Origin of the sequence: Mesorhizobium sp. 1M-11 (assembly GCF_001303895.1) — a bacterium.
Taxonomy (GTDB): Bacteria; Pseudomonadota; Alphaproteobacteria; order Rhizobiales; family Rhizobiaceae; genus Mesorhizobium.
Genome location: NZ_LJSD01000034.1, coordinates 1 through 57671, shown reverse-complemented (window position 1 = coordinate 57671; position 57671 = coordinate 1). Strand labels below are relative to the sequence as shown.

Annotated in this window: 48 protein-coding genes, 1 tRNA gene and 2 pseudogenes (1 of these 51 running past the window's edge); 21 read left to right on the top strand and 30 right to left on the bottom strand. The window is 61.6% G+C overall.

Annotated features, from left to right (window positions below; translation table 11 throughout):
- Positions 1 to 42 carry the 5' portion of a DUF4180 domain-containing protein gene (locus tag AO692_RS14700; protein WP_054310799.1) on the bottom strand. 336 nt of this gene lie to the left of the window's left edge, so only the first 42 of its 378 coding nucleotides appear in the window; the start codon lies at positions 40 to 42; its stop codon lies beyond the left edge, outside the window.
- 65 nt (positions 43 to 107) lie between these two features.
- Entirely contained in the window at positions 108 to 1109 is a 1002-nt protein-coding gene (locus AO692_RS14695; RefSeq protein WP_054310798.1) for a KpsF/GutQ family sugar-phosphate isomerase, read from the bottom strand.
- 237 nt (positions 1110 to 1346) lie between these two features.
- Between AO692_RS14695 and AO692_RS14690 the strand changes: the two genes are divergently transcribed.
- The gene (locus AO692_RS14690; RefSeq protein ID WP_244483366.1) at positions 1347 to 3137 is read left to right on the top strand and encodes an outer membrane beta-barrel protein; all 1791 of its coding nucleotides are present in this window, start codon (positions 1347 to 1349) and stop codon (positions 3135 to 3137) included.
- A 94-nt stretch (positions 3138 to 3231) separates the two neighbouring features.
- Here AO692_RS14690 and galU read toward each other — a convergent pair whose 3' ends face one another.
- A complete protein-coding gene (gene galU / locus AO692_RS14685; RefSeq protein ID WP_054310796.1) occupies positions 3232 to 4137 on the bottom strand; it encodes a UTP--glucose-1-phosphate uridylyltransferase GalU in 906 nt (301 codons plus the stop codon).
- Positions 4138 to 4510: 373 nt separating this feature from the next.
- Here galU and AO692_RS14680 point away from each other — a divergent pair, with 373 nt between their 5' ends.
- Together AO692_RS14680 and AO692_RS14675 are read left to right on the top strand one after the other, a co-directional pair.
- On the top strand, positions 4511 to 5662 hold the full coding sequence (locus tag AO692_RS14680) for a lytic murein transglycosylase (RefSeq protein ID WP_200911737.1): 1152 nt from the start codon (positions 4511 to 4513) through the stop codon (positions 5660 to 5662).
- Between the two features lie 66 nt (positions 5663 to 5728).
- Positions 5729 to 6946 carry a DUF459 domain-containing protein gene (locus AO692_RS14675; protein WP_054310794.1) on the top strand — a complete coding sequence of 406 codons (1218 nt, stop codon included), beginning with the start codon at positions 5729 to 5731 and terminating at the stop codon, positions 6944 to 6946.
- Between the two features lie 58 nt (positions 6947 to 7004).
- Here AO692_RS14675 and AO692_RS14670 read toward each other — a convergent pair whose 3' ends face one another.
- Positions 7005 to 8459 (bottom strand): glutamate synthase subunit beta, encoded by a 1455-nt coding sequence (locus AO692_RS14670; protein WP_054310793.1) that lies wholly within the window; start codon positions 8457 to 8459, stop codon positions 7005 to 7007.
- A gap of 141 nt (positions 8460 to 8600) precedes the next feature.
- Entirely contained in the window at positions 8601 to 13355 is a 4755-nt protein-coding gene (gene gltB, locus AO692_RS14665) for a glutamate synthase large subunit (RefSeq protein ID WP_054310792.1), read from the bottom strand.
- A 462-nt stretch (positions 13356 to 13817) separates the two neighbouring features.
- Between gltB and AO692_RS14660 the strand changes: the two genes are divergently transcribed.
- The 4 genes from AO692_RS14660 (at position 13818) to AO692_RS14645 (ending at position 17811) form a co-directional block, all read left to right on the top strand.
- Complete coding sequence (locus tag AO692_RS14660) at positions 13818 to 14870, top strand: low specificity L-threonine aldolase (protein ID WP_054310831.1); 1053 nt, start codon at positions 13818 to 13820, stop codon at positions 14868 to 14870.
- Positions 14871 to 14891: 21 nt separating this feature from the next.
- Positions 14892 to 15674, top strand: coding sequence for a PhzF family phenazine biosynthesis protein (locus AO692_RS14655; protein ID WP_162839666.1), 783 nt, complete (start codon positions 14892 to 14894; stop codon positions 15672 to 15674).
- A gap of 65 nt (positions 15675 to 15739) precedes the next feature.
- Positions 15740 to 16375, top strand: a complete 636-nt coding sequence (locus AO692_RS14650; RefSeq protein ID WP_054310791.1) for a LysE family translocator — start codon at positions 15740 to 15742, stop codon at positions 16373 to 16375.
- Positions 16376 to 16605: 230 nt separating this feature from the next.
- On the top strand, positions 16606 to 17811 hold the full coding sequence (locus tag AO692_RS14645) for an MFS transporter (protein WP_054310790.1): 1206 nt from the start codon (positions 16606 to 16608) through the stop codon (positions 17809 to 17811).
- Positions 17812 to 17898: 87 nt separating this feature from the next.
- Here AO692_RS14645 and AO692_RS14640 read toward each other — a convergent pair whose 3' ends face one another.
- Complete coding sequence (locus AO692_RS14640) at positions 17899 to 18366, bottom strand: Hsp20 family protein (RefSeq protein ID WP_054310789.1); 468 nt, start codon at positions 18364 to 18366, stop codon at positions 17899 to 17901.
- Between the two features lie 452 nt (positions 18367 to 18818).
- On the opposite strand from AO692_RS14640, the gene AO692_RS14635 reads away from it, so the two are divergent.
- Entirely contained in the window at positions 18819 to 19787 is a 969-nt protein-coding gene (locus tag AO692_RS14635; protein WP_054310788.1) for an alpha/beta hydrolase, read from the top strand.
- Here the strand turns inward: AO692_RS14635 and hisN are convergent.
- A complete protein-coding gene (gene hisN, locus AO692_RS14630) occupies positions 19784 to 20536 on the bottom strand; it encodes a histidinol-phosphatase (protein ID WP_200911739.1) in 753 nt (250 codons plus the stop codon). The genes AO692_RS14635 and hisN overlap by 4 nt on opposite strands.
- 362 nt (positions 20537 to 20898) lie before the next feature.
- A complete protein-coding gene (locus AO692_RS14625; protein WP_054310786.1) occupies positions 20899 to 21792 on the bottom strand; it encodes an N-formylglutamate amidohydrolase in 894 nt (297 codons plus the stop codon).
- A gap of 314 nt (positions 21793 to 22106) precedes the next feature.
- On the opposite strand from AO692_RS14625, the gene AO692_RS14620 reads away from it, so the two are divergent.
- Both AO692_RS14620 and AO692_RS14615 read left to right on the top strand, forming a co-directional pair.
- Positions 22107 to 22469 (top strand): response regulator, encoded by a 363-nt coding sequence (locus tag AO692_RS14620; protein ID WP_018429348.1) that lies wholly within the window; start codon positions 22107 to 22109, stop codon positions 22467 to 22469.
- A gap of 193 nt (positions 22470 to 22662) precedes the next feature.
- Positions 22663 to 22737: transfer RNA gene (locus AO692_RS14615), tRNA-Val, on the top strand.
- 1412 nt (positions 22738 to 24149) lie between these two features.
- On the opposite strand, the gene AO692_RS14600 is transcribed toward AO692_RS14615, so the two are convergent.
- The 14 genes and pseudogenes from AO692_RS14600 to AO692_RS14535 all read right to left on the bottom strand — a co-directional run bounded on the left by AO692_RS14600 (position 24150) and on the right by AO692_RS14535 (position 37486).
- On the bottom strand, positions 24150 to 24395 hold the full coding sequence (locus AO692_RS14600) for a DUF2274 domain-containing protein (RefSeq protein WP_054310783.1): 246 nt from the start codon (positions 24393 to 24395) through the stop codon (positions 24150 to 24152).
- 3 nt (positions 24396 to 24398) lie between these two features.
- Positions 24399 to 25622 carry a TrbI/VirB10 family protein gene (locus AO692_RS14595; RefSeq protein ID WP_054310782.1) on the bottom strand — a complete coding sequence of 408 codons (1224 nt, stop codon included), beginning with the start codon at positions 25620 to 25622 and terminating at the stop codon, positions 24399 to 24401.
- A 4-nt stretch (positions 25623 to 25626) separates the two neighbouring features.
- Positions 25627 to 26649: a P-type conjugative transfer protein TrbG gene (gene trbG, locus AO692_RS14590; RefSeq protein WP_054310781.1), complete on the bottom strand. Its 1023-nt coding sequence runs from the start codon at positions 26647 to 26649 to the stop codon at positions 25627 to 25629.
- Positions 26636 to 27370 (bottom strand): conjugal transfer protein TrbF, encoded by a 735-nt coding sequence (trbF, locus tag AO692_RS14585; RefSeq protein ID WP_054310780.1) that lies wholly within the window; start codon positions 27368 to 27370, stop codon positions 26636 to 26638. Before trbF ends, trbG begins: the two co-directional genes overlap by 14 nt.
- Positions 27371 to 28692: pseudogene (trbL, locus tag AO692_RS14580) on the bottom strand (P-type conjugative transfer protein TrbL).
- A 32-nt stretch (positions 28693 to 28724) separates the two neighbouring features.
- Positions 28725 to 29450: a P-type conjugative transfer protein TrbJ gene (gene trbJ / locus AO692_RS14575; RefSeq protein WP_054310779.1), complete on the bottom strand. Its 726-nt coding sequence runs from the start codon at positions 29448 to 29450 to the stop codon at positions 28725 to 28727.
- A 5-nt stretch (positions 29451 to 29455) separates the two neighbouring features.
- Complete coding sequence (trbE, locus tag AO692_RS14570) at positions 29456 to 31897, bottom strand: conjugal transfer protein TrbE (protein ID WP_054310778.1); 2442 nt, start codon at positions 31895 to 31897, stop codon at positions 29456 to 29458.
- Positions 31891 to 32163, bottom strand: coding sequence for a VirB3 family type IV secretion system protein (locus AO692_RS32285; RefSeq protein WP_082407383.1), 273 nt, complete (start codon positions 32161 to 32163; stop codon positions 31891 to 31893). The genes trbE and AO692_RS32285 overlap by 7 nt, the downstream gene beginning before the upstream one ends.
- Positions 32163 to 32471 (bottom strand): TrbC/VirB2 family protein, encoded by a 309-nt coding sequence (locus AO692_RS14560; protein WP_054310776.1) that lies wholly within the window; start codon positions 32469 to 32471, stop codon positions 32163 to 32165. The genes AO692_RS32285 and AO692_RS14560 overlap by 1 nt, the downstream gene beginning before the upstream one ends.
- A gap of 11 nt (positions 32472 to 32482) precedes the next feature.
- A complete protein-coding gene (gene trbB / locus AO692_RS14555; RefSeq protein ID WP_082407382.1) occupies positions 32483 to 33445 on the bottom strand; it encodes a P-type conjugative transfer ATPase TrbB in 963 nt (320 codons plus the stop codon).
- Positions 33442 to 33855 carry a hypothetical protein gene (locus AO692_RS14550; RefSeq protein ID WP_054310775.1) on the bottom strand — a complete coding sequence of 138 codons (414 nt, stop codon included), beginning with the start codon at positions 33853 to 33855 and terminating at the stop codon, positions 33442 to 33444. Before AO692_RS14550 ends, trbB begins: the two co-directional genes overlap by 4 nt.
- Before the next feature lie 104 nt (positions 33856 to 33959).
- Entirely contained in the window at positions 33960 to 35990 is a 2031-nt protein-coding gene (locus AO692_RS14545; protein WP_054310774.1) for a conjugal transfer protein TraG, read from the bottom strand.
- Positions 35991 to 36451: 461 nt separating this feature from the next.
- Positions 36452 to 36958, bottom strand: a complete 507-nt coding sequence (locus AO692_RS14540; protein WP_054310773.1) for an Hsp20/alpha crystallin family protein — start codon at positions 36956 to 36958, stop codon at positions 36452 to 36454.
- Between the two features lie 33 nt (positions 36959 to 36991).
- Positions 36992 to 37486 (bottom strand): Hsp20 family protein, encoded by a 495-nt coding sequence (locus AO692_RS14535; RefSeq protein WP_054310772.1) that lies wholly within the window; start codon positions 37484 to 37486, stop codon positions 36992 to 36994.
- A 215-nt stretch (positions 37487 to 37701) separates the two neighbouring features.
- Here AO692_RS14535 and AO692_RS14530 point away from each other — a divergent pair, with 215 nt between their 5' ends.
- Together AO692_RS14530 and AO692_RS14525 are read left to right on the top strand one after the other, a co-directional pair.
- A complete protein-coding gene (locus tag AO692_RS14530; RefSeq protein WP_054310771.1) occupies positions 37702 to 37917 on the top strand; it encodes a hypothetical protein in 216 nt (71 codons plus the stop codon).
- Between the two features lie 118 nt (positions 37918 to 38035).
- Positions 38036 to 38371, top strand: coding sequence for a DUF982 domain-containing protein (locus tag AO692_RS14525; RefSeq protein ID WP_244483365.1), 336 nt, complete (start codon positions 38036 to 38038; stop codon positions 38369 to 38371).
- Here the strand turns inward: AO692_RS14525 and AO692_RS14520 are convergent.
- Complete coding sequence (locus AO692_RS14520; protein ID WP_054310770.1) at positions 38355 to 38633, bottom strand: usg protein; 279 nt, start codon at positions 38631 to 38633, stop codon at positions 38355 to 38357. The two genes, AO692_RS14525 and AO692_RS14520, sit on opposite strands and share 17 nt — an antisense overlap.
- A 693-nt stretch (positions 38634 to 39326) precedes the next feature.
- Between AO692_RS14520 and groES the strand changes: the two genes are divergently transcribed.
- The 3 genes from groES to AO692_RS14500 all read left to right on the top strand — a co-directional run bounded on the left by groES (position 39327) and on the right by AO692_RS14500 (position 41607).
- Positions 39327 to 39641 (top strand): co-chaperone GroES, encoded by a 315-nt coding sequence (gene groES / locus AO692_RS14510; RefSeq protein WP_054310769.1) that lies wholly within the window; start codon positions 39327 to 39329, stop codon positions 39639 to 39641.
- 47 nt (positions 39642 to 39688) lie between these two features.
- The gene (gene groL / locus AO692_RS14505) at positions 39689 to 41317 is read left to right on the top strand and encodes a chaperonin GroEL (RefSeq protein WP_054310768.1); all 1629 of its coding nucleotides are present in this window, start codon (positions 39689 to 39691) and stop codon (positions 41315 to 41317) included.
- Positions 41318 to 41382: 65 nt separating this feature from the next.
- Positions 41383 to 41607, top strand: coding sequence for a hypothetical protein (locus AO692_RS14500; protein ID WP_054310828.1), 225 nt, complete (start codon positions 41383 to 41385; stop codon positions 41605 to 41607).
- Between the two features lie 208 nt (positions 41608 to 41815).
- Here the strand turns inward: AO692_RS14500 and AO692_RS14495 are convergent, their stop codons facing one another.
- The 3 genes from AO692_RS14495 to AO692_RS32790 all read right to left on the bottom strand — a co-directional run bounded on the left by AO692_RS14495 (position 41816) and on the right by AO692_RS32790 (position 47383).
- A complete protein-coding gene (locus tag AO692_RS14495) occupies positions 41816 to 42100 on the bottom strand; it encodes a DUF982 domain-containing protein (protein WP_054310827.1) in 285 nt (94 codons plus the stop codon).
- A gap of 21 nt (positions 42101 to 42121) precedes the next feature.
- Positions 42122 to 42427 carry a DUF982 domain-containing protein gene (locus tag AO692_RS14490; RefSeq protein ID WP_054310767.1) on the bottom strand — a complete coding sequence of 102 codons (306 nt, stop codon included), beginning with the start codon at positions 42425 to 42427 and terminating at the stop codon, positions 42122 to 42124.
- 510 nt (positions 42428 to 42937) lie between these two features.
- Complete coding sequence (locus AO692_RS32790; RefSeq protein ID WP_054310766.1) at positions 42938 to 47383, bottom strand: autotransporter outer membrane beta-barrel domain-containing protein; 4446 nt, start codon at positions 47381 to 47383, stop codon at positions 42938 to 42940.
- 407 nt (positions 47384 to 47790) lie between these two features.
- Between AO692_RS32790 and AO692_RS14480 the strand changes: the two genes are divergently transcribed.
- Positions 47791 to 48816 (top strand): helix-turn-helix domain-containing protein, encoded by a 1026-nt coding sequence (locus tag AO692_RS14480; protein ID WP_082407380.1) that lies wholly within the window; start codon positions 47791 to 47793, stop codon positions 48814 to 48816.
- A gap of 210 nt (positions 48817 to 49026) precedes the next feature.
- Here the strand turns inward: AO692_RS14480 and AO692_RS14475 are convergent, their stop codons facing one another.
- The 3 genes from AO692_RS14475 to AO692_RS32260 all read right to left on the bottom strand — a co-directional run bounded on the left by AO692_RS14475 (position 49027) and on the right by AO692_RS32260 (position 50867).
- Positions 49027 to 49572 carry a DUF1629 domain-containing protein gene (locus AO692_RS14475; protein ID WP_054310765.1) on the bottom strand — a complete coding sequence of 182 codons (546 nt, stop codon included), beginning with the start codon at positions 49570 to 49572 and terminating at the stop codon, positions 49027 to 49029.
- A gap of 16 nt (positions 49573 to 49588) precedes the next feature.
- A complete protein-coding gene (locus AO692_RS14470; protein WP_152979842.1) occupies positions 49589 to 50008 on the bottom strand; it encodes a hypothetical protein in 420 nt (139 codons plus the stop codon).
- A gap of 115 nt (positions 50009 to 50123) precedes the next feature.
- Positions 50124 to 50867: an MFS transporter gene (locus AO692_RS32260; protein WP_280138618.1), complete on the bottom strand. Its 744-nt coding sequence runs from the start codon at positions 50865 to 50867 to the stop codon at positions 50124 to 50126.
- A gap of 436 nt (positions 50868 to 51303) precedes the next feature.
- Between AO692_RS32260 and AO692_RS14460 the strand changes: the two genes are divergently transcribed.
- The 3 genes from AO692_RS14460 (at position 51304) to AO692_RS14450 (ending at position 54534) form a co-directional block, all read left to right on the top strand.
- On the top strand, positions 51304 to 52668 hold the full coding sequence (locus tag AO692_RS14460; protein ID WP_054310762.1) for a sulfatase-like hydrolase/transferase: 1365 nt from the start codon (positions 51304 to 51306) through the stop codon (positions 52666 to 52668).
- 311 nt (positions 52669 to 52979) lie between these two features.
- On the top strand, positions 52980 to 53297 hold the full coding sequence (locus AO692_RS32255; protein ID WP_082407378.1) for a helix-turn-helix transcriptional regulator: 318 nt from the start codon (positions 52980 to 52982) through the stop codon (positions 53295 to 53297).
- The gene (locus AO692_RS14450) at positions 53281 to 54534 is read left to right on the top strand and encodes a HipA domain-containing protein (RefSeq protein ID WP_054310760.1); all 1254 of its coding nucleotides are present in this window, start codon (positions 53281 to 53283) and stop codon (positions 54532 to 54534) included. Before AO692_RS32255 ends, AO692_RS14450 begins: the two co-directional genes overlap by 17 nt.
- A gap of 249 nt (positions 54535 to 54783) precedes the next feature.
- Here the strand turns inward: AO692_RS14450 and rpsU are convergent, their stop codons facing one another.
- Positions 54784 to 55041, bottom strand: coding sequence for a 30S ribosomal protein S21 (gene rpsU, locus AO692_RS14445; RefSeq protein ID WP_054310759.1), 258 nt, complete (start codon positions 55039 to 55041; stop codon positions 54784 to 54786).
- A gap of 378 nt (positions 55042 to 55419) precedes the next feature.
- Between rpsU and istA the strand changes: the two are divergent.
- Positions 55420 to 56986: pseudogene (gene istA / locus AO692_RS14435) on the top strand (IS21 family transposase).
- Positions 56919 to 57647, top strand: coding sequence for an IS21-like element helper ATPase IstB (gene istB, locus AO692_RS14430; RefSeq protein WP_054308547.1), 729 nt, complete (start codon positions 56919 to 56921; stop codon positions 57645 to 57647). Before istA ends, istB begins: the two are co-directional and overlap by 68 nt.
- Positions 57648 to 57671: the final 24 nt, after the last annotated feature.

Sequence of the window (57671 nt, the reverse complement as noted above, 5' to 3'; positions counted from 1 at the left end):
GCAAAGCACCCGCGTACCGCCGATCTCGATCAGTTCATCCATGACGTTGCTCCCGCTGAGGCGCGAAGCCGGCGTTCAATCGTGGATATCGGCTTCCTGGTATAGGATCAGGCAGCGCCGATGCGGAACAGGTCGTGGAAATGCACCAGGCCAACGGGCATTTCATTTTCCACCACCACCAAGGCGCCGATATTGTGCTTGTTGATCAGACCGACCGCCGCTCCCGCCATCAGGCTTGGTTCGATCGTCTTTGGCGAACGGGTCATCACATCATCAACAATGGTCTCGGCGAGATTGCGGTGCAGGTTGCGGCCGAGATCGCCATCCGTGATGATGCCGACAAGCTTGCCATCGCCATCCGTCACGCACACGCAGCCGACTTTCTTCTCCGCCAGCGTCCGCACCGCTTCCGGCATTTTGGTGCCGAGTGAAACGACAGGAATCTGGTCGCCGGTGCGCATGATCTCGGAGATCAACGTGAGATTCGCACCGAGTTGGCCGCCCGGATGGAAAGTGCGGAAGTGGTCCGGAGTGAACCCTCGCGCCTCCAGAAGCGCGATGGCCAATGCATCGCCTATCACCAGTTGCAGCAGCGTCGAAGTGGTGGGCGCCAACCCATGCGGGCAGGCTTCCGGGGTCTTCGGCAACGCCAGCACAACATCGGCCGCACGTCCCAGCGCCGATTTCTCACCGGATGTCAGTCCGATCAACGGGATCGAAAAGCGGCGCGAATAGCCAATAATGCTTTTCAGCTCGGCACTTTCGCCAGACCACGAAAGTGCGATGATCGCATCGTCGGGCGCGATCATGCCGAGGTCGCCGTGAGTGGCCTCGGCCGCATGCACGAAGAAAGCCGGTGTGCCGGTGGAAGCGAGCGTGGCGGCGATCTTGGAGCCGATATGGCCGCTCTTGCCGACACCCGTGACGATCACCCGGCCCCTGATGCGCGACAGGATATTGACGGCCTGCGCGAAGGGTTCGGCCAGGCCGTTCTCCAGCGCCGTACTGAGCGCGGCCAGTCCGGCCTGTTCGGTGGCCACCGTTCTGAGGGCCGAAGCGATGGCGGCCTGACGATCCGCCGGCTTCTTCTTCAAGCTTGCAGCATGCATGGACGAAGCGATTATCCTTTCCGCGTCCGTCTGTCCATTTCATTCGTTTGCCGGCCACAAGGCGCCCAAACCTAACACTCCATTAACCATCCCAATTTACGGTTCGGTAAGCATGGCGCCAGGGGTGTGCGCCACCAACATGTGGTAACGATGTCGCGGGCCCAGCCTTACAGAAGCAGCCTAGGAAGGACGGCCGCCGGCGCTTTGCTGCTGGCGGCGACGGCCCTGCCTTTGCTCATGACATCACCCACATCTGCTCAACAGCTCAATTTGCGCGGTCCGCTCAACGACCAGTTCCTCGCCCAGAACCAGCCTCGCGGGCTGCCACCGGCGGGCCGGTTCGGCACCAGCGGTCTGTCGCCGCTCAATCGCACACCGGGCGCCTTGCCTCCGCCGGAGGCCCCGGCAACAGGCATCCCGAACCCGGCATATCAGCCCGCCAGCCCCGGCGCGCTGCCGGACGATCCCAATGCACTGAACACCGCGCCGGCCGACGGCACCGGCCAGTTGGATGCCGCCGGCAATCCTGTTCAGCCTGGAACGGCTGGCACGAATGGGCTCGGTGCTGCACAGGCTGCGGATCCTTTCGCGAACCAGGCAGCCCCGGCAGCCCGCCGCCGGCCTGTTGCCGCCGGCACCAATCCCCCGGACGCCGCCGCGGCCGGACAACGCGGTCGCAACGATGCAACAGCCGCCCAGGACGGCGAGCCGGGTCGCGCAACGACACGGCGCAACGCAGCCCGCCGCCCCGGCACTCCTGCAGCGGCGGAAGCGGAACCGGAAGTCGACCGCAATATTCGCACCGGAACGATTGACGCTGCGGACCGTGCCCCGCTCGATCCCCGTGCCGACCGCACCGGAGCGATCGAAGGTGGTGTCGTGCGACGGGAGGATACGCCCTATGCGCCACTTGGCATCAAGCTCGGCAGTTTCACGCTAAGGCCGTCTCTGGAGCAGGGTGTGCTGGCGACTTCGAATGCCGACAACAGCGCCTTCGGTCGCTCGGCAACGATCTCGCAAAGCACCTTGCGTCTTAACGCGACATCCGACTGGGCTACCAATTCGGCGGTCATCGATGGCGACGTCAACTATCGCAAAACTCTTTCCGGCCAGGAGGTCAAGGAATGGCGCGGTCGCCTCGATGGCACGCTCAATGTCGATCTCGACCATGATTGGCGTGCCATCGCTACACTTGGCTTCGAAACGGCGCCGGAAGGCGCAACCTCGCCAGAGGGCGTACCGGGCGCAATCACGCAACCGCAGCGCAAGACCTTCGAGGGCAGCCTTGCGCTGCAGAAGGAGATCGGCAAGCTGCGCCTCGGCCTGACCGGCGCGGCTGAACGCAGCATCTTCGGCGACGCGACACTTGGCGACGGCACCATCCAGTCACAGGAAACCCGCAACTCGACACTCTACACCACCACCTTGCGCGGCGGTTACCAGATCTCGCCAGCGCTCACCCCGTTTGCAGAGGTCGAGATCGGCCGCCGAGCCTTCGATGAAACGGCAGACCTGAACGGCTACGAGCGCTCATCCAAGCGGCTCGGCATACGCGGGGGCGTGGAACTCGACATGGGTGAGAAGCTGAACGGCGAAATGTCCGTCGGTTGGCTGCGCCAAAGTTTCGACGATAGCCGCCTGCTTCCGGTTTCGGGCGCCACGGTGGCCGCAGACTTCCGCTGGTCGCCGGCGCGCGGCACCATCGTGGGCCTCAACGGCGAAACCATCCTGGAAGACACCACCACCCCCGGTCAGAGCGGCTCGGTGCTCTATACGTCGGGGTTGACCCTGGAGCGCCAGATGCGCGCCAATCTCACCGGCAATGCGGCTCTTGGCCTGTCCTACCGCGACTACAAGGGCACCGGCGATCACGACCTGATCTACAGCGCCCAGGTCGGCGCGACATGGTGGCTCAACCGCTATCTCGGCCTGACTTCCTATGTGCGTCACGAGCGGATGACCAGCAGCATCGAGAACCGCGACAGCAAGACCAACAGCGTCTATCTCGGCCTCACCGTCCAGCGATAAGACCAACCGGCCATTGGCCGCAACACCCTGCGTTGATCGCTCAAAATGCATTCGGCCGGGCAAAAACCCGGCCGACGCGTGCCATCGACAATTCTCAAACGGCTGACGTCTTGACGCCGGCGCGCTCGAACTCGTCCAGCAGTGTGCGGATGACGCCAGCCATGCTGCTGTCGGTGCCCTCGCGCCACAGCGCGAAGGCGACATTGGCCTCGACGAAACCTTCCGGCGAGCCGCAATCGAAGGTACGGCCACGATAGTGATAACCGAAAAACGATTGCTTGTTCATCAGCTTCAGCATGCCGTCGGTGAGTTGGATCTCGTTGCCGGCGCCGCGCTCCTGGCTTTCCAGGATCGCGAAGATCTCCGGCTGCAGGATATAGCGGCCGTTGATGTAGAAATTCGACGGCGCCGTGCCTTTTGCCGGCTTCTCCACCATCTCGGTGATACGGAAACCGGTATGAGTGTCCTCGCCACGGCCGACGATGCCGTATTTATGCGCCTCGGCCGGGTCGCATTCCTGCACGGCAATGATGTTGTTGCCGGTCTCTTCGTAGAGCTCGACCATGTCCTTCATGCAGCTCTTTTGCGACTGCATGATCATATCGGGAAGCAACAACGCAAAGGGTTCGTCGCCGACCAGTTCACGCGCGCACCAGACGGCATGACCAAGCCCCAGCGGCACCTGCTGGCGGGTAAACGAGGTCTGACCCGGTGCTGGCTGCAGGCGTTGCAAACGCTCCAGCACCTGATCCTTGCCGCGCTGGGCGAGCGTATCATAGAGCTCGAACTGCACGTCGAAATGGTCTTCGATGACCGCCTTGTTGCGACCGGTCACGAAAATGAAATGCTCGATGCCGGCTTCCCGTGCCTCGTCGACGACATATTGGATCACAGGCCTGTCGACGACGGTCAGCATTTCCTTCGGAATGGCCTTTGTGGCGGGAAGAAAGCGCGTGCCGAGACCGGCGACTGGAAAAACTGCCTTCCTGACTTTTCTCATCGATCCATCATCCGTTGCGGGAACAACCCTTTTGCCGGAACATTTTCACGCCGGAATTGAAGACTAGTGAACGGCCGGAGGCTTCCTGTCAAAATTTCTATCGGACGTGTTTTTTTGTAACCCGGCCGCTCTATGGTAAACCAAATCCTAACCGGGTTCGGTCATGAATGCTCTTCCTGCGATGAAAATGGAGGACATGATGCCCTTTCGCACCGCCGCTAGAGCGTTTCCGTTCTTCACGGAAACGCGGAAACGCGTTAGCTCTTTGTTTTTACGCAATTCCGCACGCAAAACCGCTGCGCACTTTTGCTGGAATTGCTCTAAGCGCCTTGCCAGTCTTGCCACGGCCACGGCGCTGTCGATTGCCCTGTTGATGCCAACTGCGCCTGCGCAAGCCGACGCCGGCTTCCGCAACTGGATTGCCTCGTTCCGCGCCACCGCCGTTCAGTCAGGCGTGTCCGGCGCCGTCTATGATGCCGCATTCCGCAACATCAAGGATCCCGATCTGGAAGTGCTTGAGAAGGCACGTTTCCAGCCTGAATTCACCGCACCGGCCTGGGATTATTTCGACAATCGCGTGCACGAGCAGTCGATCGCCAACGGTCAGGCGATGGCTCGCAAATGGAAGCCCTGGCTGGACAAGATCGAGGCCCGTTACGGCGTTGACCGGTATATCCTGCTCGCCATCTGGTCCATGGAATCCAACTATGGCGAGATGCTGAAACGCGACGATGTCATGCGCAACGTCATCCGTTCGCTGGCAACGCTTGGCTATGGCGACAAGAAGCGTTCCAAATTCGCCCGCACCCAGCTGATCGCAGCCCTCAAGATCCTGCAGACCGGTGACATCGACGAAAGCCATCTGCAAGGTTCGTGGGCTGGCGCCATGGGTCACACCCAGTTCATCCCCACCAGCTACCAGGCCTATGCGGTCGATTTCGACGGTAACGGTCGTCGCGACATCTGGAATTCTGTGCCCGATGCGCTGGCGACCGCGGCCAATCTCCTGAAGAGGAACGGTTGGCAGCCCGGCAAGACCTGGGGCTATGAGGTAGCCCTGCCCGACGGCAAGATGCCGGGCGGTTCGATGTCGCTTACCAAATGGCAGTCGCTTGGCGTTGCCCGTGCCAGCGGGAAGCCGTTCCGGAACGGTTCCGACAAGGCCACCTTGAAGCTGCCGGGCGGCCGCCAGGGTCCAGCCTTCTTGGTGACGCGTAACTTTTCGGTCATCAAGCGCTACAACAATGCCGACAAATACGCCTTCGCCGTCGGCCTGCTGGCCGACCAGATCGCTGGTTACGGCACGCTGGTGAACGACTGGAACCGGCCTTTCACCAAGCTCAGCTTTTCCGAAAAGCAGGAATTGCAGCAGCGACTGGCCGACCATGGCTATTACAGCGGCAATTTCGACGGCAAGATCGGCCAGGCTTCCAAGGATGCCATCATGGCCTATCAGGCCAAGGTCGGCTTGACCCCGGACGGCAATCCCAGCATGGAAGTGCTGAAGACGCTGCGGCGGCGCTAGCGTCCAGCGTATGAAGAAGGAGCGATCCGGCCGGTTCGGATCGCCCATAATGGAACGGAGAGCAGCTTGGCGGCGGCAACGCGCTTGATGGCAAGACTACGCCGGCTGCCGGTCCTCTTCGTCGCGGCCGCCGTCCTGATTGTCGGGACCGCCGCATCGTTCCATGCCCCGGCCTTCGCCCAGGAAGAGGAAGCGCGGCCCTGGTCGCTGCGGGATCTGTTCTTCCCACGCCGCAGCGAGCGGGTGGCACCGCCGCCGGATGCCCGGTTCCCGCCTCGTCCGAAAAAGAAGAAGGCTGTCGTGCGCAAGCCACCGGCGGCGCCGCAAGCGCCGGTGGTTGAGAAGGCCGCGGACGCCCGTACCATCCTTGTCATCGGCGACTTCATGGCGAGCGGCCTTGCCGAAGGGTTGAACGAGGTCTTTGCCGACAATCCCGCCATCCGTGTTGCCGACAAGGCCAGGGGCTCTTCCGGCTTCGTGCGCGACGATGTCTACGACTGGCCACAGGAGATCGCAGGCGTCCTGGCGGCTGAAAAGCCGGCCGCAGTCATAGTCATGATGGGTTCGAACGACCGCCAGCAGATGAAAGTGGGTGAAGAGCGCGAACAACCACGCACGGAAGTATGGACAAAGGCCTATGAGCTGCGCACCGAGGCGCTCGCGAAGGCCTTGGCGAGTTCAAAGATTCCCTATCTTTGGGTCGGCATGCCGGCCTTCAAGACGCAGAAGATGACCACCGACATGCTGGCCTTCAACGGCATCTATCGCGCCGCGGCCGAGACCTACAACGGCGAGTTCGTCGATATCTGGGACGGGTTCGTCGATGAGAACGGCGCCTTTGTCTCGACCGGTCCGGACGTCAATGGACAACCGGTGCGCCTGCGTGCCGACGATGGCATCAACCTGACCCGCGGCGGCAAGCGCAAGCTCGCATTCTATGCCGAAAAGCCGTTGATGAAGATGCTCGGCCTGTCGACACCGACGGCCCCCGCATCCCTGCCGGCCGGCCCAATGTCTTCAGGGCAACCGGCGACACCAGCCGCCCCGATGCCTGTCGATCGGACCGAACCGATCGCACTGGGCGATCCGGCGCTCGACGGGGGAACGGAATTGCTGGGCGCAACGCCGCCCGCAAAGCCCGCACTTGTGCTTCCGGGAGAAAAACTGGCCGTCCAGGGTATCGCGCCGGCCGCTTCGCCTGGCCGTGCGGACGACTTTGGCGGTTCGACGGCAAGCGTGCCGCCGCGAGAGACGACCAATGCGATCAAGCGAAATAGCGAATAGCGAATAGCGAATAGCGAATATAGATCGTGTCCCCACTCGCTATTCGCTACTCACTCGTTCATCGCGGCAACACGCTTGAGCCGGTCAGCGCCTCGTCGATGGCGCGCGCGGCCTGGCGGCCTTCGCGGATTGCCCACACCACCAGCGACTGGCCACGGCGGATATCGCCCGCGGCATAAAGCCGGTCGATATTGGTGCGGTAGTCGTGATCGTTGGCTGCGATATTCTTCGAACGGCGCACGTCGGTGATGATGTCGAGCTTGCCGTCCAGTTCAGCCGTCACACCGCCTTCGATCGGACCAGCGAAGCCGATGGCGATGAAGGCGAGATCGGCGCGAATGACGAATTCCGTACCAGGGATCGGCTTGCGCTTCTCGTCCACCTCGCAGCACTTGACGCCGGTGAGCTGACCTTCCTCACCGATGAATTCCAGCGTCGCGACCTGGAATTCGCGCTCGGCCCCCTCGGCCTGGCTCGAAGAGGTGCGCATCTTTGTCGCCCAATAAGGCCAGACCGAAAGCTTGTCTTCCTTCTCCGGCGGCTGCGGACGGATATCGAGCTGGGTGACGCGCACCGCACCTTGGCGGAAGGCCGTGCCGACACAGTCGGAAGCGGTATCGCCACCGCCCACGACCACGACATGCTGGCCGGATGCCACGATCGGCTGCGACGGCCAGGCGACCGACTGGATGTCCTCGCCGCCGACGCGCTTGTTCTGCTGGACGAGATAAGGCATCGCGTCGTGCACGCCTTCGAGATCATCGCCAGGAATGCCGGCGGGACGCGGCGTTTCCGAACCGCCGCAATAGAGCACGGCATCGTATTCGGCGAGCAGTTCCTCGACCTTCTTGTCGACGCCGACATTGACGCCGCAATGGAAAGTCACCCCCTCGCCCGCCATCTGTTCGACGCGGCGGTCGATGTAGTGCTTCTCCATCTTGAAGTCGGGGATGCCGAAACGCAGCAGGCCGCCGGGACGGCTCTCGCGCTCGAAGACATGCACGTCATGGCCGGCACGACCGAGCTGCTGTGCGGCCGCCATGCCGGTTGGACCGGATCCGATGATGGCAACCTTCTTGCCGGTCTTCTTCTCCGGCGGATAGGGGCGGACAAAGCCGGTCTCGTAGGCCTTGTCGGCCAGCGCCTGCTCCACCGTCTTGATGGCGACCGGAATGTCTTCCAGGTTCAGCGTACACGCCTCCTCGCAAGGCGCGGGGCAAATACGGCCAGTAAATTCCGGGAAGTTGTTGGTCGAATGCAGGTTGCGGATCGCCGCGTCCCAGTCGCCGTTGTAGACGAGGTCGTTCCAGTCCGGGATCTGGTTGTGGATCGGACAGCCGGTTGGGCCATGACAGAAGGGAATGCCGCAATCCATGCAGCGCGCGGCCTGTTTCTCGACCTCCGGCTGCGACATCGGCAGCGTGAACTCGCGGAAATGCCGGATACGGTCTGACGCCGGCTGGTACTTGTGTACCTGCCGGTCGATCTCGAGAAAACCTGTTACCTTGCCCATGTTCCAGTTCCTGTAGACCACGTGGCGGGGTTACCGCCGCACCCGTTATCCTCATCCGGTCGCGAGCGCAACCGCGGGATCGGGTCGTTGATTGGCTGTGTTGTGACGGGGCGCCGGGAAGCACTTGCCTCCCGGCTATGCCTATTCGGCCGCCACGCTCATGCGGGCGCGCTCCATCTCCTGCAGTGCGCGGCGATACTCGACCGGCATGACTTTCCGGAATTTCGGCCGGAAGTTCGCCCAATCGTCGAGGATCTCCTTGCCCCGTGTCGAACCGGTGAAGTGCACATGGTTCGAGATCAGCTGGTAGAGGCGTTCCTCGTCGTGGCTGGTCATGTCGCCGGATACATCGACACGTCCCTTGTGGTCGATGTCGCCACCATGATGGAGCAGCTTCTCCATCAGGTCGTCCTCTTCCGGGACCGGCTCGAGCTCGACCATGGCCATGTTGCAGCGGAGCGCGAAATCGCCCTCTTCGTCCAGCACATAGGCAACGCCACCAGACATGCCGGCCGCGAAGTTACGGCCCGTCTTTCCGATGACGACGACCACGCCGCCGGTCATGTATTCGCAGCCATGGTCGCCCACGCCCTCGACGACAGTCACGGCACCCGAGTTGCGCACCGCGAAACGCTCGCCGGCCACACCACGGAAATAGCATTCGCCCTCGATGGCGCCGTAGAGCACGGTGTTGCCGACGATGATCGAGTCCTCGGCGACGATCTTCGCATCATCCGGCGGACGGATGACGATGCGGCCGCCCGACAGGCCCTTGGCGACATAGTCGTTACCGGCGCCGATCAGTTCGAACGACACGCCACGCGCCAGGAAGGCGCCGAACGACTGGCCAGCGGTGCCGGTCAGCGTCACCTTGATGGTGTCCTCGCGCAAGCCCTTGTGCTTGAAGCGCTTGGCGACCTCGCCCGACAGCATTGCGCCCGCCGAGCGGTCGACATTGCGGATCGGCACGGCGATCTCGACCGGCTGCCGTGCTTCAAGGGCAGGCTTGGCCTGTTCGATCAACTGACGGTCCAGCACATCGTCGATCGGGTGCTTCTGGCGTTCGGTCCAATGCACGGCCTCGCGCGGCGCTTCGGGCTTGTGGAACATCTTCGAGAAATCCAGCCCGCGTGCCTTCCAGTGGTTGATGACCTCGCGCTTTTCCAGAAGATCGGTGTCGCCGATGATCTGGTCGAGATGGGTGTAACCCATTTCGGCCAGCAGCTCGCGCACCTCTTCCGCCACGTAGAAGAAGTAGTTGATGACGTGTTCGGGCGTTCCCTTGAAGCGCTTGCGCAGCACCGGATCCTGGGTGGCGACGCCAACCGGGCAGGTGTTGAGGTGGCACTTGCGCATCATGATGCAGCCGGCCGCGATCAGCGGCGCGGTCGAGAAGCCGAACTCGTCGGCGCCGAGCAGCGCGCCGACGATGACGTCGCGTCCGGTGCGCAGGCCACCGTCGACCTGCAGCGCCACTCTGGAGCGCAGGCCGTTCAGCACCAGCGTCTGATGCGTCTCGGCCAGCCCCATCTCCCATGGCGAGCCGGCATGCTTGAGCGAGGTCAGCGGCGAGGCGCCGGTACCGCCATCGTAGCCGGAAATGGTGATGTGGTCGGCACGCGCCTTGGCGACACCCGCTGCTACCGTTCCGACGCCGACTTCCGACACCAGCTTCACCGACACGTCAGCCGCCGGATTGACGTTCTTCAGATCGTAGATCAGCTGCGCCAGATCCTCGATCGAATAGATGTCATGATGCGGCGGCGGCGAGATCAAGCCGACGCCAGGTGTCGAATGGCGAACCTTGGCGATGGTCGCGTCGACCTTGTGGCCGGGCAGCTGGCCGCCCTCGCCGGGCTTGGCGCCCTGCGCCACCTTGATCTGCATCATGTCGGAATTGACGAGATATTCGGCGCTCACGCCGAAACGCCCCGACGCCACCTGCTTGATGGCCGAACGCTCGAGATTGCGGCCACCGCCAGGCAGCGGCAGATAGCGATCCGGCTCCTCTCCGCCCTCGCCGGTGTTCGACTTCCCGCCGATGGTGTTCATGGCGATCGCCAGCGTGGTGTGGGCTTCCCTGGAGATCGAGCCGAACGACATCGCGCCCGTCGAGAAACGCTTCACGATCTCGGCGGCCGGCATCACCTCTTCCAGTGCTACCTTCTTGCGCCCGGTCTCCTCCGCCCGCTTGATGCGGAACAGGCCGCGGATTTGTTGGGCGCGCGCCGTCTCGTTGTCGATCTGCTGCGAGAACTCCTTGAAGGTCGACCACGAACCCTTGCGCACGGCGTGCTGCAGCGTGGCGACCGCGTCCGGCGTCCACATATGGGCTTCGCCGCGCATGCGGTACATATATTCGCCGCCAACCTGCAGGCTGATGCGCAGCACCGGATCATCGCCGAAGGCATCGCCATGGCGGGCCACCGTCTCTTCCGAAACTTCGTCGAGGCCGACGCCTTCGATCAGCGTCGCTGTTCCGGTGAAGTACTTCTCGATGAAGTCGCTCTTGAGGCCGACCGCATCGAAGATCTGCGCACCGCAATAGGACTGGTAGGTCGAGATGCCCATCTTGGACATCACCTTGAGGATGCCCTTGCCGATCGACTTGATATAGCGCGAGACGACTTCCGAGGCGTCGACCTCTTCCGGCATCTCACCCTTCCTGTGCATGTCGAGCAGCGTATCGAAAGCGAGATACGGATTGATCGCTTCCGCGCCGTAACCGGCCAGACAGCAGAAATGATGCACTTCGCGCGGCTCGCCCGATTCCACGACCAGGCCGACCGAAGTACGCAAGCCCTTGCGGATCAGGTGATGGTGCACGGCAGCCGTCGCCAGAAGCGCCGGAATGGCGATGCGGTCCGGCCCGACCTGACGATCGGACAGGATGATGATGTTGTAGCCGCCGGCAACCGCTGCTTCGGCGCGATCGCACAGACGCTCGACCGCACCCGTCATGCCCGCTACCCCTTCGGTGACGGAATAGGTAATGTCGATGGTCTTGGTGTCGAAGCGATCCTCGGTGTGACCGATGGAGCGGATCTTCTCCAGATCGCCATTGGTGAGGATCGGCTGGCGCACTTCCAGCCGCTTCTTGCGGGAGGAACCGACCAGATCGAAAATGTTCGGCCGCGGTCCGATGAAGGACACCAGGCTCATCACCAGTTCCTCGCGGATCGGATCGATCGGCGGGTTGGTGACCTGGGCGAAGTTCTGCTTGAAATAGGTGTAGAGCAGCTTCGACTTGTCCGACATCGCGGAAATCGGCGTGTCGGTACCCATCGAGCCGACGGCTTCCTGGCCGGTGACGGCCATCGGCGCCATCAGAAGCTTCAGATCCTCCTGGCTGTAGCCGAAGGACTGCTGACGGTCGAGTAGGGTGACATCCTTGCGAAGCGCGCGCGGCTCCACCGGGTTCAGGTCCTCGAGCACCAGTTGGGTGCGCTTCAGCCAGTCCTTGTAGGGATGCTGCGCAGCGATCTCCTTCTTGATCTCCTCGTCCGAGATGATGCGGCCCTTGACCAGGTCGATGAGCAGCATCTTGCCCGGCTGCAGCCGCCACTTGCGCACGACATGCTTTTCGTCGACCGGCAGCACACCGGCCTCCGAGGCAAGAATGACGCGATCGTCATCGGTGACGATATAGCGTGCCGGCCTCAGGCCGTTGCGGTCCAGCGTCGCGCCGATCTGGCGCCCGTCGGTGAAGCAGACGGCTGCAGGGCCGTCCCACGGCTCCATCAGCGCTGCGTGGTATTCGTAGAACGCCTTGCGGTCGGCATCCATCGACTTGTTGCCGGCCCAGGCTTCCGGGATCAGCATCATCATCGAATGCGCCAGCGTATAGCCACCCTGGAACAGGAATTCGAGCGCATTGTCGAAGCAGGCCGTATCCGACTGCCCCTCATAGGAAATCGGCCACAGCTTGGAGATGTTGTTGCCGAAGAGCTCGGAATCGACCGAGGCCTGGCGTGCCGCCATCCAGTTGTTGTTGCCGCGTACGGTGTTGATTTCACCGTTGTGGGCGACCATGCGGTAAGGATGCGCCAGCTTCCACGACGGGAAAGTGTTGGTCGAAAAGCGCTGGTGGACCAGGATCAGCGCCGTCTCGAAGCGCGGGTCGGAAAGGTCCTTGTAATAGGCGCCGACCTGGTAGGCCAGAAACATGCCTTTATAGACGATGGTGCGTGCCGACAGCGACACGCAGTAGGAGCCGATGTCCTTGTTGTTGTGCTCGGCATAGATCCTGCCCGAGATCACCTTGCGCAGGAGATAGAGGCGCGCCTCGTATTCTTCGTCATTGTCGATGTCGGGCGTGCGGCCGATGAACACCTGGCGATGGAACGGCTCGGCCGCCGCGATGTCGGGCGCCTTGGACAAGGAGGAATTGTCAACCGGAACGTCGCGAAAACCGATGAGCGGAAGCCCCTCGGATTGCGCCGATTCGGCGATGATCGCGTCGACATGAGCGCGCAGTTCCGGATCCCGCGGCATGAACCAGTGCCCGACGCCATACTGGCCGGCCGGCGGCAGCTCGATGTCCTGCTTGGCCATTTCCTCGCGGAAGAAACGGTCGGGGATCTGCACCAGCACGCCGGCGCCATCGCCCATCAATGGGTCCGCGCCCACCGCGCCGCGGTGGGTTAGGTTTTCCAGCATGAACAGGCCGTCCTTGACGATCTGATGCGACTTCACGCCCTTCATCTGGGCGATGAAGCCGACGCCGCAAGCGTCATGTTCGTTGCGCGGGTCATACATGCCTTGGGCCGAAGGCGATCGGTCGAACAGTCCGGCGGTCGGAGCGGTGGTGGTTCGGAGAGCGGTTTTGACGGTGGCCGCTTTCGTCTGTGCAACCGAGGCAAAAACCGTCGTCACAGATGGCGTCACTTCCGTCATCGTCCTATCCTCTGTTCTGCGCCACTCGGACGCTTCTTCTCCATGGGAAGCTTGACACTTCCCTATTCACGTTTCTCGCACCTGTCGCGAAATCCTGGCGAACCATGCCGGGTATCATCCGGCCGAGGTTCGGCCTGTCATCGCACGCCACTCGTGGCGGCAGCCGGACAAGCGTCGATCATACGCCAATCCAGCCTGGTTGGTACCGATAAATAAGACAGCAATGCTGTCCTAAATTTCCTATGGCAGAAATCCAACCCTCACACAAGACCGATTCGGAAATTTCCCGACCGTTTGGCGAAAGAAAATTACCCAGTACCGATCGCTGTCGAAACTTTGTGGCCCAGTAGCATGGATGGCCTCTGGCTCCAAACATCAGGACAGTGCTGGACCTTGCGGACGGAGGCCGAATACGGTCTGGTTCGCGCCTTTCCCGAATTGCGAGAGATGGGCACCGAAAGCATGTTTTTTGCCTCCGACAACTGGGCCGGCGCCCATCCCAAGATTGCTGCCGCGCTCAATGCGCACAATGCCGGATTCGCCGCAGCCTATGGCGACAGCGATCTCGACAAGGCGGTCGCGCATCGTTTCAGCGAAATTTTCGAGCGCGAGGTCGCGATCTTCTTCGTGGCCACCGGCACCGCCGCCAACTCGCTTTCGCTCACCGCCTACAACAAACCCGGCGGCATCACCTTCTGCCATCGCGAATCGCACATCGTGGAGGACGAGTGCGGCGCACCCGAATATTTTACCGGCGGCTCACGGCTACGGCCCGTCGATGGTGCGCTTGGCCGCATCGATCCTGATGCGCTGGAGCAGGCGATCGAACGTTTTGCCGGAGAATTCGTCCATGGCGGCCGACCGATGGCAATCTCCATCACCCAGTCGACCGAAACAGGGACGGTCTACGGGCTGGACGACATCGGCGCCATTTCGAAAATTGCCAAGAAATACGGACTGCCGCTGCACATGGACGGCGCCCGATTCGCCAACGCGCTCGCGTCACTCGAGGCAACTCCCGCCGAAATGACTTGGAAGCGTGGCATCGACATCTTGTCCTTCGGCGGCACCAAGAACGGCTGCTGGTGCGCGGAAGCGATCGTGCTGTTCGATCTCGACCGCGCCAAGGAGCTTGCCTTCCTGCGCAAGCGCGCCGCACAGCTTTTTTCCAAGTCGCGCTTCATCGCCGCCCAGTTCGACGCCTATTTCAAGGATGGGCTGTGGATGGAGACTGCCCATCACGCCAACGCCATGGCCGCTCGACTGGCGGCGACGATCGAGGATGACGAAAGCTCCAAGCTGGCCTGGCTGCCGCAGGCAAACGAGGTCTTTGCCATACTCGACCGGAAGAAGGCCGAACGGCTGCTGGCTTCGGGAGCCGCCTTCTACGATTGGCATATGCCGCATGGCTTCGATGGCCATCTCGGCGAAAACGAAGGCCTCTACCGGTTCGTGACCAGCTTCGCCACCACCGAAAGGGATGTCGACGGCTTCGCCGCGCAGCTCCGGGCCTGACGCGTTATAAAAGTAAGTCCCATGGCGGTGATGTATCAGGTCGACGCTTTTTCGGACCGGATATTCGGTGGCAACCCTGCCGCCGTGCTCGTCCTCGACGACTGGCTGGCCGAAGAGGTCATGCAGTCGATCGCGGCCGAGAACAATCTGGCCGAAACCGCCTTTGCCCGACCGAACGGCAGAGGCTGGGACCTGCGCTGGTTCACGCCCGTCCATGAGGTCGACTTCTGTGGCCATGCCACTCTGGCGACAGCGCATGTGCTCGCAGCTCATCATGGTGTGGCTGGTGAAATAGCCTTTTCGACCCGTGTCGGCGAACTGCGCGTCGCCCGCGTCGACGGCGGCTATCGCATGGATCTGCCGGGCTTTCCGCCTGAGCCTCTGCCAGAGCTGCCGGCGTCGATCGCCTCGCTTTTCGCCGACGTCAACCACAACGCCTTCCGCAATTTCGAGAACGTCTTCGTTGAATTGCCGGATGAAGCGGCTGTCCGAGCCTTCGTGCCGGATCTGGTGAAAATCGCGACATTGAAGTCGCAGGGGCTGGTCATCACCGGCAAAAGCGACACCTACGACTTCGTTTCACGCTACTTCGCGCCCGGTGCCGGCATCCCGGAAGATCCGGTGACCGGCTCAATTCACGCGACACTCGTCCCCTATTGGGCCGATAAGCTCGGCAAGATCCACTTATCGGCGTTCCAGGCCTCGGTACGCGGTGGCTACCTGCTGTGTGAACTCTCCGGCGATCGCGTACTGATCTCCGGCAAGGCCGTGACTTTCATGAAGGCGGAAATCCATCTGCCATGATGTGCTCGGGCGATATTTTTGTGTAGAAACATCACCGCCAGCCGACGACGCCAGAGAAAAAGATCATGCCTTCCACCGAGCTCCTCATCGCCTTTTTCATCACGACTTCGGTTTTTGCCTACATCCCTGGCCCAGCCATGCTTTACGCAACGGCGCAGACCATCGCGCGCGGCCGCTGGTCGGGCTTCATGGCGGCAGTCGGCATCCATCTCGGTTGTACTGTGCATGTGATCGCCGCAGCCGCGGGGCTTTCGGTGCTCTTTCACGCGGTTCCTGTTCTTTATCTTGTCGTGAAGCTCGCCGGTGCCGCCTACCTGGTCTGGCTGGGTATCTCGATGTTTCGCGCCAAATCCGACGGCGGCGAAATCAACCCGCACGCCATCGGTGCGAAATCCGGCCGCCGCGCCTTCGTAGAGAGCATTACCGTCGAGGTGCTCAATCCGAAGACGGCGTTGTTCTTCCTGGCATTCCTGCCGCAGTTCATTGACGCCTCCGCTGCCCTCCCGGTCTGGGCGCAATTTCTCATTCTGGGTAGCCTCGCCAACTTGATCTTCTCCTCGGCAGATATCGTCTGCGTTCTCCTCGCGGGCGTTATCGTCACGCGCCTCAAGCGCTCAAGCGGCGCTCAGCGCCTGATGCGCCGCGCCGGTGGCGCGCTGTTGGTCGGGCTCGGCGCGCATCTGGCGCTGCAAAGGACTTGAGTCCCACTCCTGACTTCTCCCGGAGAAGGTAGGGCGCGCCCCTGGCTGGCGTCAGCGTCATCAAATTTCTGCATTCACACTCTTGACCTCAAGTTAACTTGAACTTGTAGGAACGGGTAAAGTCGGTCCGAGGGGTCGCTGCACTGGGGCTTTCCGGAGGCTTGCAACGAGGGTGGAACTGCGCTGCCAACGAGCACGGCCGGACCAGCCGACCTGAAGGAGACGATGGCATGACATGCGCGGAAACAACACTTCCCGCCACCACGGCGAAATCGGAAATTGGCCGCAAGGCGACCCTCCTGATGGTCGCGACCCTGACCATCATGGCCGGTACGACGATTTCGCCTTCGCTGCCAGCCATCGAAACAACCTTTGCCAATGTCGAGGGCGTCAAGCTGCTCAGCCGCATGGTGCTGACACTTCCTGCACTGTTCGTCGCTTTTTGTGCACCGCTGATCGGCGGCCTGGCAGACCGCTATGGGCGGCTACGCCTGCTGATCGGTTCGATCCTGCTCTACGGCTTCTCCGGCATCTCCGGACTGTTCGTTGAAAGCCTGCCGGCGCTGCTCGTCGGTCGCGCCGCACTCGGTATCGCCATCGGCGGTGTCATGACGCTGACGACAGCACTCGTCGGCGATTATTTCAGCGGCAGCGAGCGCGAACGCTATCTTGGACTGCAACAGGCCTTCACCGGCATCGGCGGCGTCGCTTTCGTTGCCGCCGGCGGTATTCTCGCCGACTATCACTGGCGCGCGCCCTTCGCGATCTATGCGGTGGCTTTGGCCATCATTCCCGCGGCCATCGCCTTTCTGACCGAGCCCGCGCGACCCGCGCCGAATGGCCAGGCGACAGTTTCCCTGTCCGAACACGCAGTTCGCTGGCTGCCGGTCGCCGCCCTCTGCACGCTCGCTTTTCTCGTCAATATGATCTTCTATTTCATCCCCTCACAGCTGCCATTCTACCTGCGCGCGGTCGGCATCGGCGCCGCCAGCAGCGCCGGTTTCGCACTCGGCCTGCACAATCTGGTCATGGCTGGCTCTGCCCTCGCCTATGGACGCCTGCGCGCCAGGCTTTCTGTTCCAGTGATCTTCGTCATCGGGCTTTGCCTGATGACGCTGGGTTTCGTGCTGGTCGCCTTCGCAACCACCATGCCGTCGGTGCTGTTCGCCATGGCGATTGCCGGTGCGGGTCTCGGCCTCACCATCCCCAATCTGATGTCGGGCATCATTGCGCTGGCCAGCCCCACCTCACGCGGGCGACTGGCCGGCATGGTGACGGCCTCCATGTTCATCGGCCACTTCACCTCGCCTTTCGCCAGCCAGCCCTTGATCGAGGCCATTGGCTACCAGGAAACCTATCTCGCCGCTGCCTTGGGGCTCGCAGCACTTGCCATCGTCTGTGCAGTCATCGCGCTCAACGGAAAGGTCAGAGCTTGAACCGCAAGCCGATCTACGACAACAAAAAAGCGGCGCCTGACGGCGCCGCTTTCGTCTCGGGAGGAGACTTCTGCCGAGCCCACCGCCTCAGTTGGCGGCCTTGGCCTCGATCTGCTTGGTCTTGGCCGGAGCGGCCGAGATCGCGATCTTACGGGGCTTCAGCTCTTCGGGAATGTTGCGCTTCAAATCGATGTGAAGCAGGCCGTTCTTGAGCGCGGCGCCGACGACCTCGACATGGTCGGCAAGCTGGAAGCGGCGCTCGAAAGCGCGGGCGGCGATGCCGCGATAAAGGACCTCGGAACCTTCGCCGTTGGTCTCGTCCTTGCGCTCACCCTTGATGGTCAGCACGTTACGATGAGCCTCGATCGAAATCTCGTCATCCGAGAAGCCGGCGACGGCCATGGAGATCCGATAGGAATCCTCGCCAGTCCGCTCGATGTTGTAGGGCGGATAGCTCTGGCCGCCTTCAGGCTGGCCCAGCGAATCCAGCATCGTGAACAGACGGTCGAAACCGACGGTCGAGCGATAAAGCGGGGAAAAATCGACATGACGCATGGTGTGTTCTCCTGTTGAGCAACATGGTTTGCGTAATGGCTCAGGCGAAACCCTTGAGGCGTTTCCAATGAACCAGCGGCCCCGACCTCGGCGGCCGCAGTAGACATCTGGGTGTCCTGGAAGGGCGTTTCAAGGCGTTCGACCAGAGTTCCTGGCGCCGCTTTTAGATGAACGGCAGATGAACCGACCCTTCTGCCGCCGTTCAGATCACGGGCGCTACTTTCGCTCCAACATCACGACCAGCGGCGAAAATTGACGCCGCGACGAGGCCGAGCCGGGTGCAACGTCCCTTCCTCCCGGATCGACAGGAGCCGGAAGCGCTGCGTCACGCGCTTCCGGCTTCCAGCGTCTCGATCGCTTCGCGCTTTCCGGATTGACTTTGCATTTTACCCAATTGCTTCTATCACCTGCAGGTTGGCCCGTCCGCGGGTGCGAACCACTCAAAGCGCCTGATGACGCATCCTTTCTATGAACTCGACGGCAATCCCGTCCCCGAAAACGCCGTCTCCGGCTTTCTCACCGCGCGTGACCACAAGCAGATCCGCTTCGCCAGATTTTCCGCTACCAGCAGGCCTCTGAAAGGCACGGTGGTGATCCTGCCCGGCCGCAACGAGTGCATCGAGAAATATTTCGAGACTATCCGCGATCTGGCTGGCCGCGGATTCGGCGTGGCCATGCTCGACTGGCGCGGCCAGGGCGCTTCCGACCGGCTGCTCAAGAACCCGCAGCGTGGCTATGTCAAAAGCTTCCAGGACTACGCGAGGGACCTCGAACAGTTGTTCACGGAAGTGGTCCTGCCTGATTGCCGTGGACCGTACTACATCCTCGCGCACTCCGCCGGCGCGCTGGTGGCGCTGCTGGCCAGCGCCAATATGGCCAACCGCGTGCAGCGCATGGTGCTGATCGCGCCCTTTCTCGATCTGCCCGATCAGCGTGTGTCGATGACGACGGTTCGCCGCCTCGGCAGCGTGTTGACCTATGCCGGCCTTGGCCGCCTCTATGCCGCCTGGGGACCGCGCAAGGCTCTGCCGACACCCTTCGAGCGTAATCTGCTGACGAGCGATCCCGAACGCTACCGCCGCAACACCGAGCTTTACCAGACCCATCCGCGACTGGCGCTGGGTGGTCCCACCGTGCGTTGGCTGCGTGCCGCTGCCATCGCGACGGAAACCGTGCGCAGCCCTGAATTCATGGCCGCGATGAAGATCCCAACGCTGATCATCGGCGCCGGCAACGATCGCGTTGTCTCGACCCGCGCGGTCGAGCATTTCGCCCGCCACATCCGGCTCGGCTCCTTCGTCATGATCGACGGGGCCAAACACGAGATCCTGCAGGAAAAGGACTATTACCGCGAGCAGTTGCTGGCGGCTTTCGATGCCTTCATCCCTGGCAGCGATGAAAAAGCGACAGCTGACGCTTAACCCCGCAACGCCTCCATGGCCGCTTCATGCAGTTCGGGCGTTGCCGCCGCCAGGACATCGCCGCCATTCTCAGCCGGACGCCCGTCGAATGTGGTGACGACACCGCCGGCCTTCTCGATGATCGGGATCAGCGCGACGATGTCGTAGGGCTTCAGGCCCGGATCGGCGACGATGTCGACCGTGCCAGCCGCCACCATCGCGAAAGCGTAACAGTCGGTGCCATAGCGCGACAGTTGCACCTTGGTCTCGAACAGATCGAAACGGTTGCGCGCATCCCCCTTGAACAACGCCGGCGTGGTGGTGAACAGCGTAGCGTCCTCCAGCTTCGTCGTCTTGCGCGCGGCTAGCTTGCGCGGACCGCCCGGCCCTTCATAGAAGGCGCCGTCGGCATTGGCATAGAACAGTTCGCCGGTGAATGGCTGCGACATCAGTCCGGCCACCGCATCGCCGTCGACCGTGAGCCCCACCAGCGTGCCCCAGACAGGGAGGCCGGAAATGAAGGCGCGTGTACCGTCGATAGGATCGATGACCCAGACATGCCGGCTGCCCAGGTTTTCACTGCCATGTTCTTCGCCCAGGATGCCATGGTCGGGGAACTCCGCGCCGATCAACGCACGGATCACCCGCTCGGCTTCGCGATCTGCTTCTGTGACCGGATCGAAGCCGCCTGACAGCTTGTTGGCCACGGCGCCCTGGCTGCGGAAGCGCGGCAACGTCTCGGCCGCGGCCGCGGCTGCGATCCGCCGCATGAAGTCGGGGGAAATGTTCAAGTGCTTCTCCTGGAAACTGCCGGCCAGACTGCATGCCGCCGCAGGTACTTAACAAAAGCGTTGCGGGAATGTCACGCGCGCTGCGTGGCAGGCCTTTCCTATTTCATTTTGAATTAATTATCAGGTTGACTTTTGTGCAACGCACAATAACCTCGAAGGTGGACAGGTTCTCCTGTCCATGCCCATCTTGGGCGTTTCCTCCCTAGACTTCGACCGCGTCGTGTCAACGATGCGGTCTTTTTTTACGACCGCCGTAGCGGTCGAGCGAGTAGCGAATAGAGAGTAGGGATTAGCGTTTCCAGCTCGGACTTCGGCTTCCTGCTATTCGCTACTCGCTGGATTCACTCCGCCGCTTCCGGCAGGTCGAGGAAGTGATGGTCCGGCATCGCCATCAGGTCCGCCGAGAAGCGCGCGAGATCCTCGGCCAGCGCATCGAACCCCACGGACTTCTGGAAGGTGCGCTCATTCATGTAGAGGCCGCGATTCACCTCGATCTGCAACGCGTGCAGGTTTCGCACCGGCCGGCCATAGTGCTCGGTGATGAATCCCCCGGCATAGGGTTTGTTGTAGGCGACCGAATAACCCATGCTGTTCAGGAGCGCGATCGCCTCCTGCGTCAACACCGCCGAAGCGGAGGTGCCGAAACGGTCACCGATGATGAAGTCCGGTCGCATGCCTTGGTCACTGGTGCGCACGCTGGCTGGCATCGAATGGCAATCGATCAGCACTGCATAGCCGAAACGCGCATGCGTGCTGGCGATCAATCGCTTCAACGTCTCGTGGTAGGGCTTGTAGACAGTCTCGATACGCTGGAAAGCTTCCGCGATTGGCAGCCGCGCGGCGTAGATGTCCAGTCCCTCGCCCACTAGCCGTGGTATAGTGCCGAGCCCGCCGGCCACGCGCGCCGAACGGATGTTGCAATAAGGCGGCACCGGCTCGATAAACATGCGCGGGTCGAGTTCCCACGGCTCCCGGTTCACATCGAGATAAGCGCGGGGGAAGTTGGCGGCCAGCATTGGCGCGCCGAGCATGATCGCCGAACCGAACAGCTCATCCACATAACAGTCTTCGGAGCGGCGGATGGTACTGCGGTCGAGCTTGGCCATCGCCAGGAACCGGTTGGGATAGTGGCGGCCGCTGTGCGGAGAATTGAAGACGAAGGGAACGCGCTGTTCTGCGCCCGAGCGGATTTCGAAGGGCGGGACGGCCGCAAAATCCTCAGCTGGCGACGTCAAATTTCAGGAACCCATCGGAATGCGTCTCTCATCGCTCCAACGTGCCACCGCGCTGGCCTCGTGTCCAGCGTTTCGGCGGCGTCCATCGACTTGACGCTGGAACGCCGCGCGTCCATTCGAACGCGCAAAGGGCGTTCCAACGCTTTTGAACCTGCGCATCGCGCTTTCAGGTAGAAAGCTTTCGATCTTCGCGCTGTGCGCAAGGGGACAGAAGCCCATCATTCACTTGATGTTTACCGTCACGATTCCATATACGTGATGGTTAACGGGATTGTTCCTCCACAATCTCGGGGGATGATTCGGACGGAACGAGAATGGCACGCATACTGCTGGCGGAAGACGACGACGATATGCGCCGGTTTCTGGTGAAGGCGCTTGAGCGTGCCGGCTACCAGGTCAGCGATTTCGACAATGGCGCCAGCGCCTACGAGCGGCTGCGCGAGGAACCGTTCTCGCTGCTTTTGACCGATATCGTCATGCCCGAGATGGACGGCATCGAACTCGCCCGCCGCGCCACCGAGATCGACCCGGATCTCAAGGTGATGTTCATCACCGGCTTCGCCGCCGTCGCGCTGAACCCCGATTCGAAGGCGCCGCGCGACGCCAAGGTGCTGTCGAAGCCTTTCCATCTGCGTGACCTCGTCAACGAGGTCGAGAAGATGCTGCACGCCGCGTAAGCGGCCGTCACACCACAACGCGAATCCAAATCGGCACAATCGCAAGCTGCGCACGCACGCGTGTGTCTGCGGTCGATTCACTCTCAACCCCGGTCGATCTTCACGCCATCGCGACATTTTGGATGTCGGCTTTCTTTCGGTGTTCTCGCTATTGACGCGCCGAAACAAAAGTGGTGTATGCGCGGCGTCGGATGGGCGTGTAGCTCAGCGGGAGAGCACTACGTTGACATCGTAGGGGTCACAGGTTCAATCCCTGTCACGCCCACCATCCAACCACTTGATAATGAAAAATCTTTCAGATTTGTCGGCAGGCGAATTTCGCCTGAGTGCAACGCAGGTGGCACGCAAATCTGATCAGATCTCGTTGAATCAGTGTCGCGATACCTGAAAGAAGGCCCCAGGGCCTCGAAATAGTCGTCGATGGCCCGGCTGCCACTCGCCATGTAGTCGGGGTCAAATCGAGCGTAGATCTCGGTGACGCCAGCCGCTTTGTGGCCCAAGATTCCCTGAACCTCCCATGCAGCTACACCACGTCGGCGAAGCTCCGCTGCCATGGTATGGCGCAGGCTGTAGGGGGTAATCTCCCTGGGCAAGCTCGCCTGTTTTACCATGGCAGCAAAGACTTTCTTGATGCTGGCGATCGGCTTTCCATGCCAATGAACGAAGCGTTCTACATCCCGTGCCTCCACATAAGGAAGCAGGGTGTCTGTGATCGGCACGACTGGACGCCTCTTCTTGGTCTGCTTTCGCCCCCGCGGATTGAGCTCGATACGTCGAATGTCCAAATCGACTTGGCTCGGAGATAGGTCGAGAACCGCATCGGGGCGGGCAAGTGTGTTGAGTGCGATCATGCAAAAGTTATGCAGATGCGGCCATTTCTTCGCTGCGGTCAGCAGTCGCCGCATTTCATCGATAGACAGGCGATAGCGTTCTGTCTGATCGCTGCGATCCGGCTCATCGATGATGAACGGCGCAGATTTGATTTCCTGCCGCTTCCACGCACGATTGACCGCAGCACGTCCAACCGAGAGCACTCGAGACACGTAAGCGTTCTTGTACCCACGGTCCTTCAGCCAGATGACAAACGCCTCCTGCCTCTCGATTGTTACTTCCCCAACGGCAGCCTCACCCCAAAAATCGTTCCAAAGAGCAAGTCCATGTTTCGCTTGATCATGACTAGCGATGCGGACCAGCCGCCCTTGGCTGTCAAGTTTGCAGACATGTCCATGCCAGTAACGCAGCAGCACCTCAGCAAGCGGAGTGTCAGCCGGCTCCTTATTCTGAACACGGGCATTTTTTGCTACAAATTCGGCTAAGAGGATCTGGGCTTCCCGAAAGTCCGCTGTGCCGAGAGAAAGGCGTCTGGTTTGGCGGGTGGTGGAGTCGAACCAGGTCGCGTACCACATTCGGGAACGCGGGCGTTGAGAGAGCCAATATCCGGCAATTTCGCCAATTCGCTTTCGCGTTTCGGACATGATTTGACCGTACTGCTTTCGATGTAGTCCAGTAGAATTTGTTCAGTGTATCGGTACCTACCGCCGACCTTCAAGTAACCGATGTCGCCGCGCTTTCGCATTCGTTGAAGCGTGTCGACCGACACACCTAGTGTTTTCGCGGCCTCTCTTTCCGACATGGGCGGCTGAAATCTTCCTATTGTCATGTTTGCTTCGTCGACTAGGGTCAGCCTTTGCTCTGATGATCAGTATTCGAAAGGCCTTCTCGTCTCGCCTTCGCAAAGGCCCGGTCGCTTTCGAGGAAGGCGTCAAGCATAAATGGAATGAGCTCTTCGACCGTTTCCGATTGGCCATAGATGCGTCGATAGATCGATGCATAGTCATTAAGCGTCCGATTCAATTTGGCACTGACGGTAATGGTGAGCTTCGCAGGCGCCCGGTCGGGGAGCTTTCTGAGTTTCAGGCTCGACATGATCTACTCCCCGCTCGCCGCGCGATAAGGCCGTAGCACCAGATCCTTATGCACGATGACGCGCAGCGGCCAGCCTGGGCGAACGGTGATCGTAGGCTGAATATCCAGGTTCTTCTCGGCGATACGCTGACCAGCCCGGCTGACGTTCTGCTGGGCGGATTCTCGGATTGCCTTCACCAGATCACTCTCGTTGTCGCCGACGCTGAGTTCGCTGCCGACACCCAGCAGCGTCGCCAACGCAACGCCCTTGATCAGTTGCCAGGTATGGAAGTCGACCTCGTCTTCGAGACCGGCATAACCGGCGGTATCCGTCGCCGGCAGATTGTCGATTTCGATCGATGAGCCGTCCGGCATCAAGATGCGCTGCCAGATCAGAAGCGCACGCTTTTGTCCGAAGGCGACGACGCTGTCATAGGTGCCGATCAATCGCGAACCTTGTGGAATGAGCAGGATGTTGCCAGTGACGGTGTCGTGCACGTTTTCGGTGACCTGCGCGACGACCAGCCCCGGCAAATCGGAGTTGATACCTGTGATCAGGCTTGCCGCAATCACGCCGCCGGCCATCACCTGGTAAGGCGAAGCCGGCGTCTGCAATGCGTGCGCATTGTAGATGCCGTCCTTGCTTTGCTCGCTGATAAAATCGAGCTTGCGCTGCTGATTGCTCTGATCACCTTCCGCCGGAGCTACAGAAGCGGACACGGCCGCTGCACCCGATGGCGGTAGCGGATTGGGGAGCTCCTGCACATCCTGGCCTCGATCCCTTGCCGCCTGGCTGAAACGGTTTTCGATCTGGAAGAACACTTTCGACTCTCGTGCCTCGATTGCTTGCTGAGCTTGACGCTGAGCCTCTTCGGAACCAGCGTTTCCTGGTGCAATGCCGAGCTGGCGGTGGTGCTCGAGGATCGGGCGGCCGAGATCACCGGGCAATGGCGGTCCAAGCACGGGGGCCTTCGGCTTGGTCCCGGTGTAGTCCTTGGGCAGAGCATCAAGCCCTTCGGGAGTTGGCTTGCGATCGGTGTTGTAGAGCTCTTCGGCCTGCTGCCTGAGGCGCAGTGCGGGCCCCCGCAGCGCGAACATGGTCACGCCGAAGATCGTGGCGGAACCAACGGCGGCAATCGCGACGATGATACCACGCCTGAACCGTACAGCCCGTCGCGGCGAACCTCGCAACTGCAACTGCTCGGGATCCAGTTTCGGTGGAGCTTCAGTACGGGAAGGATCAATCATGAACTCACCCTCCCCGGCTGGAACGCACAAAGAACGACGTGCGCCGAGGCTTGCCGTCGGTTCGGGTGATGCGGACCACTTCCTGCTTTTTGGTGCCAAGGCGCAGTTCAGCGGCGGCAAACAGGCGGTCGACGATGTAATAGTTGCCGCGAACGCGATAGTTGACGAGCTGGTTGCCGCCGTCCGGCCCGACGATGAAGAGCGGCGGTGCCTCGCCCTGATCGATGCGGCGCGGGAACTCGATGTAGACCTTGCTGCCGTCGTCGAAGGCGCGAGCCGGACGCCAGGGAGGCGTGTCGCCGGTGATCGCATAGCGGAAGCGAATGTTGTCCAGTGCGACATTCGATGCCACAGGCGAGGCCGCTTCGGCGCGAGCATTGCGCTGGCGCAGCGCCACGAGCTGGTCCTCGCTGTAGGTCCAGGAGATTGCCGCCATCGCGGTTTTCTCGGTACTCTGGAGTTGCAGGTGATATGTGCGGCGTTCCGTGGTGATCACCAGATTGGTAGTGAGACCGGCCGCGAAAGGTTTTACCAGCACATGGGTACGCTGGTTGTCTCCCGTGCCGCTGACGGTATCGCCAATCACCCATCGCACCGTGTCTCCGGCAGAAACAGCAGTCAGCTTTTCGCCCGGCTGCAGCGCGATATCGCTGACACGTTCAGGCGCGGCGTAGAGTTGATAGAGCGCACCTTCGGCATAGGGGTACACCTGGACCGCATTGATGTAGCCGTATCGCGTGGGCTGTTGCGTGGCCGCCTTGTTGGCATCGGCAACGCGTTCCTCAGGAGAGCGCTTTTCCGCGGCGACCTTGCCTGAGTCCGGCTGCAATTGACCGGGAAGCGGCAAAGGCTTCGGTACCTCGACGATCTTGACCGGCCTTTCCGGCGCCTTCTCGATCGCTGCTGGTTTGAAATCGGCAGCGTCGTAGGAAATTTGAGGCGGAGGTACCGGCTTGGAGGCACAGGCGCAAAGAGCCGATGCGGACAGCATCAGGGCGGCTGGGACCGATACGCTACTCGTTGTCATTGGCGGGCTCCTTGGGAGAAACGGATGTCGGCGCGGCGCTGTCGAGCTCGCGCGACCAGTCGATGGCGTTGATGAAGACCCCAAGCGGGTTCTTGCGCAGCTGATCGGTGTTCCGCGGCGGCCGGATCACGATGGCAAGAATCCCCGTCCAGCGCGTCGTGCTGGTGAGGCTGCCGCGCTCGAAGACCTGTTCCGTCCATTTGACCTGGAAGGAATTGTCGGAAGCCCGCACAACGCTTGTCACCTGCACGGAGACGCTGCGGGTCCCGATCTGCCCGAACGGATCGTTCGCCTTGGCGTATTCGTTCAGGAAGAGCGCGGCACGATCGGTGGCGAAGTCATACGCAGCCAGCCAATTTTGCCGAACCAGAACCGGATCGGTGGACACGGAGCGCACATTCTGGATGAAGCGGCCAAGATGCCAGGCGATCTGAGCATCGTCCGGGACATAGTCCTGGACGGCAGGGGCAACCGCACGGGCTTCCCCGAAGCGATTCACTTCGACGACATAAGGCACGACGCGGCTCTGCATCGACTGCCAGAGCAGCCCAATTGAGAGCGCGGAAGCCAAAGCCAGGCAGCCGATCGCCATCAGCCGCCAATTGCGCGCCTGCGCACGGGAGGACCCGATGCGCTCGTCCCAGAGTTGAGCAGCCTTTTGATACGGTGTTACCGGCTCCGGTGTCCTGCCATAGCGTTGAACGGGTCGCTTGAAGAGCATCTAGTCTTCCTTGTCGTTGAGAGATGGGTTGGCGCCGCCACCTCCCCTGTCGCCATCTCGGACGGCCTGGATGGCGGCATGGCGATGAGCACGGGCGGTCTGCTCCGAGCGCAGGCGTCTCGCCCACGCCGGGGTGGCATCGGGCGTGCCGGCATCCGGGCTTTCGGCCATCGAAACGGTTGGTTTGCCACCCGTCGCCGTCCAGGTGGCTTGCCGCCCGGCATCGAAACTGCGTCCGAAAGAGCCTGCGGCGGATCGCGCCACCTGCATCGCAGCACCTCCGGCGGCACCGCCCACGCCGTGCAGTCCTGCAGCCATGCCGGATAGGCCGCCTCCGGACGAGGTCGCCTGCCCGATCTGCCAGGCACTGGACGCAGCCGACCCCATGGTCGTGCCGGCACGGATTGCGGCGAGACCGCCACCGGTTGCGATGCGCGCACCGGCCATTGCAGCACCTCCGGCAACAAGTGAAGCACCCGCCGCCGCCACGCCGGTACCGAGGGCAGCACCAGCGCCGAGCTGAGGCGCACCTGAAACCAGACCAGAAGCAATGCCGGGCCCGAAGATGCCAAGGCCAAGCAACGCCAGCGCGCCAAGAACCTGGGACATGGCCGCGGCCAGGTCCGGCTCCTTACCTTGGAGCGCGGATGCAAACTCACCGAACAGCGTGGAGCCGATGCCGACAATGACGGCGAGTACCATCACCTTGATGCCGGAGGAGATCACATTGCCGAGCACGCGCTCGGCCAGGAATGCCGAACGACTCCAGAGGGCGAAAGGCACGAGGACAAAACCTGCAAGCGTGGTGAGCTTGAACTCCAGGATGGTGATGAAGAGCTGATGGACAGAATGAAGAAGGCGATGACGACCAGGAACCAGGCCACCAGCAGCACGAAGATGGTGAGCGCATTGCCGAAGATCTCGGGGAATCCGAGCAACTGGCTCGCCTGATCGAGCAGCGGCCAGGCGCCCTCGAAACCGGTCGCGGCAATGCGGCCGGGCCGCAGCAGACTGTCTGCGGACAGGTTGCCGGCGGACGCATGGATGCCAAGACCGGAGAAAGACCGATAGATAATATCGGCGAGACTTTTGAAATTGTTCAGGATGTAGGCAAAGACGCCGACATAGAGCACCTTGCGCACCAGCCGCCCGAGGACATTGGGCTCACCACCGAGCGCCCAAGCGAGGCCCGCGAATGTGATGTCGATCCCGATCAGGATGGTGGTGAGAAAGGCAACGTCGCCGGAAAGCAGACCGAACCCGCTGTCGATGTAGCGGATGAAGGTCTGCATGAAGCGATCGATGACGCCGAGATCATTCATGACGCCGCCTCGCTCGTTCTAGAACTCGCTGATCAGTTGCCGCGATAGGCCGTGCCGGTGCCCAGGAAACGCTTGGTCGTTTCGCGCGCCGCCTCCTCGGATTGCGCCTTGCGCGCGGCATCCTCTGCTTCTGCCCGAAACTGCGTCGCGAGCAGCGTCTGGATCTGCATCTGCTGCTTGGTGGAAAGCGCGATCAGTTGGTTGGTTGCCTGGCTTGCCTGCAAGGCACCCGCCGCGCCCTGGCTACGGGTGACAAGATCGGCAAGCAGGTCGCCGTCGCCGCGCACATTCGCGACGATCTGGGATTGCACATTCATGGTCTGGTGAAACGCCTGCATGGCGCTCTGCCATCGCTCGCGGGCAGCACCGGCGACATCGCTGACTTTGATCGAGGCGTCATAGCTCTCGGGATATTGGCTGCGCCATTGCCCTTGCAGCGTGTCGAGATCGAAGCTCAGGCCGCTCGCCTGCTCCATCAGCCCGTCGATGCGATGAAGAGCTCCGCTGAGCTCACTGACGGAAGAAAAGTCCAGCCGCTGAAGATTGCGCGCCATGTTCTGCAACATGGTCGCCTGGTTCTGCAGCGACTGGATCTGGTTGTTGATCTGCTCCAGAGAGCGCGCTGCCGTCAGCACGTTCTGCGCATAATTCGATGGATCGAATACGATCCGAGCGTGAGCCTGCCGGATGTAACCGACCATCGGCTGGCCAAACAGCGAAAAGGCAATCAGGCCGAATAGAAAACGGCGACGCATCATGGCGGTCACTCCTTGTGTGGTTGGGGAAATTGCCGAAGAAGTTCGCTGGCCCAGTCAAGGCCGCGCGCATTCAGGAAGTGGGGGGCAAAACCATCCGATCCGTGTTCGGACAGGACGGCCTCGATCAGGAGCTGGCTTGCCGGATCGGAAGCGCCGCATAGCGCCAGAGCAATCGGCCCGAGCCCAAGCTCGAACAGCCGGTTACCGCGGTGCGATTGCAGATAGTAGTGCCGTTTCGGCGTAGCACGGGCGACCAGTTCGATCTGCCGCTCGTTCAGCCCGAAGCGCTCATAGGCAGATCGTGCCTGCGGCTCCACGGCACGGTCATTGGGAAGGAAGATGCGCTGCGGGCAGCTCTCGATGATCGCCGGCGCTATGGTCGAGCCGGCGATGTCGGCAAGCGACTGCGTGGCGAAGATGACCGACACGTTCTTCTTGCGCAGGACCTTCAGCCATTCACGAATGCGGGCGGCAAAGATCGGATTGTCGAGATAGACCCAGGCTTCGTCGAGGATGAGCAGTGTCGGACGCCCATCGAACCGCCTCTCGAGGCGATGGAAGAGATAGGTGAGCACCGGCAGCACCGCACTTTGCCAATGCATCAGCTCTTCGGTCTCGAAGCACTGCACATCCGACAGCTCCAACCGATCCGCATCGGCATCGAGCAGCCGCCCGAGTGGCCCATCGAGCGTGTATGGCATAAGAGCAGATTTTAACGCATTGGACTGGAGCAGCACCGAGAAGCCGGTCAGCGTGCGTTCCTGCATGGGTGCGCTGGCAAGGCTGATCAATGCCGACCAGATCGCCTCCTTCACCTGAGGTGTGACGGCAACGTTTTCGTGCGCGATCAGGCCGGCGATCCAGTCAGCCGCCCAACCGCGCGTGGCATCTTCGTCGATACCGTGTAGGGGCTGGAAGGAAAGTGCTGCGTCTGCCCCAAGCGCGTGGTGTTCGCCACCCATGGCAAGCGTTGCCGCTCGCGCTGAATTGCCTTTGTCGAAGACGTAGACCTGCGCACCGGCGTAGCGGCGGAACTGCAGGGCAATCATCGCAAGCAGGACAGATTTGCCAGCACCAGTCGGGCCGACGATCAGCATGTGTCCGACATCGCCGATGTGTGTGGAGAGCCGGAATGGTGTCGATCCGCTGGTCTCGGCAATCAGAAGCGGGGGAGCCTCTCGTCCGGTCACCTTGGCGATGTGCTCATTTGTGGCTGGACCTGCCCAGACCGACGACAGCGGCATGAGATGGGCAAGGTTCAGCGTATGAACGAGCGGCTGGCGCACATTGGCATAGACATGACCCGGCAAGGAGCCGAGCCAGGCCTCGACCGCATTGACGCTTTCGCGGATCGTCGTGAAGCCGAGCCCATTGATGATGCGCTCGACTGTGCGCAGCTTCTCCGCAGCAGCTTGGTGATCCGTGTCGGACACCGTCACCGTGGTGGTCAGATAGCCAAAGCCGACGTGATCGCCACCGAGAGCCTGGAGCGCAGCATCCGCATCGAGCGCCTTGTTGTCGGCATCGCTGTCGACAAGCGGAACCGGCTCGTTGGTCACGACCTCGCGCAGGATGGCAGCGATCGATTTGCGCTTGGCAAACCATTGCCGGCGCAACCGCGTCAGCGTTTTCGTGGCCTGCGCCTTGTCGAGCGGAATGAACCGCGTCATCCAGCGGTATGCGAAACCCTGGTGGTTGAGCGCATCGAGGATCCCGGGCCGGGTCAGGTTCGGAAAGCCGAGCACCGTCAGCGTGCGCAGATGCTGTTCGCCCAGCATCGGCTCCAGTCCGCCGGTTAGCGGTGCATCGACCAGCAGGCCATCGAGATAGATCGGCACGTCCGGCACGGCGACCGCATGGCGGCGCGGCGAGATCGTTCCGTGCAGATAGGTCAAAGTCTCCTCATCATCGAGCGCGCGCACTTCGGGCATGAAGCTCGAAAGCAGATCGAGGACACGGTTCGTCTCGTCGCGGAATCGCTCAAGTTCCTGTCGCCAGTTCCGTTCGCCTTCCAAATGATGCGTCTCGACGAGAGCGCTTTCGGCCCTCGCCTGCCCGTCCGGTGGCGGCATGAACAACAAGGTCAGGCGACAACGGCTCTCGAAATGCGCGACCTTGCCTTCGAAGGCCGCACGCCGTTCCTGATCGACCAGCCAGGAGGCCGCGTCGGGGAAACGCGATGCAGGATATCCGAGCGCCTCAAAACGCTCGGCTTCAAAAAACATTGCCCAGCCGGAACCCAGTCGCTTGAGCGTATTGTTCGCGCGCGCGCAAATCCCGACGAGTTCGCCTTCGGTTGCGCTTTCGAGGTCCGGGCCCCGAAAAAACAAACTGCGCTGGAAGCTGCCGTCCTTGTTGAGCACGATGCCGGGGCCGACCAATGCGGCCCAAGGCAGATGGTCGGCAAGGCGGTCGGCTTTCCTGCGATATTCTGAAAGGCTCAGCATGACAGCCACCCCTTCTGACGAAGGTGACGGACAAGTACGTGGGCAAAATCCGGGTCGCGCCTTGCGGCAAAGACAGCCAGCGTGTGACCGGCGATCCAGAGCACCAGACCGGCAATCCATTGCTGCAGGCCGAGACCAATAGCGGCAGTCACAGTGCCATTGAGGATCGCTACGGCGCGCGGCGCTCCGCCCAACAGGATCGGATCGGTCAGGGCCCGATGAACGGGAACCTCGAAACCTTCGATATGCTGTCCGCCTGAGACCATCAGACCAGCGCTCCGCCGCCGAAGGAGAAGAACGAAAGGAAGAAGCTCGATGCCGCAAAGGCGATCGACAGGCCGAAGACGATCTGGATGAGCCGGCGGAACCCGCCTGCCGTATCGCCAAAAGCTAGCGCAAGGCCCGTGGTGATGATGATGATCACCGCGATGATCTTCGCCACCGGCCCTTGTACCGACTGCAGGATCTGCTGCAGCGGCTGCTCCCAAGGCATGCCGGAACCGGCAGCGTAGGCGGACTGCGTCAGCAGAAACGCGAGCGCGGTCGATGGGAGAAAGCCAAGCCTCTTGCGCATCAAAATTCCCTTCAAAACTGCTGGAGTTGCGGAAGCGTGAGCTGGGTGACGGCGTAGTCGCCGTTGCCGTCGAGACCGGAGACCTCGGCGATCACATCGATGCGGCGACTGGCGCCGCGGCCGGCGATGAAGACAATCAGGTCGATGGCATCGGCGATGAGACGGCGCGGAACCGTGATGACGGCTTCTTGGGCAAGCTGCTCGATGCGGTAGAGGGCCGAGCGCGCGGAGTTCGCGTGGACGGTGGCGATGCCACCTGGGTGGCCGGTGTTCCAGGCTTTCAGCATGTCGAGTGCCTCGGCACCTCGAACCTCACCGACAATGATGCGGTCGGGTCTCAGCCTCAGCGTCGAACGAACGAGATCGGCGAGCGTGACCGAACCCTTCCTCGTGCGCAAAGCCACGCAGTCCTTTGCGGCACATTGCAGCTCGCGCGTGTCCTCGATCAGGATCACCCGCTCATCGCACGACGCGACTTCTACAAGCAGAGCATTGGCAAGCGTTGTCTTGCCCGACGACGTGCCGCCGGCCACCAGGATGTTGCGGCGCTCGCGAACCGCCTTCTTCAGCGCATCCGCCTGGACCGGCAGCATGATCTTGTCAGCGACATAGTCGGTCAGCGAATAGAGCTTTGCCGCGGGCTTGCGGATGGCCAAACATGGCGCGGTGACAACCGGAGGCAGCAGTCCCTCGAAGCGTTCGCCCGAGGGCAACTCGGCACTGACGATCGGGTTGTCCTGGTGCGTCTCGGCCCGGATATGAGAGGCGACCAGGCGGATAATGCGCTCAGCTTCGGAAGGGTGCATACTGACGCCGGTCTCGATCCGCCCGTCGCCCAGCCTGTCGAGCCGTAGCGCTCCATCGGGATTGACCATCACCTCGATGACCGATGGATCGGCAAGGGCTTCAGTGATTGCCGGACCCATGGCGGTGCGTAGCATGGCGCGTCGACGAAGGTCGGCCTCGGGATTCATCCTTCGCCTCCCTCGCCGCGATCCTTGTCGAGCGAGCGTCTTCCGGAAGCGATCTGGCGGCCAACCTGTTCAGCGAACTTGTCGAAACGCTCCAGGGCAATTGCCTGCGTGGCCTTGTCGGGGACCGGCGTATGGGCATGGAGCGTGATGGAAAAGCGGATGAAGAGCGCAAGGCTTTCCAGGATGATCTCGACATCACGCCTGACATGCCCGAGATCGCGGGAAAGCCGATCGAGCCGGATGCCGTAACGCCGGTCGAGCTCATTCTCGCCGCGCTGCTCGACAAGGTTTTTGACCGCCTTTGCCAGGATCGCGGATTTGGTGGTGGAGGGATTGCGGCTGAGGTTTACCAGTTCCTCGCTTAGCTCGGCGTCGAGCGAGAACTGATGGCGAATGCGGCTCGGTTTCATGGCAGCTCGTTCCAAAAGCCGGCTGGTGCCGGCGGCAGGAACAAGCATCGGACAGAGGCCGAAAAATGCTTAGAGCCGTTATCTACGCCGAAATGCGCTTCGGCTCAGAAGCCCGGGATGACGTCCCTCTCATCCCCCTTGCCCTCATTGATGCCGTAAGCCCGCGAGACATTGGAAATCCGGTCCATCACGCGCTTTTCGGCTGCCGCCTCGCTGTCATCGTCGGCTGGCTTGAACAGATCGTCTTGCTCCGGTTCGTCAGCAACGACAGGACGCTCTTCCGGCAGGCCAGGATGGCGCTGCTGCTGAACGCCGCCTTCGTCGTCAATTGTCCCGCCGGCCACTCCGTTCTCACCCGCGAGACGGTGATCCACGCCGCATATCAGTCCCGTCCAGTCATCGGAGCGCGATGCAGGACGATCCACATAAGGCCCCTCGCCCAGCGAGGGCGCAGGCAGCACCTGCTCGACGAAATTCTGATCCTGGTAGTAGCGCAACTTCTTCGCGCGGATCGGCGGCAGACCCGAAACCAGCAGCAACTCATCAGTTGGCGGCAACTGCATGACCTCGCCCGGTGTCAGCAACGGTCGCGCAGTCTCCTGCCGGCTTACCATCACGTGCGACAGCCACGGCGCCAGCCGGTGGCCGGCATAGTTGCGCATGGATCTCAGTTCCGTTGCCGTGCCGAGAGCATCCGAGATGCGTTTGGCTGTGCGCTCATCGTTGGAGGAAAAGGCGATGCGCACATGACAGTTGTCGAGGATGGCGTTGTTCTCGCCATAAGCTTTGGAGATCTGGTTCAGGGACTGTGCGATCAGGTAAGCCCGGATGCCGTAGCCTGCCATGAAGGCCAGTGCCGTCTCGAAAAAGTCGAGGCGCCCAAGCGCCGGGAACTCATCCAGCATCATCAGCAGTTGATGCTTGCGGCTCTTCCCAGGATCGCCTTCCAGCCGCTCGGTAAGGCGCCTGCCGATCTGGTTGAGGACCAGCCGTACCAGCGGTTTGGTGCGCGAAATGTCCGACGGCGGCACGACCAGGTAAAGTGATACCGGTCGATGAGCATCCATGAGATCGGCGATGCGCCAATCGCAGGCTGACGTGGCTGCCGCTATGGTCGGATCGCGATAAATCCCCAGGAACGACATTGCGGTGGAGAGCACGCCCGAGCGCTCGTTCTCCGATTTGTTCAGCACTTCGCGTGCGGCCGAAGCCACCACGGGGTGCACCTGCGGGCGATCAGCCGTGCCGAGATGATTGGTGCTCATCATACGCTGCAGTGTCGCGGCAAACGATCGTTGCGGATCCGACAGGAAGGTCGCGACGCGGGCAAGCGTCTTGTCCTCCTCGGCGTAGAGCACATGCAGGATGGCGCCGACGAGGAGAGAGTGACTGGTCTTCTCCCAGTGATTGCGCCGCTCCAGCGCGCCTTCAGGGTCGACGAGGATATCGGCGATGTTCTGGACGTCGCGGACTTCATCAAGCCCCTTGCGAACCTCGAGCAACGGGTTGTAGCGCGCCGACCGTGGATCGGTCGGATTGAACAGCAGGCAGTGCGAGAACTTCGACCGCCACCCGGACGTCAGCTGCCAGTTCTCGCCCTTGATATCGTGGATGACGGTCGAGCCGGTCCAGGAAAGCAGGGTCGGGATGACCAGTCCGACGCCCTTGCCCGAGCGCGTGGGCGCAAAGGCCATGACGTGCTCTGGCCCGTCATGGCGGAGGTATCGCTCCTGCAGCTTGCCCAGAAACACGCCAGCGGGCCGGAATAGCCCTGCGTCCGCGATTTCCTGCGCCTTGGCCCATCGGGAAGAGCCATAAGTGGTGACCAATCCCCGCTGCCGCGCGCGCCATAGCGATCCGGCAATCGCAGCGGCACAGCCCAGGAAGCCGCTGAAGCCGGCAAGAGCGCCGGCCTTATCGAAGACCTCAGGCGCATAGGCTTCGAAATGGAACCACCATTCGAAGAGTTTCCATGGCTCGTAGAACGGCCATCCCACGACCAAGAACCAGGGTGGCCCAAGCTGCGGCTGGTAGTCCAGCATGTGAGCGCACCATTGCGTCGCAGCCCAGACGCCAAGGACAATGATCACCAACACGACGGCAATTTGGCCGAGAAGAAGCTTCGTGGGGGTCATGGATTTCTACTCCACCTAGAGCAGAACAGAATGGCGTTTCATGCGACAGCGTCGAAGATATCTCACGTAAGCGTTTGCGCTATTGGCTGCTTGCAGACCTCACACGAATGGCCTGTTTGGGGCCGTTTGCAGTCTGACCGCTTTTCGAGAGAAGGTGGAGCGAGCGGCCGTTCGATAGGGACCAACTTGCCTATGTCAATCAAGGCCACGTCGGTCGAAGGTTCACCGGTTATCTACTCTCGTCGACGACTTCAACAAAGAGAGCGCAACTCGCCTATTTTCGTGAGGCAGTCGAGCGCATTCATGGCTAGGTCGCCGCTTATTTCATTGCGCGGTGAATAAGCTTTCGAGTGAATTCCCGGTATGATGCAGTTATTCGTTGCACAGCAAGAACGGGCCTAAATGCAATCGATGCGGACAACATGGGAAGCGGTGCCAATCGCTTCCCATGTTGTAGAATATCAGCTTTTGATCTCGATACGTTTCGCCTGTGACTGCGCTTTCGCCGTCTTCGGCAAAGTCACGGACAGGACGCCGTTCTTGAAGCGGGCGTCGATCTTGTCTTCCTCGATCTCGTAGCCGAGGGGGATACGACGCTCGAAGCGGCCATAATAGCGCTCGGAGAACTGCCTGTCCTTGTCTTCGGACAAGGAGCGCTTCTCACCCCGCAGCATCAGCACGCCGTCATCGAGCAGAACCTCGATGTCCTTTTCCTCCAGGCCCGGCACCTCGGCCGTGACCTCGATTTCCTTCTCATTGTCGGAAATCTCGACACTCGGCCAGTTTCCGCCGAGGAAAGTCGATCTGCCGAAGGACGGCAGCTGTCCGTCGAAGTCGCGGAAAACGTCATCGAACAGCCGGTTCACTTCCCGGTGCAGAGATAGGAACGGATCGCGCTCGTCGCTGCGGAACAGGCTCGGGACTCGACTCTGCTCGCGTCCCCAGGGAATAAGATCGCGTACGCTCATCGTCATTCTCCTTTCGTCAATCTTGCCATCGCCTCAGGCGGCCTGCTTCTTGGCAGCCTGCTTGTCTGCGACCACGGCTGTCCTGGTCTCGATGCGGGATCCGGCCTGGCCGCTGCCGATCTCGATGCGGCGTGGCTTCATTTCCTCGGGAATCTCGCGTTGGAGATCGATCGTCAGCAAGCCGTTGACGAGACTGGCACCGGTCACCTTCACGTGGTCGGCAAGCTCGAAGCGACGCTCGAACGGGCGTCCGGCGATGCCACGATGCAGGTACTCGCCATTGTCTTCTCCAGTTCTCTCACCGGAGACCACAAGGATGTTACGCTCATGCACGACGCTCAGGTCTTCCTGACCAAAGCCCGCCACCGCCATGGTGATCCGATAGGCGTCCTCGCCCGACTTGGCGATGTCGTAAGGCGGCCAGTTATCGGCACCTGGCATACGGCTGGCATTCTCGAGCATGTCGAAAACGCGATCGAAGCCGATGCTCGACCGATAGAGCGGGGAAAAGTCGAAAGCAGTTCTCATAGCCATATCCTCCATTGCTGAGCAACATGGGTACGAGGAGCGCCAAGGATGCGGCGCTCCTTGACCGTTGCCGGCCCCTGAGGGCGCCGGCCAATTCGATCTGGGAATTCGCTTTCCGCACGTCAAGAGGTCCGTCGCCGGAACGTCCTTCTCCGATACGCATTGTCTTGCCGTCATCTGGGCAATCCGCCTTCAGGTTTGACAGGAGAGCGACCATGCCAATGACGCGAGAAGAGATCGTATCTGTCCTCGGGCAGGCGGACGAAACGCTTATCGCCGACATCCTGTCCACCGACGCTTCCTATGGGGAACTGCGGGAGGCCTGGGCCTGGCTCAACGGGGACGAAGCCCTGATGGGGGAAGGAAGGCCGCTGCCTGGAACGCGCGTTGCGGAACTGATCGAACTGCTGGACTCCGACCAGGAAGACTGAGCGCTCCGGTGCCGTCATGGAAGGTCTCGATCTTGATGTGCCGCGCGGAATCCCCATTTCCACGACGGATGCGCGTCGATGACGCCGTCCAATTGCTTGCTCGCAAAAGACGTCAAAAATGGAGGAAGTGATGAACGACGTTCGGTTCCCCGAACCTGTTACTCTCAAATTTCTCACCGCTTCGCGCAACGTCGCCAGCACTTTTGAGGCTCTGGAATGCCTGGATCAACAGTGGCCTCAATGGGCGCGCGGCCGCAGCTGGCGCGCGGCGGAACGCGCTTGTCGCGATGCGCTGGACGGCTGGCGCAGTGCCCGCGATGCGCACAAGGTGTTCCTCAAGGCCGCCAGGCGAGCCGGGTTGATCCCGTCGGCGACGCGTTCTTCCCGCAAGTCGCGCCTGGGACGGCAGATCAACAATCTAGGGACTGAGACCGTCTTCAGTGGATGGCGATGACGCCATTCACTGCGCGCCATTCCGAAGGGGTGATGAGGCGATGATGGGCCACGCGCACGGAGTGTAGCGCGCCTTCCAGTTCGCGGTCCCAATAACCGAGGAAGCCTTTCAGCTCCGGGAAGTCGGGCGCCAGATCGTACTGTTGCCAGATGAAGAGCTGCAGCAGGCTCGGATGATCCGGAAGATGGTAGTGGATTTCGGCCGTGGTCAGCCCATATCCCTGCATCTGCAGCCGGAATTCCCTACTGACCGCAGTGACCATATACGTCTCCTCTGCCTTGAACCTCATGCGTCACATGGTTGGGAATGGCGCGTGGATCGCCTGCCGAACGCGACACAGGCGCCAAATCGAGCCTACAAAGCGCATCCATGATCCGATCGAAGGAAACGGGCTGGTCGGCTCCCGGCGGCCGTCGCAGAGCCGGAACCGATTCCACGGCGCAGGCATCCGAGGCCCAGGACGACAGGATTGCGCGTTTTTCCTGCAGGTCGAGGGTCTCGTCCTTCAGGACATCGTCTGGGTGTCTGAAATGCCTTCCCGGCGACAACAGACGGTCAAGCGCGAGATCAGACGTTTCAGGAACAAGGGAAGGGATGATCGGCGAAAGCGTTTCCATCTCAGTCCTCCGTTTTCTGAAAGCTCCTTTGTGCATGCTGAGTTTCGCCGACTATTGCTCGGCGAGAGTTCGGATAATTTTGTTCGGGCAGTTGGAAAATTCAAGCAGGAATATACACGGCTAGATCCCGATTAGCCGTATGTTTTCATGGCGCTAGCAGTCTGTCGGTGCGAGTGCCAAATTTTTTTGCGTCCCCTCTTGAAACCGGAAAATTGCAAAACTAGCTCGATATGCGCACGCGATGCCTGAGAGGGGTCGCTGGCGCCCCGCACCGGCCCGATATTGCCGGTCCGGTGTGGAGGAACCTCAACAATCTGTTTGTCCTGAAGGAGAACGATATGACGTTCCGTCCATTGCATGACCGTGTCCTGGTCCGCCGCGTTGAAGCCGAAGAGAAGACGGCTGGCGGCATTATCATTCCCGATACCGCAAAGGAAAAGCCACAGGAGGGCGAAGTCGTCGCCGTGGGCTCCGGCGCGCGTGACGAAAACGGGAAGCTTGTGGAACTCGACCTCAAGGTCGGCGACCGCATCCTGTTCGGCAAATGGTCCGGCACGGAAATCAAGCTCAACGGCGAAGATCTGCTGATCATGAAGGAAAGCGACGTGATGGGCGTGATCGAAACATCCGCGACGCTGAAGAAAGCGGCATGAGCACGGGCCACCGTTCCAAGAAAACTGCCTATTGAAGGAGTGATCCCATGGCTGCCAAGGAAGTCAAATTCAATTCCGACGCGCGCGAACGCATGCTGCGCGGTGTCGATATCCTCGCCAATGCCGTCAAGGTGACCCTCGGTCCGAAAGGCCGTAACGTCGTCATCGACAAGTCGTTCGGTGCTCCGCGCATCACCAAGGACGGCGTCACCGTCGCCAAGGAAATCGAGCTCGAGGACAAGTTCGAGAACATGGGCGCACAGATGGTGCGCGAAGTCGCCTCGAAAACCAACGACCTTGCCGGCGACGGCACGACCACCGCTACAGTGCTGGCTCAGGCCATCGTCCGAGAAGGTGCCAAGGCCGTCGCTTCGGGCATGAATCCGATGGACTTGAAGCGCGGTATCGACAAGGCCGTGGAAGCCGTCGTGTCAGAGCTCAGGGCCAATGCCCGCAAGATCACCAGGAATGACGAGATTGCCCAGGTCGGCACCATCTCGGCCAATGGCGATGCCGAGATTGGCCGCTTCCTGGCCGAAGCGATGCAGAAGGTGGGCAATGAAGGCGTCATCACAGTCGAGGAGGCCAAGACCGCCGAGACCGAGCTGGAAGTGGTCGAAGGCATGCAGTTCGACCGCGGCTATCTGAGCCCCTACTTCGTCACCAATCAGGACAAGATGCGGGTCGAGCTGGAAGAGCCCTATGTACTCATCCATGAGAAAAAGCTCGGTAATCTCCAGGCCATGCTCCCGGTGCTCGAGGCGGTCGTCCAGTCCGGCAAGCCGCTGCTTATCATCGCTGAGGACGTGGAGGGCGAGGCTCTGGCCACGCTGGTCGTCAACAAGCTGCGGGGCGGCCTGAAGGTCGCTGCTGTCAAGGCACCAGGCTTCGGCGATCGCCGCAAGGCCATGCTGGAGGACATCGCCATTCTCACCGGCGGCACGGCGATCAGCGAGGATCTCGGCATCAAGCTCGAAAACGTCACCCTGCAGATGCTGGGCCGCGCCAAGAAGGTGGTGATCGAGAAGGAGAACACGACCATCGTCGACGGCACTGGCAGGAAGGAGGAGATCAAGGCCCGTGTGGCCCAGATCAAGGCCCAGATCGAAGAGACTACCTCCGACTACGACCGCGAGAAGTTGCAGGAGCGGCTCGCCAAGCTGGCCGGCGGCGTCGCAGTGATCCGTGTCGGCGGAGCAACCGAGGTCGAGGTGAAGGAGAAGAAGGACCGTGTCGACGACGCCCTGCACGCAACCCGTGCGGCCGTGGAGGAAGGCATCCTGCCCGGCGGCGGCGTGGCGCTGCTGAGAGCCGTCAAGACGCTCGACACAGTGGCGGCCGACAATGCAGATCAGAAATACGGCGTCGATATCGTCCGTCGCGCCATCGAAGCGCCGGCTCGCCAAATTGCCGAGAACGCCGGCGCGGAAGGTTCGATCATTGTCGGCAAGCTGCGTGAGAAGGCCGACTTCGCCTACGGCTGGAATGCCCAGACAGGCGAATATGGCGATCTCTACAAGCAGGGCGTGATCGACCCGGCCAAGGTGGTGCGTACCGCGCTGCAGGATGCGGCTTCGGTCGCCGGCCTGCTGGTGACCACCGAGGCGATGGTGGCCGAAAAGCCGAAGAAGGAAGCCGCGCCTGCAATACCTGCCGGCGCCGGCATGGACTTCTAGCGCATGGAAAAATGACCCGCTTCCGCCAGCGGGAGCGGGTTTTCGGGGATAGCCTGGAGATTACCGTGAACAAGATAACTGACAGCGGACCCGTTCCGCCGCCGACACACGCGGCGAACGAGTTCCTTGCCTATGAAACGGAATGCCGCGGCGTCTTGAAGCCGCTGCTGACCGACTTGCTGGACATGGCCGAGTCCGCCGGCTGGAATCGGCGTACCGCTGCCTCGACGCTGATGTTCCTTGCCGCGCAGCATGTGTCGGCGGCTTCGAAAGCATCTGCGGCCGGGTAACTGATTGCTCCGAATTCGAGCCTCGTCTCCCTTTGGCGTGCCAATCGGAGCGAGATGCCGCGCGCCTCTCAGTGGAAGCCATGAAGCTGACAGCGAGAATGGTCAGCTTCGTGGCGCCCGCGTGCAGCCGGCGCATGATGGCCTGGATGCTCCCCTATAAATCAAGGGCGGCGTCCTGATGGCCGCCGCCCTTGGATCGTCCTGCGGATCAGACGCGCAACCATTGTCCGGAATTTACCGTCGACGGCATTGTTTCTTCTTCGACCAGGATGTCCTTCTTCCTGGCGAACTGAACCAAGATCCCACGCGCAGTCTCTGCGTCGATCTCGCCGGTCAGTGCCGCTTTACAAGCGCGGATCGCCGCCCTTTGCTCCGGGCTATTGCCACACCAGTCCATGACGAACTGGTAGGCGTCCACGACGGAGTTCAGTTGGCGCGGAAAGCCAAGCCCGACCCACACGCGTACAGGCTTTTCGAAGGGTTGAGAAAGCATCATATCCTCCCCTTCTCTCAATCAGGCGGCCACACCGCCAGTCTCGCCGGCTTTCGCCCAGGTCATCCGGAGCATCGCCGTGGAGATATTCTGAAGGCTCTTCGCCGAGCGGGCGAAGCCGGCAAACGCGACCTGCGCTTTCTTCATCGGTACTTGACCGTCGAATGCTTGACGGCGTGCTTGCACCGCCGTCTCATCCATCGCGCGATGGCGGTGCCCAGGCCATTTGTCGCGAAAGTGGCAGGCATCCTCCAGACAGGAGATGTCCGGGGTGAGACCTTCCGCGGTTGTGACAAATACAAGGTTCTCGAATGTTCTCTCGCTCATTGAAACCTCCAATGGTTGAACGATTTCAGCTCGTTGAGAAATGGTCGCCCCTGAGATCGGCAACGACCTGAGAAAAATATGTGAAGCTCGATTTTCGGCGTCAAGACGGGTCGCGGCAAAATTGGCGCGCGAGCCGTAATCCTACGACCAGCATGTCTATCGTGGGTCCATCAAGCAACCTTTAAGTGGCACCTGCTTTCGGAAACGCCCCCGGTCAGTTTCATGCAGACCGACATTCGCCTTGGCCCGGCAATTCTTCGTGGTGAAGCTTTGGGCCGAACGGGACCGGGGCGCAGTCACGGCCGCCATTGAGCAATACTACAATCGGCTTGACTTCACCGCAGGAGAGATGGCGGTTTTGGGCTGGTGATGGAGGTCGACCGGATAACCGCAATGCAGGCGCAAAGCTGGGGTCGGCATGACAGCTTGAGCCGCCGCAGCTCGACCCGAAATCACAGGCTGTTTGGTCGCTCCCTCGCGAGCCTTAGAAACGCAGGTCGAAATCCGCCCTCACCCCGTGCTCATGCGATCCGGCGCCCAGCTGGCCCTGATAGGACAACCCGAGGGACGCCGAGCGCGCGATTGCAAAGTCGAACCCGGCCTCGAGCACAGCCGCATTTCTAGCGATCGGCGCCCCGGTGATCGCGAAAACGCTGGAGCCGACGAAGGCCTGGCGGACCGCCGGCGCGATGTCGCCGGAACCATGCCTCCAGCCGACCATTGCGCGTGCCGTCGCAGCGGTTGAGCCGAGATCAAAAGCCATCGACGTACGCACGCCCAGGGTTGTGAACGCGACATCGTTCGAGGCTCTATACACGCCGAGTGCTGCAGCGCCTCCTTGCTCAGCCCCCCCTCGGTACGCACGTTGACGTAGGCCAGATTGGCAAACGGTTCGAAAGCAGCGCGACCGACCTGGAGACTGTAGGCCAGTTCGCCGAAAAGCTGCGTGGTTCCTGCCCTTTGGCTGCCACTCACGCCGTCGATGAAGCCGGGGAACTCCACCTGGCGGCGGCTGTCGATCTCGCTCCACGTATAGGCCAGGCTGGATCGAAGAGCGAGCGCGTCCCATTGTCCCCCTCCATAGATGCCGAAGTGGTAATTGTCGCTGGCTGCAGACGACTTGCGATCCTCGACCTTGAAGGAAGAATGGCTGTAGCCCGCCAGGATGCCCAGACGCCAGGCGTCGGCGGCAAGACCGTCGACGCCTGTGACGAAGCCCCCCGTCGAACGGTCAAGACCAGCCGCATTACCGTCACCGTCCGCGCTGCCCCACGATCCGAACGCTGATCCCCACACCCCATTCAGCTCGGATGCCACAGGTTGCTGCGCTGCTGCGTCTACCGAAGGCAATTGCCCCGCGCCGGCTGTTTCGAAGGCAGCACGGAGGCGGTCGTTTACAGCATCGCGTATAAAATGACTGTCCTCAACCAAGCCCGATATCGCCGAGGCATTCACCTCGCCGGAAAGACTGTCGAAGGCCAGCCGCGCCTCGTCGGCCGTAAGCGGAAGCAGCCGGTTATAGAGCGCAAGCGACTGGCCGTCCTGCCGGAGCGTATCGAGCGCCGCCGCGGTCTGCCCGCGATTGAAGGTGTCGGCAACTTTCGCGAAGACAGGTCCCTGGGGTTTCGCGCCCTTGACGGCGATTTTCAGGTCGACCGCGTTCGCACCATGGACCAGCGTCGCATCCAGGAACGCCGAACGCGACAACACCGCCGGGTCGAAACTGCCTGCAACGCCGCCATCCGCCATCAGGATCATGTAGCTGCGACCGTCTTGATAGCTGGTCGCTGCATCCAATGCGACCACCGCAACTTTCGCGCCGCCAAGTGTGGCCTTGCCCTTGGTCGCAATCCGATCGCTCGTGCCGTTGCCGGCTATCTCGACCTCGTAGGTGGAGCCTGCCGCGAAAGTGACATCGCCGGCCACGCTGAGCGTCCCGATGGAATTGCCCGGAGCGATCGTGCTGCCCTGCCCGGCACTCAGCCTACCCATGGTTCCCTTGCCTTGCAGCCGGGCGCCGGCCATCACATCGATCGAACCTCCGAGTGAACCGTCCACTGACAGGATTCCCTTGGCGACGACGGTCGAACCCTCAAAACCTGAGCTATCGCCGGTAAGGCTCAGCGCACCGGAGCCAGATTTGGTAAATTTGCCATCGCCGGCAATCGTTCCCGCATAGCGCGCGTCCGCCTGCTCGTCGAAGATGACGCTGGCGCTGGAGCCTATTGCGATGTTGCCCCCGAAGCGGTTTGCCGCCGTCGTCAGGCGTCCGGACTCTATCGTCCAATCGAGTGCGGACGCGCCCGTAAGCGTCAGCGCACCCGCGCCGCGTTTGACCATCAAGCCTCGAGTGCCGTCGAGAGAACCGATGTCGCCGGCGAAGGTCCCGTCTATGGCCTGGTCGAAGACCACCGACGCGGCGTTGCCGACATGCCCGGAAATGGACGAGGCATCACCGACGAGGGATCCTGCCTCGACGATCGTGTTGCCGTAGGCGTTGCCGCCGTTCATGAGTTTCAGCGTGCCGAAGCCGGCCTTGATCAGGTCGCCACCGCCCAAGACCTGCCCCGACAAGCCAAGGGCGGTGTTTGCAGCCACGTCGAAGCGGCCGCTCGCAGCGAGCGTCACGGCGCGCCCGGTGTCGAAACTGCGGGTCGTGTTCAATGTACCGCCGGAGAAAGCCAGCCCTCCTGACAGATCCCCCAGATTGGTGTCCGCCGAAACTGTCAGCGTGCCCGCGTCGATGTCTGTGCCGCCGCGATAGCTGTTCGTGCCGGTCAGCACCAGCGTGCCCGCGCCCAGCTGCCTGAGCTTCCCGCTGCCGGAGATGATGCCGCCCATGGCCAGCGTGCCGGAGCGATAGAAGGTGAGTGCACCATGATTGACGATGTCTCCGGCGATCGACCCCTCGTTGCCGCCCTCGCCGATCTGCAGGATGCCGGCGGCAATCGTCGTGCCACCGCTATAAGTGTTGTTGCCCGCCACGACCAACGTGCCATCGCCCATCTTGGTCAGCGATTTCCCATCCCAGCCCGTTGCAGGGTTGGCGATCTGGTCTGTGAGATCGGCGCCGATGGTGAAGCTGTTCGTCGCCTCGGTCAGCGTAAAAGTGCCGTGAGCCAAGTTGTTGTTGGCCGTCCAGCTTAGGTCATAGCTCGCCAGATATTGTTTTCCGTCGGCCGATTTTCTTGTATTTACAGCGAGATAGTCGACGACACCGCTGTAACCACCGACGCTGATCGTGGCAAAATCGCCTTGGATGACCGACGTACTGTCGATCAGCACCTGGTTCACACGGCTCTGATCGGAGATACCGCTGAGATTGAGGCTGACATTCGCTCCTATCCCCAGACCGCCGGTTTTTAACGATGGGTCTGCGCCACTGGCCCTGATCGCGAGCGCGGTCGTGTCGCCGAGGTCGACCCGCCCCCCAACGCTGACGGTTGCTGGCGTGTCGAACGCGACAGCCGCGCCGCTGGCGACCGCGATGGATCCGTCGAGACGCGCCTCGTGAGCGAACTGCAAAGTGCCGCCTGCCACGAGTGTGTCGCCCGTGTAGTTGGCTTTTCCACCGAGCGTCAGCGTACCGGTACCGGACTTGGTGAGACTGCCGCCCGCGGATGCCAAGCCCGTTGCCCAAGTGATGTTCTGGCCGTTGGTGTCGACGTTGTATTGCTGACCGGCGGCAGTCGAGATCCGGCTTGAATAGTCTTCCTGGTTCGCTGTGCTGTATTGCAGCGTGCCGCCGCTGAAGATGAGCGTGCCGGATGTTCCAAGCGCGCCAGCGCTTCCGGCGTTGAGGATGCCGGCAGCCACAGTGGTGCCGCCGGTGTAAGAGTTGTTGCCCGTGAGCACCAGCCTCCCGGTCCCGGACTTGATCAGGCTGCCAGCGCCCGTGGCGTCGTGGATGACAGTGCTTAGCGTTACACCTTCGGCCCCGGTCGCAGCCGGGTCGACGGACAGTGTTCCGGTGATACCGATGTTGCCTTCGATTGTTCCGGTATTGCCGAGCGTCAGGCTGTTCGAACCTCCGGTGAAGACAATCGCGTCGGCCCGAACCGCACCGGCTGCGCCGAGGTTTGCATATCCGCCGGCAATCGTACCATCATTGATGACGGCGATACCGCTGCCAACGATACCCGCGCCGCCAGCCGCTCCGGCGCCGCCATTGCCGCCATGGATCGTCGTGCCGGCGGCCGCAAAGACCGCATTGTTGCCAGCGCCGATGAAATCGACGCCGTTGCCTCCGCGCCCGGAAGCGCCATTACGGTGACCACCTGTACCGCCGTTGCCGCCAGTGCCACCCACGACGGACCCAGCGAGCAGGTTGAGGCTCGACCCCCTCGACCCAAAATAGACACCACCGCCGCCATCACCGCCGCCGCCGCTGGAACCACCAGCGTTCAAGTCGCCATAGCCGGTACCGCCAGCGCCCCCATTGCCTCCTTGCACCGCGCCGGAGACATCGAGCGTCGTGGCCGCTTGCGCCAGGCCGGCACCGTAGCCGCCCGAGCCGCCGCCGCCGCCGGCCCCATAGTTGTTGTATAAAGTCGTTCCGCCATTGCCACCGTTGCCGCCGGTTGCATTCGATATCGCCACTGTGCCGGCTGCGGTCGCCCGAACCCCGCTTCCACCGCCCCCGCCGCCGCCATAGTTGGCATTGCCGCCAGCGCCACCATCGCTTCCAACGGGATTGCCGACATCGCCATCGATACCTGCTGCGCCAGCGGCGCCGGTGTTGGAGCCACCCTTGCCGCCTGCCGCGCCGGCGCCACCACCGCCGCCGCCGCCACGGTAGTACAGCGAGTCTGTACCCGATCCTCCCGTAACGCCGAAAGTCTGGCCAGCGCCTCCGATGCTGTCGTGGTTTCCATCGCCGCCGCGCCCGCCGGCCGATTGCGCGACAGCGTCGTTTGCGATCACCACGACGCCGAAGAGCGCTGTGCAGACAAGCAAGTTTCGACGCCAGGCGCGATCCGCAACAAGCACGGAGCGCGCCCCAGTTCTTGTCGAATTTTGAAAGCTCCCAAGCGACTTCGGAGCACGAGAGCCGGAAGCGACCACGTCAGAAAGAATATGCAATTGAACCACCCAAGCACACGCCGCGGACGCGGCGTCATCCCCATCACAAGCGCGCTTCAAGCATGAGTTCAGCGGGAATGTCAGCAGCCGGGCCAGCCTCGTCGGCTGCCTTGAGACGCTCGGTCAATCATTTGACGAAATATCGAGATTGCACTCGCATGCCTTGGAACGGTAGCAAGGCGTCCAGGACGCCCATCCCGTCGCTTGCGGTGCATCTCGGTTTCGGGTTGGTTTGCGCGTCTTCATCTCGCGTTTGGCGGCGACAAGAATTCCTTTCAACCATGACCATACCCAGGCTCTATTATGTGACCACCGGCCTCGATGACGAAAAGGCCTTCGCGACCTGGAGCGCAGTGCTGTCTCCCCTGTTCGAGCCGAGACCGTGGACACGCAGCAAAAGCTTGCCCACGGGATCGGCGAATGGCGCGATTCTTGGCGATATGGTCATCGCGAAAGTGTCGTTCGCTGCGCAAGCATTTGTCCGAGATGCGCACCGCATCGCGTCGACGCCGGATCACATCTTGCTGCATCTCTATATGAGCGGTGGTTTCAACGGAATGATCTCCGGCGAGCAAACCTCTATCGGACCTGGGAAAGTAGCGGTGATCGACTTGGCACATGAGGTACGGACCCGCGCGTTCGCATCCAATACCTTGACCCTCATTGTGCCCCGACGCGTTCTTGGCTCGATATCGCCGGGTACGCTGAAGCCGCGCCTCGATCCGCGACGCAACGAACTTCTCACCGCCTATATGCGCTCGCTGCAGGAACGCAGTTCCCAGATTTCGCCACACGAGGTTGCGGGCACCGTCTCGAACGCGGCGCAGTTCCTCAGGCGGCTGTTGCTTCAGGAAGACTCTGAGGCCGGAAATTCGCGACATGCCGAGGGCGACCTGCTGTCCTTGGCCGAGGCTGCAATCCGCGACAATCTCGCGGTCGGCAAGCTCTCCCCGGATTTCCTGGCGGAGAAGCTTGGCATCTCGCGAGCAACACTCTATCGGGTCTTTGCTCCGCGCGGCGGTATCATGCGTTACGTTCAGGAGCGCCGGCTCGTCGCTGTGCGAGCAGCCTTGAGTGATCCCCTCGAAACACGCAAACTATCACGAATTGCCTCAGATCTCGGTTTCAACAGCGAAGCCCATTTCAGCCGGGCCTTTCGCCTGCAGTTCGGCACGACCGCGAGTCAATATCGCAAGCTACAGTTCGAGGCATCGACACAGACCCAATTGACCAGCCCGGAAGTTGTAAACCGCTGGTGGATGGACGTGACCAGGGCCCGGCGAGCAAGCGGCGATCTCAACCTATGATCGCCTTCGCCGGTTGCCGTGAAGAGCGCCAGGGCATGGGATGGAACCCGCCGCCGAAGCTGAGCGGGCGCGGTCGTGTCTAGACGGTTGCTGTCGTGATGGAAGGCCATGATCACTAGGCTTGCGCGAGCGCGTAAACCTATGCGGCTTCGCGACGCGGAAGTCAGATCCTGACACGCCCTCCTCAGAAGGAGAGATAATCGCAGCGGTTTACCCGTCTTCACTCGTCCAGACGGGGGCAAACGCGACACCGCGAAGGCCGGCACTCCGAACTTTGTCGACGAAGCTGCCGGTGACGTAGACGGCTGAGGACCGCCGCGGCAGTTTGAAGATCTCGGTGGTTCCGATGATGTCCATTTTGAATACATGCCGCTCGATATCGAGGATGTCGCCGTCGTCGAAATAGACGATGCGAGATTTCTCCTTGTCGAGGGCATCAAGCACGGTAGTGACGTTGAGCAGCCATACGCTTTCGCCCTTCAGCGGCAGAAGTTGCCCGTATTGGGTCAGCACCGGCAATAGAGCTTCCATAGCAGGCTTTTTCAGGATCGGCGCGTGCTCGCCCAGCCAGGGAAAATCGGAATAGCTCGGTTGGTCCGCTCCTTCATCTGTTTCCACTAATCTCATGGCCGGGGGAGCCCAATCCTGGATGATACGTCCGTCCATCGCAAAGAAGGTTTCGAAATCGTCGTCATCGACAGGAAAAATCCATTCTTGATCTTCGAGAACAGCGAACTTGTGGATCGTCATTGGCATTGCTTAACCCTCCTGGTTAAAACTTCGACTGCATCTCGCGAAAGAGCCCTGGGGCAAGGGCGACGAATGCAAAGGCGGCGGCAAGCGGCGCGCAGACATCACGGTGCGTCGCGACGCGACGCCCGTTGAGCGGCTCGAAGCTTGCAAGAAGTGTCCCTCCGGAGCAGACGGAACCGAACCGTCGCGCCTTGCCCACCAGCTTCGGACGCCTTGCTGCGCAGCGAGCATCAGGCAACAGATGTTCGCGCTTGGCACCGGTGACAAGCAGCGTGTTGGCCGCCTCGCGAGTCCGCTCTTCCAGGCTTCGCGTCTCCACATCACCCCACTGCTGCTCATCAAAGACCCGCCCTCGACCGATACGAGGTCGATGGCGTAGAATAGCGGTTTCGCTCAACCCCAGGCAGTGGTTGACACTGGTGACGACAGAAGCTGGCACGGAGATGTCGAGAAGCTCGAAGCCGGGATAAACAACAAGGCGACATTTTTCGGCGAACAGCCAGAAACCCAGTGCATATGCACTACAACCCGAGACTCATCAGGCAGCTTGAAGTTCAACCACGTGGTCGCAGCACATGACGAGACAAGGCAGCCACCGTCGCGGCCAACATGAACAGACCCGCTCCGACAAAATGGACCGACGCAAGGCTGATGTGATCGACCGCAGCACCTCCGATCAAGGCACCGAGTGCAATGGAGAAATTGAATACGCAGACCCAGAGTGAAGTCGCAGCTTCCGCCGCTTCAGGCGCGGCCCGTAGCATCCATGTCTGGAGACTGACTGACACACCACCATAAGCAAATCCCCAACCCAGAACAAACAGGACAGCCGCGATTTGGTGCTGGGCGATTGTCGCTATCGCAATCATCAGAACGGCAAGCGCAAGGCTGATGAGCACCATGGTTGTTGCAACATTGGAAGAGCCCCGCATACCGATCGTGAAGTTGCCGACGATGCCGGCAATGCCGTAGCCAAGCAGGAGCGGTCCGACGAACATGCTTTCGATTCCCATCAGGGATTGGGCAGTTGGGCTGATGTAAGTGTAAGTAGCAAATTGCGCTGCAACCAGCAGCAACGTGACAAGCAATCCCGAAGTTACCGCTCCGCTCCGAAGCTGGGTTGCAAGGACCGTTACGCCGATAGCCCGCTCCGGCCGAAGCCGTGGGATCGCGACCAGCAATCCGACGACGAGAGCACTGCTTGCCGCCAGGGCCATGAACGCGCTGCGCCAGCCCGCATATTCCCCGATCAAGGTACCAATCGGAATACCGAGAACAGACGCAGCGGCAAACGCCACCAAAAATAAGCGAGGTCGCACGCCGCACGGATGCGGCGGGCACAAGACGAGGCGCTAGCCCGCCAGCAATCGCCCAGAAACCGCCAATGCTCAATCCGACGAGAAATCGTGACGCAAGCAGCGTGACGAAGCTCGGAGCAACGGCCGAAAGAATGCTGGCACCGCCCATGAGTCCCATCAAGCCAAGCAGTGCCAGCCGCCTGTCAAGTCCACCGATGGCCATGGGAACCAGCGGCGCCGCGACGGCTGCGATGAAGCCTGGCAGGGTCACCATGAGGCCGGCTTGTCCTTCCGAGATACCGATATCCCGGCTCACGCCCGTCAACAGACCGATCGGCAGCTGCTCGGCCGTCACCACGACGAAAACCCCCATTGCAATGGAGGCTACCCCAAGCCAGGAGCGTGCTGAGGCTGCACCCGCCGCTACGCGCTGGACGTGGAACGCGATCCGGGCGGCACGCGGCCCGACCCGGCGGACGACAAGCCGTGGCTTGCCGTGGTCTCCTTCGCCAACCCGCATGACATCGCCACCTATCCGGCCGGCGCGGCAGCGCAGCCGGTGGAGCTGCCGGGCGGCACCACCATCCAGCCGACGACGCAGTCGATCTTCGGCCCGGTGACGATACCGGCTTGCGGCGACGGGACGCCCGCGCCCGTCGGCGGCACGGCGCGGCTGCCGCTCAACCCGCTCGGCTTCCCGCAGGATTGCGCTTTAGGCGCGCCGACCCAGAACGAGACGCTGGCGGGCAAGCCGAGCTGCCAGCGCGAATATGCCTACAAGATGGGGCTGGCGCTTGCCGCCAAGACATGCTTGAGCCTCGCCCAAAGAGCCGGAGGCGATGCGGAAGAGGTGGCGGCGCTTGCGGTGAAGACCGCACTGCAAAGCTGCATTCCGTTCCAGCTGAGCGACGATCCGGACCTGAACTGCCGGCTGTTCCTGCAGCTCTATGGCTGGCTGCATGCCGTGGTGGACACCCATATCGAGGCCGTGCTGAAGACGCTGGAGGAAACCGGCCAGGCCGACAACACGGTGGTGATCTTCCTGGCCGACCACGGCGAATATGCCGGCGCGCACGGCATGATGATGGAGAAGTGGCACTCGGTCTATGCCGAGGCGCTGCATGTGCCGGTGGTGATCCGCGACCCGCGGCTTGCCGCGCAGGACAGCCGCCAGGTCGACGCCGTGACCAGCCATATCGACATCCTGCCCACCGTGCTCGGCCTTGCCGGCGTCGACGCGGCCGAGCGGCACGCCATCCATAGCCGGCTTGCGCAAAGGCGCCCGGTGCCGCCGCTGCCGGGCATAGACCTGACCCCGCTCATCAAGGGGGAATGGCCGAACGACACGGTGATCGGCCCAGACGGGGAGCCACGCGAAGGCGTGCTGTTCATCACCGACGACGAGATCACCGCGCCGCTGCCCGCGACGCTGGGCCCGCATCAGCGCAAGGCCGAGCAGGACTTCGTCATCTATGCGCAGACCGTCGACGCCGTGCGCGAAGGCATACTGGGCAAGGGCCCGGTGGAAATGACGCCCGGTGCCGTGCGGCAACCCAACCACATACGCTGCGTGCGCACGGCACGCTACAAGCTCGCCCGCTATTTCGACCCTTCGGGACAGGCCGCCCAGGAATGGGAACTGTACGACCTGCGCCACGACCCCAACGAGACGACGAACCTCATCGAGCTCGCCGCGACGCCGCCGACCGCGCGTGCCGATATCGGCGACCGGGATGCTGTGCAGGCCGAGGCAGACCGGCTGGCAATGCTGCTTGAGAAGCTGGAACACCAGTTGCTTTAGGGGACGCGAGCCCGCTGGCTCCGGCCGTGACGCGCCAGCGATCGAACGGAAGCTGAAGCGCGGGCTTCGATGCCGGGATCGCAAACACGTGCTAGCCGCTTCCTGCCGCAGGACAAAGCGGCACTTGCCGCGCGGATTCTGAATCAGGCGTGGGAAGCGGCATAGGTAAAACAGCGCTCGCTATGAGCTGCAAACATATCAATTGTCACAACTATGATCTTCAAACAGATCATACCTCTTTTGACAGAATTAGGAGGAAATGATATCCATTCGTATCATTTTGCTTCAATGAGAAACGTATAGGTATCACCATGCCCTCAGAGTCAGCTGGACTGCTCGAAATAGGCGACCTGCTGAAGCGGGCGCGGCTTGCTGCCTCGCTGACGCAGGAACAGGTCGCCGACATGGCCGGCATATCGCGCCCGCGCTATCGCGACATCGAAACCGGTGTAGCAGCTGCGCGAGCGACCACCCTGGTGAATGTTGCCCGCGCTTTGGGCCTGGAGATGATGCTGATACCACAAGCCATGGTTCCAGCAGTCAACTCCTTACTGCGACCACATGATGATAACGATCTGCCGGCCTTTGTCTCTCAAGCCGAGGAGGACAGTCATGGCCCAGATGCTTAAGGGACCGAAGTCCATCTCCTCGCTCGACGTGCTGTTGAAGGACGTAAAAGTCGGAACGATCGTTAGGACGCCTGGCGATTTCAACGCCTTCAACTTCGAGGAAGCCTACCGCGCGACCGGCGGTTTTCCAGTCCTCAGCCTTTCTTTCCGAGCGGCGACCGGAGGGTTACGGAAGGATCCAAAGCCTCTCGCCGGCGTGCTGCCAGCGTTCTTCGCCAACCTCCTTCCCGAAGACAAACTACGCGAAGCGATGGAAAAGCATCACGCCGGCAATGTGCGCGCAGGAAACGATTTTGATCTACTGGCTGCGCTCGGCGCAGACCTTCCCGGTGCTGTCCGTGTCCTGCCAAGCGATGGCACGGTGGCGGTTGGCGAGGATGCATCAAAGGAAAGGCCAAAAGCCCGTTTCTCACTCGCAGGCGTACAGATGAAACTCTCGGTGATGAAGAACACCGGCAAGGGGGGTGGGTTGACCTTGCCGATGGGCGACGAGCAGGGCCAGTACATCGCCAAGTTCCCGTCGACCGCATTTCCCGGTGTTTCGGAAAACGAGTTCGCCAACCTGGCGCTGGCGGAAGCAATCGGCATGGACGTGCCTGAGCGTGAGCTTGTCGAGAAGTCCGATTTCGAGGGAATTCCCGAGGAATTCGACACCCTTTCGGACGGCAAAGTTCTGCTCGTCAAACGCTTCGACCGCCGTGCGGGTGGCGAGCGCATCCATATCGAGGATTTCGCGCAGGTTTTCGGCATCTATCCCGCGCGCAAATACGAAGGCGCTGCGTATCATGACATTGCTTCCGCATTGAGCGCAGCCGTATCGCCGATCGCGGCGCTCGAATTCGTAAGCCGCCTGGCGTTGACGGTCATCACCGGCAATGGCGATATGCACCTCAAAAACTGGTCCCTGATCTACCGAGGAAATGGTGACAAGCCAGAGCTTGCGCCGGTCTATGACGTTCTATCGACTGTGCCCTATATTCCCGCCGACACGATGGCCCTCTCCCTCGGCGGCGAACGTTCCTTCAAGGCGCTCGCTGCGCCGCGATGGAAGACGTTCGCAAACCGCGCGCGCTTGCCGGAGCCAGCCGTGTTGAAGACGGTGATCAAGGTCGTCGAGCGCGTCAACGAGCATTGGTGGAATCTTCCGGAACGGGCCGTCCTTCCCGAGAAGGTGCTCGAGCGGATCGATGAGCATGTGAAAGCGATGAGCCCAATGCTCGGCACATGCGGTAGATAGTGGAGGAACGACGGGCCGCTCGCAGCCATGTCCGGAATGGGGCCGAAAGCGGACTGACAGGTTTCGGCCGGATTCCGCGGCAAGCGGCCGTTCAGCAATCGGCTCAGGTGTTGTCGTTCGGAACCCAGGACAGTCCTGGACTGGATCTCGAAGCTTCTGCGGCATTTCGGGAACGAGTGTCACATCTTGAGCGTGACCGTCTCGTCCGGCGAGCCTCGTGATGATCATCCGATAAAAAGCTCGCGAGGGCTACGCACGGCCTTGTGGTCTCCCCGCTGGCGGAGCTTTCCCTGCTGGCTTAGGTAACAAGCCCTCCCTCTGCGCGCGCTTTTTAGCCAGCTTATGCGCCCGCCTCACGGCCTCGGCTCGCAACCTGACACGTTTCTCAGAGGGTTTCTCGTAAGCTCTGCGGGCCTTCATTTCGCGAAAGAGCCCTTCGCGCTGCATTTTTTTCTTCAAGACCCGCAGCGCCTGGTCGATGTTGTTGTCTCGTACGAGAACCTGCATTGCATCTCCTTGATGGCCCGCCAGGAGACGGGCTTTCGGCCCATCGGCAAACGGGCCCGTATCGACTCCGGCGGGATTGCGCCTGGTCAGTTCTTCCCCTCCGGGGGTATGATCACGGTTGCCGCAAACCTGGCTTGGTTTCCGAGCGGGCTATCAATTTTTGGCGCCGCTTTTGCCTGTTTCGGTTTCCGGTGTTCGCGATTGCTGCGTTTTTGTCCCCTGGCCATGGCCGAACGTCCTTTCAACGAGATTTTTGTTATCGCTGTGTTTCGGCGTGGAATAAGGACCCCGTTTCAGGGGTGACCGGCGTCCAAAAAGGACCCCTGTAACGCAGGGTTGTCACACTGCCTTCGGTTTCATCGGGGGCATTTGTTTTGGATGTTGGTTGTGGAGACGATTGCGAAGATACGTCGGCTTTCGCTGGTCCAGGGGAAGTCGATCAAGGAGATCTGCCGCGAGTTGAGGATATCGCGGAAGGTTGTCCGGAAGGTGCTGCGGTCGAACGCGACGGAGTTCCGTTACGAGCGTGAGCATCAGCCGATGCCAAAGATCGGCCCCTGGCAGGATCAGCTCGACGGGCTTTTAGGTGGCAATCACGGCAAGGCGGGGCGCGAGCGGCTAACGCTGATCCGAATCTTTGAGGAGCTCCGCGGTCTCGGATACGACGGCAGCTACGACGCGGTTCGCCGATACGCCAAGAGCTGGGCGAAGGCGCAGGGATCAGCGACGGCGGAAGCCTATGTGCCGTTGTTCTTCGCGCCGGGTGAAGCCTACCAGTTCGACTGGAGCCACGAGATCGTCCTCATCAATGGCGTGACTGTGACCGTGAAGGTTGCCCATGTCCGGCTTTGCCACAGCCGCATGATGTTCGTCAGAGCCTATCCGCGCGAGACGCAGGAGATGGTGTTCGACGCGCACGACCGGGCCTTCGCCTTCTTTGGCGGCACCTGCACGCGCGGCATCTACGACAACATGAAGACGGCGGTTGAGACGGTATTCGTCGGCAAGGACCGGCAATACAATCGCCGCTTCCTGCAGATGTGCAGCCATTATCTGGTGCAGCCGGTCGCCTGCACGCCGGCGTCGGGCTGGGAGAAGGGTCAAGTCGAGAACCAGGTCGGGCTGGTGCGCGAGCGCTTCTTCACGCCGCGGCTGCGCTTCAAATCCTATGAGGAACTCAACGCCTGGCTGCTCGACAAATGCATCGCCTACACCAAGACGCACCGTCATATCGATCAGCCGGAGCGCACGATCTGGGAGGTGTTCGAGGAGGAGCGCGGCAAACTTGTCGAGTATCGCGGCCCCTTCGACGGCTTCCACACGGTCCCCGCCTCGGTATCGAAGACCTGCACGGTGCGCTTCGACAACAACAAATACTCGGTGCTGTCGACTGCCGTGGGCCGACCGGTCGAGATCCAGGCCTATGCCAGCAGGATCGTCATCCGGCAGGATGGCGTTGTCGTCGCCGAACACGCCCGTTCGTTCGGGCGCGGTGAGACCATTTACGATCCCTGGCACTATGTCCCCGTGCTCGCCCGCAAGCCCGGCGCATTGCGCAATGGCGCGCCGTTCCAGGACTGGGTTCTGCCCTCGGCGATGGAGCGGACCCGGCGCCGACTGAAGTCCTCGGATGACGGTGATCGCCAGATGGTGGCGATCCTGGCTGCGGTGTTGACCGACGGGATCGATGCCGTGGAGGCCGCCTGCCAAGAGGCGCTCGACCAGAACGTCTGCTCGTCAGCTGTCATCATCAACATTCTGGCGCGGCGGCGCGATCCGGCGCCAGCCATCACCATTCTCACCCCGGACGCTCTTCGCCTGCGCCATGAGCCGCAGGCCGACTGTGCCCGCTACGACAGCCTCAGGAGGGCAAGCTGATGGAACGCACGCAGGTTCTGGATCTGATGGGAACGTTGAAGCTCTACGGCATGCGCAGTGCCTATGACGAGGTTATGGCGACCGGCATCAAGCGCCAGCACGAGCCGCCGAGGATCGTCGGCGATCTGCTGTCGGCCGAGATCGCCGAGAAGCAGGCGCGCTCCATCAAATACCAGCTCACCGTCGCAAAGCTGCCGATCGCCAAGGACATCGAGGAGTTCGACTTCGACGGCACGCCGGTCAACGAGGTGCTGGTCAGGGACCTTGCCAACGGCACCTTCGTCGCCGACCAGCGTAACGCCGTTCTCATCGGCGGCACCGGAACCGGCAAGTCACATCTGGCGATTGCCCTTGCCCGATCCCTCATCCGCAACGGGACGCGCGGTCGCTTCTTCAATGTCGTTGATCTCGTCAACCGGCTCGAGACCGAGCACCGCGGTGGCAAGCAGGGCCGTATCGCTGACTACCTGACCCGATTGGACTTCGTCGTCCTCGACGAACTCGGCTATCTGCCCTTCGCGCAAGCCGGCGGGCAGTTGCTCTTCCACCTGATCAGCAGGCTCTACGAGCGCACCTCGATCATCGTCACCACCAATCTGGCGTTCGGCGAATGGCCCGCTGTCTTCGGCGACGCCAAGATGACGACGGCGCTGCTCGACCGGCTCACCCATCACTGCGAGATCATCGAGACCGGAAACGAATCCTGGCGATTCAAGAACCGCGCCTGATCACCCCATAACGCCGATCCGCGC

What these genes read in the sequence shown, in the direction of transcription:
- AO692_RS14695 (WP_054310798.1), bottom strand. Translation starts at nt 1,109, where the DNA reads ATGCATGCTGCAAGCTTGAAGAAGAAGCCGGCGGATCGTCAGGCCGCC.
- AO692_RS14690 (WP_244483366.1), top strand. Translation starts at nt 1,347, where the DNA reads ATGACATCACCCACATCTGCTCAACAGCTCAATTTGCGCGGTCCGCTC.
- galU (WP_054310796.1), bottom strand. Translation starts at nt 4,137, where the DNA reads ATGAGAAAAGTCAGGAAGGCAGTTTTTCCAGTCGCCGGTCTCGGCACG.
- AO692_RS14680 (WP_200911737.1), top strand. Translation starts at nt 4,511, where the DNA reads ATGCCAACTGCGCCTGCGCAAGCCGACGCCGGCTTCCGCAACTGGATT.
- AO692_RS14670 (WP_054310793.1), bottom strand. Translation starts at nt 8,459, where the DNA reads ATGGGCAAGGTAACAGGTTTTCTCGAGATCGACCGGCAGGTACACAAG.
- gltB (WP_054310792.1), bottom strand. Translation starts at nt 13,355, where the DNA reads ATGACGGAAGTGACGCCATCTGTGACGACGGTTTTTGCCTCGGTTGCA.
- AO692_RS14660 (WP_054310831.1), top strand. Translation starts at nt 13,818, where the DNA reads ATGTTTTTTGCCTCCGACAACTGGGCCGGCGCCCATCCCAAGATTGCT.
- AO692_RS14655 (WP_162839666.1), top strand. Translation starts at nt 14,892, where the DNA reads ATGGCGGTGATGTATCAGGTCGACGCTTTTTCGGACCGGATATTCGGT.
- AO692_RS14650 (WP_054310791.1), top strand. Translation starts at nt 15,740, where the DNA reads ATGCCTTCCACCGAGCTCCTCATCGCCTTTTTCATCACGACTTCGGTT.
- AO692_RS14645 (WP_054310790.1), top strand. Translation starts at nt 16,606, where the DNA reads ATGACATGCGCGGAAACAACACTTCCCGCCACCACGGCGAAATCGGAA.
- AO692_RS14640 (WP_054310789.1), bottom strand. Translation starts at nt 18,366, where the DNA reads ATGCGTCATGTCGATTTTTCCCCGCTTTATCGCTCGACCGTCGGTTTC.
- AO692_RS14635 (WP_054310788.1), top strand. Translation starts at nt 18,819, where the DNA reads ATGACGCATCCTTTCTATGAACTCGACGGCAATCCCGTCCCCGAAAAC.
- hisN (WP_200911739.1), bottom strand. Translation starts at nt 20,536, where the DNA reads ATGCGGCGGATCGCAGCCGCGGCCGCGGCCGAGACGTTGCCGCGCTTC.
- AO692_RS14620 (WP_018429348.1), top strand. Translation starts at nt 22,107, where the DNA reads ATGGCACGCATACTGCTGGCGGAAGACGACGACGATATGCGCCGGTTT.
- AO692_RS14600 (WP_054310783.1), bottom strand. Translation starts at nt 24,395, where the DNA reads ATGTCGAGCCTGAAACTCAGAAAGCTCCCCGACCGGGCGCCTGCGAAG.
- AO692_RS14595 (WP_054310782.1), bottom strand. Translation starts at nt 25,622, where the DNA reads ATGATTGATCCTTCCCGTACTGAAGCTCCACCGAAACTGGATCCCGAG.
- trbG (WP_054310781.1), bottom strand. Translation starts at nt 26,649, where the DNA reads ATGACAACGAGTAGCGTATCGGTCCCAGCCGCCCTGATGCTGTCCGCA.
- trbF (WP_054310780.1), bottom strand. Translation starts at nt 27,370, where the DNA reads ATGCTCTTCAAGCGACCCGTTCAACGCTATGGCAGGACACCGGAGCCG.
- trbJ (WP_054310779.1), bottom strand. Translation starts at nt 29,450, where the DNA reads ATGATGCGTCGCCGTTTTCTATTCGGCCTGATTGCCTTTTCGCTGTTT.
- trbE (WP_054310778.1), bottom strand. Translation starts at nt 31,897, where the DNA reads ATGCTGAGCCTTTCAGAATATCGCAGGAAAGCCGACCGCCTTGCCGAC.
- AO692_RS32285 (WP_082407383.1), bottom strand. Translation starts at nt 32,163, where the DNA reads ATGGTCTCAGGCGGACAGCATATCGAAGGTTTCGAGGTTCCCGTTCAT.
- AO692_RS14560 (WP_054310776.1), bottom strand. Translation starts at nt 32,471, where the DNA reads ATGCGCAAGAGGCTTGGCTTTCTCCCATCGACCGCGCTCGCGTTTCTG.
- trbB (WP_082407382.1), bottom strand. Translation starts at nt 33,445, where the DNA reads ATGAATCCCGAGGCCGACCTTCGTCGACGCGCCATGCTACGCACCGCC.
- AO692_RS14550 (WP_054310775.1), bottom strand. Translation starts at nt 33,855, where the DNA reads ATGAAACCGAGCCGCATTCGCCATCAGTTCTCGCTCGACGCCGAGCTA.
- AO692_RS14545 (WP_054310774.1), bottom strand. Translation starts at nt 35,990, where the DNA reads ATGACCCCCACGAAGCTTCTTCTCGGCCAAATTGCCGTCGTGTTGGTG.
- AO692_RS14540 (WP_054310773.1), bottom strand. Translation starts at nt 36,958, where the DNA reads ATGAGCGTACGCGATCTTATTCCCTGGGGACGCGAGCAGAGTCGAGTC.
- AO692_RS14535 (WP_054310772.1), bottom strand. Translation starts at nt 37,486, where the DNA reads ATGAGAACTGCTTTCGACTTTTCCCCGCTCTATCGGTCGAGCATCGGC.
- AO692_RS14530 (WP_054310771.1), top strand. Translation starts at nt 37,702, where the DNA reads ATGCCAATGACGCGAGAAGAGATCGTATCTGTCCTCGGGCAGGCGGAC.
- AO692_RS14525 (WP_244483365.1), top strand. Translation starts at nt 38,036, where the DNA reads ATGGAGGAAGTGATGAACGACGTTCGGTTCCCCGAACCTGTTACTCTC.
- AO692_RS14520 (WP_054310770.1), bottom strand. Translation starts at nt 38,633, where the DNA reads ATGGTCACTGCGGTCAGTAGGGAATTCCGGCTGCAGATGCAGGGATAT.
- groES (WP_054310769.1), top strand. Translation starts at nt 39,327, where the DNA reads ATGACGTTCCGTCCATTGCATGACCGTGTCCTGGTCCGCCGCGTTGAA.
- groL (WP_054310768.1), top strand. Translation starts at nt 39,689, where the DNA reads ATGGCTGCCAAGGAAGTCAAATTCAATTCCGACGCGCGCGAACGCATG.
- AO692_RS14495 (WP_054310827.1), bottom strand. Translation starts at nt 42,100, where the DNA reads ATGCTTTCTCAACCCTTCGAAAAGCCTGTACGCGTGTGGGTCGGGCTT.
- AO692_RS14490 (WP_054310767.1), bottom strand. Translation starts at nt 42,427, where the DNA reads ATGAGCGAGAGAACATTCGAGAACCTTGTATTTGTCACAACCGCGGAA.
- AO692_RS14480 (WP_082407380.1), top strand. Translation starts at nt 47,791, where the DNA reads ATGACCATACCCAGGCTCTATTATGTGACCACCGGCCTCGATGACGAA.
- AO692_RS14475 (WP_054310765.1), bottom strand. Translation starts at nt 49,572, where the DNA reads ATGCCAATGACGATCCACAAGTTCGCTGTTCTCGAAGATCAAGAATGG.
- AO692_RS32255 (WP_082407378.1), top strand. Translation starts at nt 52,980, where the DNA reads ATGCCCTCAGAGTCAGCTGGACTGCTCGAAATAGGCGACCTGCTGAAG.
- AO692_RS14450 (WP_054310760.1), top strand. Translation starts at nt 53,281, where the DNA reads ATGGCCCAGATGCTTAAGGGACCGAAGTCCATCTCCTCGCTCGACGTG.
- rpsU (WP_054310759.1), bottom strand. Translation starts at nt 55,041, where the DNA reads ATGCAGGTTCTCGTACGAGACAACAACATCGACCAGGCGCTGCGGGTC.
- istB (WP_054308547.1), top strand. Translation starts at nt 56,919, where the DNA reads ATGGAACGCACGCAGGTTCTGGATCTGATGGGAACGTTGAAGCTCTAC.